The sequence below is a fragment of the Acidiphilium sp. AL genome, assembly GCF_025499445.1.
GTDB classification, from domain to species: Bacteria; Pseudomonadota; Alphaproteobacteria; order Acetobacterales; family Acetobacteraceae; genus Acidiphilium; species Acidiphilium iwatense.
In genome coordinates, this window is the sequence record NZ_JAIMBZ010000004.1 from 115,344 (window position 1) to 169,244 (window position 53,901).

Annotated in this window: 65 protein-coding genes, 1 tRNA gene and 1 pseudogene (2 of these 67 running past the window's edge); 15 read left to right on the plus strand and 52 right to left on the minus strand. The window is 65.5% G+C overall.

Features of this window, described 5'->3' with window-relative positions:
- The 3 genes from clpA to AiwAL_RS04545 all read right to left on the minus strand — a co-directional run.
- Positions 1-322, minus strand: the 5' end (the start) of a protein-coding gene (gene clpA / locus AiwAL_RS04535) for an ATP-dependent Clp protease ATP-binding subunit ClpA (RefSeq protein ID WP_235702572.1). 2,009 nt of this gene lie to the left of the window's left edge; the window shows 322 of its 2,331 coding nt (coding positions 1-322); its start codon is at positions 320-322; its stop codon lies beyond the left edge, outside the window.
- 200 nt (positions 323-522) lie between these two features.
- Positions 523-852, minus strand: coding sequence for an ATP-dependent Clp protease adapter ClpS (gene clpS, locus AiwAL_RS04540; RefSeq protein WP_235702571.1), 330 nt, complete (start codon positions 850-852; stop codon positions 523-525).
- A gap of 280 nt (positions 853-1,132) precedes the next feature.
- Complete coding sequence (locus AiwAL_RS04545) at positions 1,133-2,134, minus strand: lipid A deacylase LpxR family protein (protein ID WP_235702570.1); 1,002 nt, start codon at positions 2,132-2,134, stop codon at positions 1,133-1,135.
- Between the two features lie 236 nt (positions 2,135-2,370).
- Between AiwAL_RS04545 and AiwAL_RS04550 the strand changes: the two genes are divergently transcribed.
- Positions 2,371-2,877 carry a DUF2147 domain-containing protein gene (locus AiwAL_RS04550; RefSeq protein WP_262312196.1) on the plus strand — a complete coding sequence of 169 codons (507 nt, stop codon included), beginning with the start codon at positions 2,371-2,373 and terminating at the stop codon, positions 2,875-2,877.
- A 237-nt stretch (positions 2,878-3,114) separates the two neighbouring features.
- Here the strand turns inward: AiwAL_RS04550 and AiwAL_RS04555 are convergent.
- The 4 genes from AiwAL_RS04555 to AiwAL_RS04570 form a co-directional block, all read right to left on the minus strand.
- Positions 3,115-3,188 (minus strand) — tRNA-Gly (locus AiwAL_RS04555).
- A 43-nt stretch (positions 3,189-3,231) separates the two neighbouring features.
- A complete protein-coding gene (gene dnaQ / locus AiwAL_RS04560; protein WP_262312197.1) occupies positions 3,232-3,906 on the minus strand; it encodes a DNA polymerase III subunit epsilon in 675 nt (224 codons plus the stop codon).
- Positions 3,903-4,487 carry a dephospho-CoA kinase gene (gene coaE, locus AiwAL_RS04565; RefSeq protein ID WP_235702567.1) on the minus strand — a complete coding sequence of 195 codons (585 nt, stop codon included), beginning with the start codon at positions 4,485-4,487 and terminating at the stop codon, positions 3,903-3,905. The genes dnaQ and coaE overlap by 4 nt, the downstream gene beginning before the upstream one ends.
- Complete coding sequence (locus AiwAL_RS04570; protein WP_262312198.1) at positions 4,484-5,314, minus strand: shikimate dehydrogenase; 831 nt, start codon at positions 5,312-5,314, stop codon at positions 4,484-4,486. The genes coaE and AiwAL_RS04570 overlap by 4 nt, the downstream gene beginning before the upstream one ends.
- 218 nt (positions 5,315-5,532) lie before the next feature.
- Here AiwAL_RS04570 and AiwAL_RS04575 point away from each other — a divergent pair, with 218 nt between their 5' ends.
- Together AiwAL_RS04575 and argF are read left to right on the plus strand one after the other, a co-directional pair.
- On the plus strand, positions 5,533-6,729 hold the full coding sequence (locus tag AiwAL_RS04575; protein ID WP_235702565.1) for an aspartate aminotransferase family protein: 1,197 nt from the start codon (positions 5,533-5,535) through the stop codon (positions 6,727-6,729).
- Positions 6,726-7,664 (plus strand): ornithine carbamoyltransferase, encoded by a 939-nt coding sequence (argF, locus tag AiwAL_RS04580; protein WP_235702564.1) that lies wholly within the window; start codon positions 6,726-6,728, stop codon positions 7,662-7,664. The genes AiwAL_RS04575 and argF overlap by 4 nt, the downstream gene beginning before the upstream one ends.
- A gap of 263 nt (positions 7,665-7,927) precedes the next feature.
- Here the strand turns inward: argF and purN are convergent, their stop codons facing one another.
- Together purN and purM are read right to left on the minus strand one after the other, a co-directional pair.
- A complete protein-coding gene (gene purN, locus AiwAL_RS04585) occupies positions 7,928-8,548 on the minus strand; it encodes a phosphoribosylglycinamide formyltransferase (RefSeq protein WP_235702563.1) in 621 nt (206 codons plus the stop codon).
- Positions 8,545-9,615, minus strand: a complete 1,071-nt coding sequence (gene purM, locus AiwAL_RS04590) for a phosphoribosylformylglycinamidine cyclo-ligase (RefSeq protein ID WP_235702562.1) — start codon at positions 9,613-9,615, stop codon at positions 8,545-8,547. The genes purN and purM overlap by 4 nt, the downstream gene beginning before the upstream one ends.
- A 151-nt stretch (positions 9,616-9,766) precedes the next feature.
- On the opposite strand from purM, the gene AiwAL_RS04595 reads away from it, so the two are divergent.
- The 4 genes from AiwAL_RS04595 to AiwAL_RS04610 are packed head-to-tail and all read left to right on the plus strand — an operon-like array spanning position 9,767 to position 14,415.
- Complete coding sequence (locus AiwAL_RS04595) at positions 9,767-10,342, plus strand: CDP-alcohol phosphatidyltransferase family protein (protein ID WP_235702561.1); 576 nt, start codon at positions 9,767-9,769, stop codon at positions 10,340-10,342.
- Complete coding sequence (locus tag AiwAL_RS04600; RefSeq protein WP_262312199.1) at positions 10,339-11,433, plus strand: AI-2E family transporter; 1,095 nt, start codon at positions 10,339-10,341, stop codon at positions 11,431-11,433. The genes AiwAL_RS04595 and AiwAL_RS04600 overlap by 4 nt, the downstream gene beginning before the upstream one ends.
- Positions 11,434-11,463: 30 nt before the next feature.
- Entirely contained in the window at positions 11,464-12,201 is a 738-nt protein-coding gene (locus AiwAL_RS04605; RefSeq protein ID WP_235702559.1) for a DnaA/Hda family protein, read from the plus strand.
- Between the two features lie 30 nt (positions 12,202-12,231).
- Positions 12,232-14,415, plus strand: coding sequence for an RNA degradosome polyphosphate kinase (locus tag AiwAL_RS04610; protein WP_235702558.1), 2,184 nt, complete (start codon positions 12,232-12,234; stop codon positions 14,413-14,415).
- Here AiwAL_RS04610 and AiwAL_RS04615 read toward each other — a convergent pair.
- From AiwAL_RS04615 to AiwAL_RS04640, 6 genes are all read right to left on the minus strand, one after another.
- Positions 14,385-14,645: a hypothetical protein gene (locus tag AiwAL_RS04615; protein ID WP_235702557.1), complete on the minus strand. Its 261-nt coding sequence runs from the start codon at positions 14,643-14,645 to the stop codon at positions 14,385-14,387. The two genes, AiwAL_RS04610 and AiwAL_RS04615, sit on opposite strands and share 31 nt — an antisense overlap.
- 140 nt (positions 14,646-14,785) lie before the next feature.
- Positions 14,786-15,175, minus strand: a complete 390-nt coding sequence (locus tag AiwAL_RS04620; RefSeq protein WP_262312200.1) for a hypothetical protein — start codon at positions 15,173-15,175, stop codon at positions 14,786-14,788.
- A 2-nt stretch (positions 15,176-15,177) separates the two neighbouring features.
- The gene (locus AiwAL_RS04625) at positions 15,178-15,399 is read right to left on the minus strand and encodes a hypothetical protein (RefSeq protein WP_235702555.1); all 222 of its coding nucleotides are present in this window, start codon (positions 15,397-15,399) and stop codon (positions 15,178-15,180) included.
- Between the two features lie 37 nt (positions 15,400-15,436).
- A complete protein-coding gene (locus tag AiwAL_RS04630) occupies positions 15,437-15,787 on the minus strand; it encodes a hypothetical protein (protein ID WP_262312201.1) in 351 nt (116 codons plus the stop codon).
- Positions 15,788-15,791: 4 nt separating this feature from the next.
- Positions 15,792-17,927, minus strand: a complete 2,136-nt coding sequence (locus AiwAL_RS04635; RefSeq protein ID WP_235702553.1) for a hypothetical protein — start codon at positions 17,925-17,927, stop codon at positions 15,792-15,794.
- A gap of 2 nt (positions 17,928-17,929) precedes the next feature.
- Positions 17,930-19,543 (minus strand): collagen-like protein, encoded by a 1,614-nt coding sequence (locus tag AiwAL_RS04640; protein WP_235702552.1) that lies wholly within the window; start codon positions 19,541-19,543, stop codon positions 17,930-17,932.
- A gap of 77 nt (positions 19,544-19,620) precedes the next feature.
- Between AiwAL_RS04640 and AiwAL_RS04645 the strand changes: the two genes are divergently transcribed.
- Positions 19,621-20,052: a DUF805 domain-containing protein gene (locus AiwAL_RS04645; RefSeq protein ID WP_235702551.1), complete on the plus strand. Its 432-nt coding sequence runs from the start codon at positions 19,621-19,623 to the stop codon at positions 20,050-20,052.
- A gap of 6 nt (positions 20,053-20,058) precedes the next feature.
- Here the strand turns inward: AiwAL_RS04645 and AiwAL_RS04650 are convergent, their stop codons facing one another.
- The 11 genes from AiwAL_RS04650 to AiwAL_RS04700 form a co-directional block, all read right to left on the minus strand.
- Positions 20,059-22,605, minus strand: coding sequence for a right-handed parallel beta-helix repeat-containing protein (locus AiwAL_RS04650; protein WP_262312202.1), 2,547 nt, complete (start codon positions 22,603-22,605; stop codon positions 20,059-20,061).
- Between the two features lie 10 nt (positions 22,606-22,615).
- Positions 22,616-23,107 (minus strand): hypothetical protein, encoded by a 492-nt coding sequence (locus tag AiwAL_RS04655; protein ID WP_235702549.1) that lies wholly within the window; start codon positions 23,105-23,107, stop codon positions 22,616-22,618.
- Between the two features lie 135 nt (positions 23,108-23,242).
- Entirely contained in the window at positions 23,243-24,496 is a 1,254-nt protein-coding gene (locus AiwAL_RS04660; protein ID WP_262312203.1) for a hypothetical protein, read from the minus strand.
- Between the two features lie 21 nt (positions 24,497-24,517).
- The gene (locus AiwAL_RS04665) at positions 24,518-25,186 is read right to left on the minus strand and encodes a hypothetical protein (protein ID WP_235702547.1); all 669 of its coding nucleotides are present in this window, start codon (positions 25,184-25,186) and stop codon (positions 24,518-24,520) included.
- Positions 25,187-25,189: 3 nt separating this feature from the next.
- On the minus strand, positions 25,190-26,314 hold the full coding sequence (locus AiwAL_RS04670; protein ID WP_235702546.1) for a baseplate J/gp47 family protein: 1,125 nt from the start codon (positions 26,312-26,314) through the stop codon (positions 25,190-25,192).
- Between the two features lie 26 nt (positions 26,315-26,340).
- The gene (locus tag AiwAL_RS04675) at positions 26,341-26,703 is read right to left on the minus strand and encodes a hypothetical protein (protein WP_235702545.1); all 363 of its coding nucleotides are present in this window, start codon (positions 26,701-26,703) and stop codon (positions 26,341-26,343) included.
- A complete protein-coding gene (locus AiwAL_RS04680; protein WP_235702544.1) occupies positions 26,703-27,251 on the minus strand; it encodes a phage baseplate assembly protein V in 549 nt (182 codons plus the stop codon). The genes AiwAL_RS04675 and AiwAL_RS04680 overlap by 1 nt, the downstream gene beginning before the upstream one ends.
- A complete protein-coding gene (locus AiwAL_RS04685; protein ID WP_235702543.1) occupies positions 27,248-28,255 on the minus strand; it encodes a hypothetical protein in 1,008 nt (335 codons plus the stop codon). The genes AiwAL_RS04680 and AiwAL_RS04685 overlap by 4 nt, the downstream gene beginning before the upstream one ends.
- Positions 28,248-28,439, minus strand: coding sequence for a hypothetical protein (locus tag AiwAL_RS04690; protein WP_316044763.1), 192 nt, complete (start codon positions 28,437-28,439; stop codon positions 28,248-28,250). Before AiwAL_RS04690 ends, AiwAL_RS04685 begins: the two co-directional genes overlap by 8 nt.
- A complete protein-coding gene (locus AiwAL_RS04695; protein WP_235702542.1) occupies positions 28,436-29,122 on the minus strand; it encodes a hypothetical protein in 687 nt (228 codons plus the stop codon). The genes AiwAL_RS04690 and AiwAL_RS04695 overlap by 4 nt, the downstream gene beginning before the upstream one ends.
- 17 nt (positions 29,123-29,139) lie before the next feature.
- Positions 29,140-29,277, minus strand: coding sequence for a hypothetical protein (locus tag AiwAL_RS04700; RefSeq protein WP_235702541.1), 138 nt, complete (start codon positions 29,275-29,277; stop codon positions 29,140-29,142).
- Positions 29,278-29,295: 18 nt separating this feature from the next.
- On the opposite strand from AiwAL_RS04700, the gene AiwAL_RS04705 reads away from it, so the two are divergent.
- Positions 29,296-29,481: a hypothetical protein gene (locus tag AiwAL_RS04705; RefSeq protein WP_235702540.1), complete on the plus strand. Its 186-nt coding sequence runs from the start codon at positions 29,296-29,298 to the stop codon at positions 29,479-29,481.
- 509 nt (positions 29,482-29,990) lie between these two features.
- On the opposite strand, the gene AiwAL_RS04710 is transcribed toward AiwAL_RS04705, so the two are convergent.
- The 15 genes from AiwAL_RS04710 to AiwAL_RS04780 all read right to left on the minus strand — a co-directional run bounded on the left by AiwAL_RS04710 (position 29,991) and on the right by AiwAL_RS04780 (position 40,945).
- Positions 29,991-30,143 carry a hypothetical protein gene (locus tag AiwAL_RS04710; protein ID WP_235702539.1) on the minus strand — a complete coding sequence of 51 codons (153 nt, stop codon included), beginning with the start codon at positions 30,141-30,143 and terminating at the stop codon, positions 29,991-29,993.
- Between the two features lie 14 nt (positions 30,144-30,157).
- The gene (locus AiwAL_RS04715) at positions 30,158-30,463 is read right to left on the minus strand and encodes a hypothetical protein (protein WP_235702538.1); all 306 of its coding nucleotides are present in this window, start codon (positions 30,461-30,463) and stop codon (positions 30,158-30,160) included.
- On the minus strand, positions 30,460-30,888 hold the full coding sequence (locus tag AiwAL_RS04720) for a hypothetical protein (RefSeq protein WP_235702537.1): 429 nt from the start codon (positions 30,886-30,888) through the stop codon (positions 30,460-30,462). The genes AiwAL_RS04715 and AiwAL_RS04720 overlap by 4 nt, the downstream gene beginning before the upstream one ends.
- Before the next feature lie 12 nt (positions 30,889-30,900).
- A complete protein-coding gene (locus AiwAL_RS04725; protein WP_235702536.1) occupies positions 30,901-32,457 on the minus strand; it encodes a phage tail protein in 1,557 nt (518 codons plus the stop codon).
- A gap of 3 nt (positions 32,458-32,460) precedes the next feature.
- A complete protein-coding gene (locus tag AiwAL_RS04730; RefSeq protein ID WP_235702535.1) occupies positions 32,461-32,598 on the minus strand; it encodes a hypothetical protein in 138 nt (45 codons plus the stop codon).
- 10 nt (positions 32,599-32,608) lie between these two features.
- On the minus strand, positions 32,609-33,454 hold the full coding sequence (locus AiwAL_RS04735) for a hypothetical protein (RefSeq protein ID WP_235702534.1): 846 nt from the start codon (positions 33,452-33,454) through the stop codon (positions 32,609-32,611).
- Complete coding sequence (locus tag AiwAL_RS04740; protein ID WP_235702533.1) at positions 33,454-34,098, minus strand: hypothetical protein; 645 nt, start codon at positions 34,096-34,098, stop codon at positions 33,454-33,456. Before AiwAL_RS04740 ends, AiwAL_RS04735 begins: the two co-directional genes overlap by 1 nt.
- Before the next feature lie 7 nt (positions 34,099-34,105).
- Complete coding sequence (locus AiwAL_RS04745) at positions 34,106-34,510, minus strand: hypothetical protein (protein ID WP_235702532.1); 405 nt, start codon at positions 34,508-34,510, stop codon at positions 34,106-34,108.
- 1 nt (position 34,511) lies between these two features.
- The gene (locus tag AiwAL_RS04750) at positions 34,512-34,820 is read right to left on the minus strand and encodes a hypothetical protein (RefSeq protein WP_235702531.1); all 309 of its coding nucleotides are present in this window, start codon (positions 34,818-34,820) and stop codon (positions 34,512-34,514) included.
- Between the two features lie 12 nt (positions 34,821-34,832).
- Positions 34,833-36,155, minus strand: a complete 1,323-nt coding sequence (locus tag AiwAL_RS04755) for a DUF4043 domain-containing protein (RefSeq protein ID WP_235702530.1) — start codon at positions 36,153-36,155, stop codon at positions 34,833-34,835.
- A gap of 202 nt (positions 36,156-36,357) precedes the next feature.
- Complete coding sequence (locus tag AiwAL_RS04760) at positions 36,358-36,762, minus strand: hypothetical protein (protein WP_235702529.1); 405 nt, start codon at positions 36,760-36,762, stop codon at positions 36,358-36,360.
- The gene (locus AiwAL_RS04765; RefSeq protein ID WP_235702528.1) at positions 36,759-38,171 is read right to left on the minus strand and encodes a phage portal protein; all 1,413 of its coding nucleotides are present in this window, start codon (positions 38,169-38,171) and stop codon (positions 36,759-36,761) included. The genes AiwAL_RS04760 and AiwAL_RS04765 overlap by 4 nt, the downstream gene beginning before the upstream one ends.
- Positions 38,172-38,174: 3 nt before the next feature.
- Complete coding sequence (gene terL / locus AiwAL_RS04770; protein ID WP_235702527.1) at positions 38,175-39,563, minus strand: phage terminase large subunit; 1,389 nt, start codon at positions 39,561-39,563, stop codon at positions 38,175-38,177.
- Between the two features lie 129 nt (positions 39,564-39,692).
- A complete protein-coding gene (locus AiwAL_RS04775) occupies positions 39,693-40,505 on the minus strand; it encodes a hypothetical protein (RefSeq protein WP_235702526.1) in 813 nt (270 codons plus the stop codon).
- Positions 40,506-40,687: 182 nt separating this feature from the next.
- Positions 40,688-40,945 carry an usg protein gene (locus AiwAL_RS04780; protein WP_235702525.1) on the minus strand — a complete coding sequence of 86 codons (258 nt, stop codon included), beginning with the start codon at positions 40,943-40,945 and terminating at the stop codon, positions 40,688-40,690.
- A gap of 278 nt (positions 40,946-41,223) precedes the next feature.
- On the opposite strand from AiwAL_RS04780, the gene groES reads away from it, so the two are divergent.
- The 3 genes from groES (at position 41,224) to AiwAL_RS04795 (ending at position 43,980) form a co-directional block, all read left to right on the plus strand.
- Entirely contained in the window at positions 41,224-41,538 is a 315-nt protein-coding gene (gene groES / locus AiwAL_RS04785; RefSeq protein WP_235702524.1) for a co-chaperone GroES, read from the plus strand.
- Between the two features lie 39 nt (positions 41,539-41,577).
- The gene (gene groL, locus AiwAL_RS04790) at positions 41,578-43,230 is read left to right on the plus strand and encodes a chaperonin GroEL (RefSeq protein ID WP_235702523.1); all 1,653 of its coding nucleotides are present in this window, start codon (positions 41,578-41,580) and stop codon (positions 43,228-43,230) included.
- Positions 43,231-43,791: 561 nt separating this feature from the next.
- Complete coding sequence (locus AiwAL_RS04795; protein WP_235702522.1) at positions 43,792-43,980, plus strand: hypothetical protein; 189 nt, start codon at positions 43,792-43,794, stop codon at positions 43,978-43,980.
- A gap of 38 nt (positions 43,981-44,018) precedes the next feature.
- Here the strand turns inward: AiwAL_RS04795 and AiwAL_RS04800 are convergent, their stop codons facing one another.
- From AiwAL_RS04800 to AiwAL_RS04810, 3 genes are read right to left on the minus strand one after another with little or no spacing between them, the layout of a single operon-like run.
- A complete protein-coding gene (locus tag AiwAL_RS04800; protein WP_235702521.1) occupies positions 44,019-44,300 on the minus strand; it encodes a MoaD/ThiS family protein in 282 nt (93 codons plus the stop codon).
- On the minus strand, positions 44,300-45,379 hold the full coding sequence (locus tag AiwAL_RS04805; protein WP_262312204.1) for a sialidase family protein: 1,080 nt from the start codon (positions 45,377-45,379) through the stop codon (positions 44,300-44,302). Before AiwAL_RS04805 ends, AiwAL_RS04800 begins: the two co-directional genes overlap by 1 nt.
- Positions 45,380-45,391: 12 nt before the next feature.
- Positions 45,392-46,171, minus strand: a complete 780-nt coding sequence (locus AiwAL_RS04810; protein ID WP_262312205.1) for a VOC family protein — start codon at positions 46,169-46,171, stop codon at positions 45,392-45,394.
- 83 nt (positions 46,172-46,254) lie between these two features.
- On the opposite strand from AiwAL_RS04810, the gene AiwAL_RS04815 reads away from it, so the two are divergent.
- Positions 46,255-46,701, plus strand: coding sequence for a MarR family winged helix-turn-helix transcriptional regulator (locus AiwAL_RS04815; protein ID WP_235702518.1), 447 nt, complete (start codon positions 46,255-46,257; stop codon positions 46,699-46,701).
- A gap of 1 nt (position 46,702) precedes the next feature.
- On the opposite strand, the gene AiwAL_RS04820 is transcribed toward AiwAL_RS04815, so the two are convergent.
- The 5 genes from AiwAL_RS04820 to AiwAL_RS04840 all read right to left on the minus strand — a co-directional run bounded on the left by AiwAL_RS04820 (position 46,703) and on the right by AiwAL_RS04840 (position 50,726).
- Positions 46,703-47,860: an MFS transporter gene (locus AiwAL_RS04820; RefSeq protein ID WP_262312206.1), complete on the minus strand. Its 1,158-nt coding sequence runs from the start codon at positions 47,858-47,860 to the stop codon at positions 46,703-46,705.
- 70 nt (positions 47,861-47,930) lie between these two features.
- Positions 47,931-48,416, minus strand: a complete 486-nt coding sequence (locus AiwAL_RS04825; RefSeq protein ID WP_235702516.1) for a GcrA family cell cycle regulator — start codon at positions 48,414-48,416, stop codon at positions 47,931-47,933.
- Between the two features lie 271 nt (positions 48,417-48,687).
- Entirely contained in the window at positions 48,688-49,209 is a 522-nt protein-coding gene (locus tag AiwAL_RS04830; RefSeq protein WP_235702515.1) for an SH3 domain-containing protein, read from the minus strand.
- Positions 49,202-49,969, minus strand: a complete 768-nt coding sequence (locus AiwAL_RS04835; protein WP_235702514.1) for a molybdopterin-synthase adenylyltransferase MoeB — start codon at positions 49,967-49,969, stop codon at positions 49,202-49,204. The genes AiwAL_RS04830 and AiwAL_RS04835 overlap by 8 nt, the downstream gene beginning before the upstream one ends.
- 49 nt (positions 49,970-50,018) lie before the next feature.
- Positions 50,019-50,726: a hypothetical protein gene (locus AiwAL_RS04840; protein WP_235702513.1), complete on the minus strand. Its 708-nt coding sequence runs from the start codon at positions 50,724-50,726 to the stop codon at positions 50,019-50,021.
- A 101-nt stretch (positions 50,727-50,827) separates the two neighbouring features.
- Between AiwAL_RS04840 and AiwAL_RS04845 the strand changes: the two are divergent.
- Positions 50,828-50,923: pseudogene (locus AiwAL_RS04845) on the plus strand (7-cyano-7-deazaguanine synthase); the annotation flags it as partial.
- Positions 50,924-51,015: 92 nt separating this feature from the next.
- Here AiwAL_RS04845 and gpt read toward each other — a convergent pair.
- The 3 genes from gpt to AiwAL_RS04860 all read right to left on the minus strand — a co-directional run bounded on the left by gpt (position 51,016) and on the right by AiwAL_RS04860 (position 52,356).
- Positions 51,016-51,492 carry a xanthine phosphoribosyltransferase gene (gpt, locus tag AiwAL_RS04850; protein ID WP_235702512.1) on the minus strand — a complete coding sequence of 159 codons (477 nt, stop codon included), beginning with the start codon at positions 51,490-51,492 and terminating at the stop codon, positions 51,016-51,018.
- On the minus strand, positions 51,492-51,851 hold the full coding sequence (locus AiwAL_RS04855; RefSeq protein ID WP_235702589.1) for a tRNA-binding protein: 360 nt from the start codon (positions 51,849-51,851) through the stop codon (positions 51,492-51,494). Before AiwAL_RS04855 ends, gpt begins: the two co-directional genes overlap by 1 nt.
- A gap of 187 nt (positions 51,852-52,038) precedes the next feature.
- On the minus strand, positions 52,039-52,356 hold the full coding sequence (locus AiwAL_RS04860; protein WP_262312207.1) for a hypothetical protein: 318 nt from the start codon (positions 52,354-52,356) through the stop codon (positions 52,039-52,041).
- Between the two features lie 137 nt (positions 52,357-52,493).
- On the opposite strand from AiwAL_RS04860, the gene AiwAL_RS04865 reads away from it, so the two are divergent.
- Positions 52,494-53,901 carry the 5' portion of a gamma-glutamyltransferase family protein gene (locus AiwAL_RS04865; RefSeq protein WP_262312208.1) on the plus strand. 191 nt of this gene lie beyond the right edge of the window, so 1,408 of the gene's 1,599 nt are visible here — the first part of the coding sequence; the start codon lies at positions 52,494-52,496; its stop codon lies beyond the right edge, outside the window.

Genomic DNA, 53,901 nt, shown 5'->3' on the forward strand with positions numbered 1-53,901 from the left:
GCACGTTGGCGCCGGTGACCTCGTCGCGGCCGGAGGATTGCACATGGATCGCCGCGCGCTGCACCACTCGCTGGAAGCCGGCGGTGGGCTTGGGGTCGCCGGCGCGGTCGGTCGCGAGGCCGGCGAGGTCCTTGTCGAGAAATTCGGTGGCTTCGCGGCGGAGGCGTTCGATATCGACGCCGCAAGCCCGCAGCACGGTCAGCGCGTCGGCGTCGTCGATCAGGCCGAGCAGCAGGTGCTCGAGCGTCGCGTATTCGTGGCGCCGCTCGGCCGCGAAGGCCAGGGAACGATGCAGCGTCTGTTCCAGGTTGCGAGACAGCATATCCAATTCACTCCCAGCCGGGCTTCCGGCAGACGGCCCCTGCCGCCCTGGTCAAGCCCGCAGCGGCCCGCAGGACCGCGAAATCGGCCACGGCGCTCCGTGGCAGTGTATCATAGCGATGACATGATATCGGAAAAATCTTTCGCAACGATGACCGGCATCAGGTCATCCATGCATCAATGTCCTGTCATCCGTTTCGTTCATTCTTTTTCGATCGTGCATTGCAGCGGGTGCTGGCTCTGGCGGGCCAGGTCCATCACCTGGGTCACCTTGGTCTCGGCGATCTCGTAGGTAAAGACGCCGCAGACGCCGACGCCGCGCCGGTGCACATGAAGCATGATCCGGGTCGCTTCTTCGCGGCTTTTCGAGAAGAAGCGCTCAAGAACGTGAATGACGAACTCCATCGGGGTGTAGTCGTCGTTCAGCATCAGGACCTTATAGAGCGCGGGCTTGCGCGTCTTGATCCGAGTCCGGGTTGCAACCCCGGTGCCCAGGCCATTGCCAGTTCCGCGACGATCCGAGCCAGACATCGATCCTATCTCATCCTCACCCCGCTAGTGTCCCGATTCGGAGGTTCGTTGGTGCTGATTGAGGCGTTTTACGAACTTCCGAATCGAGAGGACACTAGCAAACGTATGATTCTAGTGTAGTTTTTGGTTCTGAAGTTCCTAAAATCACCACCGCGAATACGTAGAACTTCAGAACCACCACACTAGCATATTCACCAGCAGGCGCTTGGGGAAGGGGAATTTTTGCGCGGCCGGCGGCGCGTGGCGGCGGATCGGGCCGCCATGCCGCCGCCTTCGGCCATCAGAACCGCGCGGAGACGGCGAGCGAGCCGTATTCGTGGATGCCGCCGATCTGGCCGTGGAAGCGCCGCGTCTGGAATACCTGAGTGTAGCTGAAGCGCAGGCCGCGCCAGATGATCGCGACCCCCGCCTCGATCTGGCCGACCGCGCGATACGGGTCCACCGAGCGGCTGGTCTGGAAATCCGCGCCTTGCAGGAATTCGTCATGGCCGACCAGCTTGCCGGCGATGCCGCCGAACACATACCAGACGAAAGGCCGCGTCGGGCGATACGCATCCGACCCCGACGGGCCGGGGCGCAGCAGCGGTGTGCCGAAATCCGAGTTCAGCCCCTCGCCGATGCGGAAGGTGACGGCGGGCTGGGCGTAAATCTCGGTGGTGCCGATCATGCCGGACAATTGGGGCAGCGCATCCGCCTCGATCCCGTTGCCGAAGCGGCCGAGCGGGACGCGCCAGGTGCGCGAGACGAGAATGTCGAAGGCCGGCTCGCTGGGGAGCTGATGGGCCCAGCCATGGGTGCCGTTCTGGCCGATGACCGAATGGAACCCGTTCTGCACGATTTCCGCCCCGGCATCGCGCCCGACCACGCCGGCGCTGACCGCCAGAACGCTGCGCGTGGTGGATGTATCCTGGATCAGCCCGAGCGTGGCGGCGAGATAGCCGGCATAGGGTTCGTCGTTCAGCGGCGGATCGGCCAGTTGCGTCGCCGCCGGGGTGAAGATTTTCTGCGTCACGCCGATGCTGACGCGCTGGGTGCCGTCGCCCCAGACCACGTGGCCGAGACCGGCGAGAAAGGACGGCACGTCGCCTCGGTGCGAGGTCCAGCCGATATGCAGCCCGTTGACGTAATAGCGGTCGGTCAGGCTCTGGGTGCTGATCGAGGCGTTTTCGTCCTGGATGGTCCAGATACCGGAGGGAAACCCCTGCCCCGCTTGCGCGGTTAGCGGAGCCAGGCTCAGCAGCGGCACGGCACAACAGGCGATCAGCGCCAGATTTTTGGTCATGCGGGACGTCCTGGGACGATGGATCGGCCGCGGGACGCGCCCGAAAGGTTACGAAATATTGTCCTTTTGTATGGCTCACCGCGCGCCGGATGCAAGATGGCTGCGCCGATTCCGTCACGGGACGGTGAAAAATGATGACATCGGCGGCATGGAACCCATGCGCGAAGCATCGGTTTCACCGCCGCGATCGTAAACTATGTTATCGTCGCGATGGCGAATTCGATCGGATAATGGCGATGAGACGCATTGCCCTGATAGTGCTGACGATGACCGGAATGCTCTGGGCCTCGCTCGCCCTGGCCGCGCTGCCGCGATCCCCGGAGGGGGACTGGCTGACTGGGCGCGGCGGCGCCGTGGTGCGGATCGCGCCCTGTGCCGGCGGGACGGGGCTGTGCGGGCATATCGTCGGGATCGTGCTCGATCATGGCGATGCGATGCCGATGGACTGGCAGGGAAGGAGCCAGTGCGGCTTCGAGCTGATCCGCCCCTCCGTCACCCGGTCCGGTGCCGAATGGCACGGGCGCATCGTCGATCCGCGCAACGGCAGCGCCTATCACGCCGAATTCCAGGTGACGCGGACGGGAGAGCTCGCGCTGCGTGGCTATCTCGGCCTGCCGGTGTTCGGCGAGACCCAGCATTGGATGCGCTATGAGGGCACCGTGCCGCGATCCTGCCGGATCGATCGGGCGCAAACCGCCGGATCCGAGGTTCGGACAAATAATACCGGCCGCCCTGGACAATGACCCATCACCCCGTCATTGCGAGCAGGCGTCAGCAGGCGTGGCGAAGCGCCGAAAGGTTCCGGCAATCCAAGGAATTGCTGGAACAACGCGGAGGTAATCCATTTTTTCTGTATTTTACCCGAAAAAGCTGGATTGCTTCGCTTCGCTCGCAATGACGAGTTGGCGTCAGGCGTGAGTCGTAGGCAACGGCGGTTGGTATAACCGCCGGAATTGACCGTGAGTCGCTGAGTGTCGGGCTGGAGCGGGTAGCGGGAATCGAACCCGCGCATTCAGCTTGGGAAGCTGACAGGCTACCATTACATCATACCCGCGCTGCGGCGGTTGTAAGTCGGCGCGGCGCGCGGCGCAACTGGCTCAGCGCTGCCAGACCGGCGCCTTCATCGCCGCGACGAAAGCGGCATGGGCCTCGGCCTCGGCGGCATTCACCGCCATGCGGCGCGGGGTGCGCGTCGCGTCGTGCCGGTATTCGACCAGGGCGAGAGCGGCGGAATCGGCGTTGAGGTCGAAGCCGCGCTGGCGGCCGCCGGTGAGTTCGACATAGACATCGGCGAGCAATTTGCAGTCGAGCAGCGCGTTATGGGTGGTGCGGGCGGTGAGGTCGATCTCGAAGCGCCGGCACAGCGCATCGAGGTTGTTCGGCATGCCGGGAAATCGCGTCTTGGCGAGCGCCAGCGTGTCGATCATGCGCGCCGGGTCGAGCGCTGGGCGGCCGATACGGCCGAATTCGGCGTCGAGAAAGCCGAAATCGAACGCCGCGTTATGGGCGACCAAGGGAGCGTCGCCGAAGAAGGCGAGCAAATCGGCGGCGATCGCGGCGAATTTGGGCTTCCCCGCGACATCGGCGCTGGTGATGCCGTGGATGCGGCTGGCATCGGACGGGATTTCGCGTTCCGGGTCGATCAGGGTGTGGAAGACCTTGCCAGTCGGCAGATCGTTATGCAGTTCGATCGCCGCGACTTCGATCACCCGGTCGCCGTTGAGCGGATCGAGGCCGGTGGTTTCGGTATCGAACAGGACGGCGCGGGTCATGGCAGGATCTCCTGGATCAGGCGGCGGACCGCGCTGATGGCGTGATGGCGCGACAGGCCGGTGCGGATCACCACGTCGGCGCGGCGGCGTTTTTCGGCATCCGGCATCTGGCGGGCGATGATCGCTTCGATGTCGGCGATGGGCAGGCCGCGCCGCTGCACGCGGGCCATCTGCACCGAGCGCGGGGCGGAGACGGTGATCACGAGATCGACCCGCCGCTCGCCGCCGGTTTCGAACAGCAGCGGAATGTCGAGAAGCACCGCTTTCGCGTGGCGGCGGCGCGCTGCGGCGACGAATTTTCGCTCCGCGGTGCGGACCAGCGGGTGAACGATCGCCTCAAGCCGCCGTTTCGCGCCGGCATCGCTCAGAATCCGCGCGCGCAGGGCGGTGCGGTCGAGTACGCCGTCCCGCACCACATCGGGGAAGGCGGCGGCGATGCGCGGGATGGCTCTGCCGTTCTTCACTTGCAGCGCGCGCACCGTGGCATCGGCGTCGAACACCGGAATGCCGCTGCGGCGAAACACCGTCGCGACGGTGGATTTGCCCATGCCGATGCCGCCGGTCAGGCCGATGATTTTCATGCCGGGAAATCGGCGGCGACGATGCGGTAGAGCTCGGCATCGACCGTGGGGGTGACGCCGAACCAGGCGACGAAACCGGGCACCGCCTGATGCAGCAACATGCCCAGCCCCTCGACGGTTTTCAGGCCGCGGGATGAAGCGGCGGCGAGAAGCGGCGTTTCCAGCGGGACATAGACGATGTCGGCGACGGCGAGACCGGGCGACGCGCGGTCGAACGAAAGATCGAGCGGGTCGTGCCTCGTCATGCCGAGCGCGGTGGTGTTCACCACCAGCGCGTGATCGGCGAGGGCGGCGTGGCGCTGCTCCCAGCCGAGCGCGCGGGCCGGGAGTTCCGCCGCGAGAGCGGCCGCGCGATCCCAGGTGCGGTTGCACAGCGTGACCGGCGCGCCCGCGTCGATCAGCGCGGCACCGATCGCCCGCGCGGCGCCGCCGGAGCCGAGGATCAGCGCCGGGCCGGCGGCGGGATCGACGCCGCAGGCGCGCAGATTGGCGAGGAAGCCCGCGCCGTCAGTGTTCGAGCCGAGAATGGTTCCGTCGCGGAAGATCAGCGTATTCACCGCCCCGGCGCGGCGCGCGCTGTCCTCCAGCGCATCGCACACGGCGAAGGCGGCTTCTTTGTGCGGAATGGTCACGTTCGCACCCGCGAAGCCCATGCGGACGAGCGCGGCCACGCATGAGGCAAAATGCTCCGGCCTGATCGGGAGCGGGAGGTAGGCGCCGTCGATGCCATGACGCGCGAGCCAGGTGCCGTGCAGGCGCGGCGAGCGGGAATGGGCGACCGGCCAGCCGATCACCCCGGCGAGACGCGCGTGACCGGAGAGCACCATGCGCCGTTTCGATCACGAAGCGGGGTTTCCGGCAAGGGCGGGCGGTTCGGCCGTTCACGTCGGGCACGGACGACCTGCATTGAAATTCCGGCCCATCCCGTTTCGCAACCCTGATCCCTGCGATTCCGGCCCGATTCGGGCCGTTCCGTGAAAATTCGGGTTTGACTTGGCGGTATTGCTTCGCACAATAGTCGGTTCGCGAAAGAAAGTGACGTGGAATGATCCCTGCCCTGATGCCGAATTACAACCGGATGGACCTCGCCTTCGATCATGGCGAAGGCGCGTGGCTGGTTGCGGCGGATGGGCGACGATTCCTCGATTTCGGCGCGGGCATCGCGACCTCATCGCTCGGGCATGGGCATCCCGGCCTGACCAGCGCGATCGCCGGGCAGGCGGCGAAGGTGATTCATGTGTCCAACCTGTATCGCGTGCCGGAGGCCGAACGGCTGGCGGCACGGCTGGTCGAAGCCAGTTTCGCCGACAGCGTGTTCTTCTGCAATTCGGGCGCCGAGGCGAACGAGGCGCTGGTCAAGGCGTTCCGCCGGACCATGGCGGATGACGGCAAGCCCGAGCGCTACCGGATCATCTGCGCGGAGGGCGCGTTCCACGGCCGCACGCTGGCGATGATCAGCGCAACCGGCAATGCCAAATATCTGGCCGGGTTCGGACCCAAGGTGGACGGATTCGACCATGTGCCGTTCAACAATCTGAACGCGCTGCGCGCCGCGATCACCCCGGAAACCGCCGGGATTCTGGTCGAACCGATCCAGGGCGAAGGCGGGGTGAGGCCGGCGGATGCGGACTATCTGCGCGGATTGCGCGCGGCGGCAGACGAATTTTCCCTCCTGCTCGGCTTCGACGAGGTGCAATGCGGCATGGGCCGGACGGGGAAGCTGTTCGCCCATGAATGGGCGGGGGTGATGCCAGATGCGGTGAGCACGGCCAAGGGCATCGCCGGCGGGTTTCCGCTCGGCGCCTTGCTGGCCAGCGAGCTTGTGGCGAAGCATCTGGTTCCCGGCAGCCACGGCACGACCTTCGGCGGCAGCCCGCTCGCCTGCGCGGCGGGGAACGCGGTGCTCGACGTTGTTCTGGCGCCGGGATTTCTCGATGGTGTCGCGCGTCTCGGCGCGCGGCTGCGAACCGGGCTGGATGCGCTGGTTGTGCGCCACAAGGATGTGTTCGCCGAAGCACGCGGCCGGGGGCTGATGCTCGGCCTGGTGTGCGCGGTGCCGAACACCGAGGTGCAGGCCGCGTGCCTCGCCGAAGGGCTGCTCGCGGTGGCCGCCGGGGAGAACGTGCTGCGCATCATTCCGCCGCTGGTGATCGGCGATGCCGAAATCGGCGAAGCGCTGGAACGGCTCGACGGTGCGGCACGGCGCTGCAAACCCTCCGCCCTGCGGAATGCCGCGAAATGAGCGCCGCGATCGAAACCACGACCATGCAAGAGCCCCCGCGCCACTTCCTGGACCTGTCGCTGATCGAAACCCCGGTGCTGCGCCGGATTCTGGACTCCGCCGTGCGGTTCAAGCGCGCCGGGCGATCCGCTGCGCGGCCGCTGGCCGGGCGGGCGCTCGCGCTGATTTTCGAGAAACCGTCGACCCGGACGCGGGTAAGCTTCGAGATGGCGATGCGCGGCCTGGGCGGCGACGTGGTGATGCTATCCTCGCGCGAAATGCAGATCGGGCGGGGTGAAACCGTGGCGGATACCGCGCGGGTGCTGTCGCGCTATGTCGATGCGATCATGCTGCGCACCGACCGGGAATCCAAGCTGCGCGAACTCGCCACCTACGCCACCGTGCCGGTAATCAACGGGCTGACCGAGCGGTCGCACCCATGTCAGGTGATGGCCGATGTGATGACTTTCGAGGAACGCCACGGCCCGATCGCGGAGCAAAAGATCGCCTGGGTGGGCGACGGCAACAACATGGCGAAAAGCTGGATCGAGGCTTCGGCGCGGTTCGGATTTTCGCTTCGCCTCGCCTGTCCGGCGGAACTGCCGCCGGATGCCGCAGCGCTCGCCTGGGCGCGGGCGCAGGGGGCCGATATCGTGCTGACCGGCGACCCGGCGGCGGCGGTTGCCGGGGCGCGCTGCGTGGTGACCGATACCTGGGTGAGCATGAGCGACGACGATACCGAGTCGCGCCATAATCTGCTCGCCCCGTATCAGGTGAACGAGCGCCTGATGACGCGGGCGGCGCCGGATGCGATTTTCATGCACTGCCTGCCGGCGCATCGCGACGAGGAGGTGTCGGCCGGGGTGATCGACGGACCGCAATCGGTGGTGTTCGACGAGGCGGAGAACCGGCTGTTCGCCCAGCAGGGGATTCTGGCCTGGTGCCTGGGCGGCTGAACCGGCCCCGGTTCAGCTCCAGACGGTGAACGCCGCGATCAGAAGCAGGATGACGACGACGCTGATGACGGTGATGACCAGAAACCGGGTGAACCCGTTCCAGAATGTCTGACTCTCCTGGTCCATATCGTTTGAACCGATCGACACATGGTTCCGAGATTCGGTATCAGCCATCATTATCGCCTTGACCCTTTCGCGCCGCTTCCAGGTTTCCTCACGCCACACGCGTTCGTGACATATTCAAGGATTATTGTTTCCCGCGTTCAAACGCAAGGGTTGATCAGCGAAATCCCGCGATCGGCCGGCACGGCGGCGGCGCCGGTCAGGCTCGCGAGCGCGGCCGGGTAGATGCGGTGTTCCTGCGCCAGAACCCGCGCGGCCAGCGACTGCTCGGTATCGCCGGGCAGCACCGGCACGGCGGCCTGGGCGAGAATCGGGCCGTCATCCACGGTTTCGGTGACCAGATGGACGGTGCAGCCATGGATTTTCGCTCCGGCGGCGAGCGCGCGGGCATGGGTGTCGAGCCCTGGATAGGCTGGCAGCAGCGAGGGGTGGATGTTGAGCATTTTCCCCGCCCAGTTATGCACCAGGAATGGCGTGAGCAGCCGCATATAGCCGGCGAGGCAGACGATCTCGCAGCCGGCATCGCGCAGTGCGGCATCGATCGCCGCCTCGTGCGCAGCACGGTCGGCGCCGAAATCCCGGCCGGGGATCGCCAGCGCCGGCACGCCATGCTGGCGCGCGATGTCGAGCCCGACCGCATCGGCGCGGTTGGAGATCACCAATGCGATGCCGGCCGGGTAATCGGCGGCTTCGGCGGCGCGGATCAGCGCCTGCATGTTCGAGCCGCGCCCCGAGATAAGGATACCGACACGGGTTTTCATGCGAACAAAGCATCCGGCTCGGCGATGCGGACCGAGGCCGCACCCTCGGCCGCCACGATCCTGCCAAGCCGGAGCGGGGCGATGCCCTGGGTTTCGAGAAGTGATGTGGCGGCGTCGGTATCCGCCTCGCGCAGCACGAGAACCATGCCGATGCCGCAATTGAACACGCGGAGCATTTCCGCACCGGCGACGCCGCCGGTGCGGGCGAGCCAGGGGAACACGGGAGGCATCGGCCATGGCGCGTCGAGTTCGGCGGCGCAGCCTTCGGGTAGAACCCTGGGCAGGTTGCCGGGCAGGCCGCCGCCGGTGATGTGGGCGGCGGCGCGCAGCAGACCGGCACGGGTCAGCGCGAGCACCGGGCGGACGTAAAGCGCGGTCGGCGTCATCAGCGCCTGGCCGAGCGAGAGTTCGGGTGCAAACGGCGCCGGCGCGTCGAGCGTCAGGCCGGACAACGCGACGATGCGGCGGACCAGCGAAAATCCGTTGGAATGGATGCCGGAACTCGGCAGGCCGAGCAGGATGTCGCCGGGGGCGACGCCATCGGGCAGCAGCGCGCCGCGCTCCGCCGCACCCACGGCGAAGCCGGCGAGGTCGTACTCGCCATCGCCATACATGCCGGGCATTTCGGCGGTCTCGCCACCGGCGAGCGCGCAGCCAACGATCCGGCAGCCTTCGGCGATTCCGGCGATCACCGCCCCGGCGGCGGCGAGGTCGAGCTTGCCGGTCGCGAAATAGTCCAGGAAAAACAAGGGCTCGGCGCCTTGCACCACCAGATCGTTGACGCACATGGCAACGAGGTCGATGCCGACCGTGTCGTGACTACCGGTGTCGATCGCGAGGCGCAACTTGGTGCCCACGCCATCGGTGGCGGAAACCAGAATCGGGTCGGCGTACCCCGCCGCGCGCAGGTCGAACAAGGCACCGAACCCGCCCAGGCCGCCGATCGTGCCGGGGCGGGCGGTCGCCTTGGCCAGCGGCTTGATCGCCTCGACCAGCGCGTCGCCCGCCTCGATATCGACCCCGGCCGCCCGATAGGTCGCACCGTTCCCGCCGCCGCTGCTGGTCATGCCCGCCTCCGATGCGCTATGCCGATGCCATGGATCTTCTGGCCACGCCCCCCATAGCCGGCGACCGACCACGAACCCGACCCATGGCGCGTTCGGCGCGGTTATCACCACACCGCCCGGATCGGCGCAACAGGATGAAAGCCGACCGACGATGCCGGATGGTATGAACTACGCGCCGGCAGGACGCCCCGCCTCGCAGGATGTGGTGACGGTGCCGAACATCCTGACCTTCGGGCGCATCTGCGCCGTGCCGGTCGCCGTCTGGCTGGTGCTGCGCGACGATTGCGCGGCGGCAGCCATATTGTTCGTTCTCGCCGGGCTGACCGATGCGGCGGATGGCTGGCTCGCGCGCCGGCGCGGCGTCACAGCGCTGGGAACGCTGCTCGACCCGCTGGCCGACAAGATGCTGCTGACCTCGATGTTCGTCACACTCACCGCCGTCGGGCTGCTGCCGCTCTGGCTCGCCATCATGGTGGTGTTCCGCGATGTGATGATCGTGGGCGGAATCGGCCTCCTGCGGCTGATCGGCAGCGCAGTCGCCATCCGTCCGCTGATCGTCTCCAAGGTCAACACGGTCGCCCAGATCGCTCTGGTGGGCGTGGCTCTTGCCGAAGCCGGTTTCCCCGTGCATCCGCCTTATCTCCGCGCGGCGCTGATCCTGGCGGTCGCGCTGACCACGCTGATCTCGGGGGCGGCCTACGTCATGCGCGGCACCAGACTCGTATGAGCGACCGGTTCGAGGGCGGCCCGCGCTGGCAGCGCATCGCCGCGATCGGGGCGGCGCTTCTGCTGGTCGTGCTGTTCCTGCATCTGTTCTCGCCGATCCTGCTGCCCTTCGTCGCGGCGGCCGGAATCGCCTATTTTCTCGATCCCGCCGTTTCGGCCCTGACAAGGCTCGGACTGCCGCGCTCGCTCGGCTCGGCACTCATGCTGCTCGCGCTGATCGCGGGGGTCGGGTTGTGCGCCCTGCTGCTCTATCCGCTGGTGGCGGCGCAGATCGGGCTGCTGGTCCAGCAATTGCCGGGGATGATTACGAGCCTGCAGAAATTCGTCGCCCACGAGATCAGCAATCTCCAGGCGCGGCTCGGGCCGAATTTCGTCTCCGGCAAACTCCAATCGCTGGTGACCAGCGAGGGCGGCGCCATCATGGGCTTCATCGGCACCGCCGCGCGCCGGGTGGTGGGCACCGGCTTCGCGCTGTTCAACATCCTCACCCTGCTGATCATCACCCCGATCGTCGCCTTCTATCTGCTGCGCGACTGGCCCGGAGTGATGGCGCGGATCGATTCCTGGCTGCCCCGCTCGCATGAAAGCGTGATCCGCAACCTGGCGCAGGAGATCAGCCGGATTCTGAACGCCTGGCTGCGCGGCCAGGCGATCTGCTGCCTGTTCCTCGGCGCGTTCTACGCGATCGCGCTGACCATCGCCGGGCTCAATCTCGGCCTCGTCGTCGGCCTCACAGCCGGGCTGCTCTCGTTCATTCCCTATGTCGGCACCATCGTCGGCGCGGTGTCGTCGATCGTGCTCGCCCTCGGACAGTTCAACGGCATCGACCACGTCATCGTGGTGGGAGTGATTTTCGTCGTCGGCCAGTTGCTGAACGATTACGTGGTCGCGCCGCGCTTCCTCGGCGACCGGCTGGGGCTTTCGGCGGTATGGGTGATTTTCGCCCTGTTCGCGGGCGCCGAGACGTTCGGGTTTCTCGGCGTGATGCTCGCCGTGCCGGTCACCGCCACGCTGGGCGTGCTCGCCCGGTTCTGGCTGAGGCACTATCTGCAAAGCCCGCTCTATCTCGACCCGCCGCGCTCGGGCTCCTAGTGTGGTGGTTCCGAAGTTCCTAGTGCGGCCATGGCGGATCGGGTGATCGCCGAGGCGCGGCAGCTCGCTTTACCGTTCGACGAGCCGGAGAGCTTCGCCGCGGCGGATTTCATCGAGGCGCAATCGAACGCGCAGGCGCGGACCGCACTCGCGGCACCTGAGTCCTGGGTGAACCGACGGCTGGTGCTGTGGGGCGAGGCGGGATGCGGCAAAACCAACCTGGGGCGGCTCTGGGTCGAAGCGCGCGGCGCGATCGTGCTGGAAGCCGCGCGCCTGCGCGAGCCGGTCTCGCCCGAGGGCAGGGATTTATTGATCGAGGATATCGACATCATGGCGGCCCCACTCGCCGTGCTGGCGACGCTCGATCGCGCACTGGCCGCGCAACAATCGGTGCTGCTGACCAGCCGGGTGCCGCCGGCGCGGCTTGCCGTCGAACCGGCGGATCTCGCGAGCCGCTTGCGCGCGAGCCTGACGATCCAGATCGAGCCGGCGGAGGAATCGCTGCTCGAAGCGCTTTTGCTCCGGCTCGCCGCGGCGCGGCAGATGACCCTGACCGCGCCGCTGCGCCAGTTTCTGCTGACCCGCCTGCCGCGCCGGCCCTCCGTGCTGCACGAGGCGGTGGCCCGGCTCGACCGCGCGGCGCTGGCATTGGGAACCGCCCCCTCGCGACGGATGGCCGAACGGCTGCTCGCCGAGCTGGCCGACCCGCCGAATCATGCCGGAGGATCAACGGAACGTCACGAAACCGACATGGCGTCTCTGCTTTAGTCGCGCGGGCTTTCGTGCCAGAATGCGCGCATGGATCTGGCCCTACATCCCGGCGCGCTAGCCCAGCCGATCTCGCGCGAAGACCCGGCCCGCTTCATCAACCGCGAGCTTTCCTGGCTCGATTTCAACCTGCGCGTCGTCGCCGCGGCGGAAAATCCGCGCTACCCGCTGCTCGAACGGCTGCGTTTCGTGTCGATCAGCGCGTCGAATCTCGACGAATTCTATTCGGTCCGTGTCGCCGGGCTGATCGGTCAGGCGCGCGCCGGGCTGGTGCTGCAATCATCCGACGGGCTGACCCCGACCCAGCAGCTCGCCGAAGTCAATCGTTGCGCCCGTTCCCTGATCGAAGCGCAGCAGCGCGCCTTCGCCGATCTGCGGGCCGAGCTGAGTGCGGTTGGACTTACCATCGTCGGCCCCGGCGAACTCGGGCCGGAGGATCGCCGGTTTCTCGACCAGTATTTCATGGAGCGGGTATTTCCGGTGCTCACCCCGCTCGCCATCGACCCGGCGCACCCGTTCCCGTTCGTGCCGAATATGGGGCTTGTGCTCGCGCTCAAGCTGATTCGCGAGGACGATGCCGGGGTGATGCGCGCGCTGATTCCGCTGCCCGCGCAGATCAGGCGGTTCATCCGCCTGCCGGACGCCTCGTCCGCGACGATCCGGTTCATTATGCTCGAAGAGCTCGTCGCCCTGTTCCTCGATCGGCTGTTTCATGGATTCCGCCTCGCCGGTTCCGGCCTGTTCCGGGTCAGCCGCGACACCGATGTCGAATTCGAGGAAGAGGCCGAAGATCTCGTGCAATCCTATGAGACCGCGCTGAAGCGCCGGCGGCGCGGGGCGGCGATCCAGCTCGCCCTGGCCGCCGACATGCCGGACGATTTGCGCGCCCTGGTCGTGGAGGAGGTGGACGCGCCGGACGATGAGATTTTCATCGAGCCAGGGATGCTCGGCCTTGTCGATCTGAAGGAAATGATCGTCGATGACCGGCCAGAGCTTCTGTTCCCCGCCTATACCCCGCGCTTTCCCGAACGAATCCGCGATTTCGGCGGCGACTGCTTCGCCGCCATCCGCAACAAGGACATCATCGTCCATCATCCGTTCGAGAGTTTCGACGTGGTGGTGCAGTTCTTGCGCCAGGCGGCGGCGGACCCCAATGTCGTCGCGATCAAGCAGACCCTGTATCGCACCAGCCGGGATTCGCCGATCGTCGGCGCGCTGATCGAGGCCGCGGAATCGGGCAAAAGCGTCACCGCGATGGTCGAGTTGCGCGCGCGCTTCGACGAGGAGGCCAATATCCGCCTCGCCCGAGCGCTGGAAGCCGCCGGCGTTCAGGTGGTCTATGGATTCCTCGGCCTGAAGACCCATGCGAAACTCTCGCTGGTGGTGCGCCGGGAAGGCAGCTCGATGCGCGCCTATGCACATTTCGGCACCGGCAACTATCACCCGATCACCGCGCGCATCTATACCGATCTTTCGTTCTTCACCACCGATCCCGAACTCACGCGCGACGCCGCACGGCTGTTCAACTACATGACCGGCTATGCGCGGCCCGAACGGATGGAACAGCTCGTTTTCAGCCCGCTGACCACGCGCCGCACCATCGAGACGCTGATCGACGCCGAGATCGCCGCCGCCGAAGCCGGCAGGCCATCCGGCATCTGGCTGAAAATGAATTCTCTGGTCGATGAGCGGTTGATCGATCATCTGTATCGCGCGTCCGGTGCGGGGGTGCCGATCATCTGCGTGGTGCGCGGCATTTGCTGCCTGCGTCCCGGCGTGCCCGGATTGTCGGAAACCATCCAGGTCAAATCGATCATCGGCCGGTTTCTCGAACACGGGCGCATCGCGGCTTTCGCGAACGGCGCCGAAATGCCGTGCCGCGAGAACAAGGTTTTCATTTCGAGTGCGGACTGGATGGCGCGCAATCTCGACTGGCGGGTGGAAACCTTCGTGCCGATCCATAACCCTACCGTCCATGCCCAGGTGCTGGATCAGGTGATGGCGGTCAATCTGCGCGACGATGTCGATTCCTGGGAACTCGGGCCGGATGCGCGCTGGACCAAGATTCGCGCCGGCGATCCGCCGGTTTCGGCGCATGAGTATTTCATGACCAACCCGTCGCTCTCGGGCCGCGGTTCTGCGCTGCGTAGCCCGATCAATCATCATCAGCGCGAGCGGACGCGCTACCGCAAGACCTTCCTGATCAACGAATAACCGGTTTTGGGCCGGAGCGTCCGCCGGACCGCCGCGAGATGGTCGTAGCACACCGCATGGGCACGCCAGAGTTCCGCGATATAGGCGGCGACCTGCGATTGCCGTGTTGCCGCCGGCACGGCGGGCGCATTCGGGCAAATCAGCAATGGTTGCGGAATTTGCGGCTGCACCAGCCTGATTTTGGTGATCGCGACCGGCTTCGCCGCACAGCCGGCCAGCAGGACGCACAATACCAGCGGCCTGAATAAATGGCTCGTTCGATTATTGTCAGGCCGCTGGTATCTCTTTGCTTTTGCGCGCAGCCGCCACACCAGCCCTGCGCACGATACCGTCAGCCCTGCGGGTTGCCGGTATAAGACGATCGCGCGATTCATCGCATTTTTCCTTGAGCCTTGGCGATCGCGGCAAGCGTCGCCGCGAGCACCGGAGCGACCGGCGCGTCGTTCCTGGCGGGAGCGGCGGCGATCCCGTTCAACAATCCGTCGGTGAACCGCGTGTCGCGATTGTCGGTTGTCATCGTCGTGGTCAATGCGGCCCGCCATGCGGCTTCTTCGCTCCGCAAGCGCCGCAGCGTGGCGAGATTCTGCTTGTTGGCAGCACTGAGACGGGCGATCGTGGTTCTGGCAATGACGATATCGGCATTCGCCACGCGCAGCGCGTCCTGCAGATGCCGCACATAGATCACCCCGCCGATCGCGAGCAGGGCGGCAAGAATCCATGGCGCGAACCGGGTCAGATAAGGCAGGATCAAAGCCGGCATCGTCATTCTCCGAGGCGTGATTTCAAGCCCATACCGATCGCCGCGGCGCCGATCGCCGAGCCGAGCCCCATGCCGAACCGATCCGGCTCGAAGGGTTGATGACGCAGGATCACGCTGAACGCTTCCAACCCGATAAAGGTCAGAACACCGAGAATCGAAAGCATCGCCATTTCGTCGGAACGTCCCTTCGAATCGGAGACGAGGCTCAACAGGAACGGTTTCATGCGTGCCGGCCTTTTTGGTTTGATGTCACACCAATTGTCAGAACGCGCGCGGGAAATGCACGGCGATGCTGCCGATCACCGCGGAGAGCAGCCCGACCACGATCATCGTCACCCGATGGCTGCCCGACTGCTCGCCCCGGAACTGGGCAAGCTCGGCATGGAATCGCGACAATTCCTTGACCAGCTCGTCGGATTTTCCGATGAACCGATCCTGCGCCGAGGCAACCTGTAACTCGAACCGGCTGCGCCAGGCTTCCAGCGCCATATGCCGCGCCTCGATCGCCGCGATATCGCGGCGCGCCGAGGCGACCTCGTTCTGCAGCAGCCCGACCTCCGCGCGCAAATCGGCCATGGCTTCGCGCAGCATCGCGATCGTCTCATCCGTCACGGGATCAGGTCGGGCTGGCGGACAAGGTCAGGCCATAGGCGGTGGCTTGCAGCGGCATGTCGATCGCGAAGGCGGAGCCGAGATCATTCGCCATCGACCATCCGGCGGGCGGCGCCAATGATGCAAGATTGTCGGTCACCGCGTTTCCCCTGCCGATCTGGTTGCTGCCGAACGGGTAGTAAAACAAACATTGAGCGGCCGGATTGGCCGGCGCCTGCGCCAGCGTGACCGAAACATGCGTCGCATCGACCCGCGCCGCCGCGACCGCCGCGATCATCGGGCCCGGATTGGCGACCGAACCGCCATCCATCACCGCGAAACCCGCGCCGTTCGCCGCCTGCAACGGCACGACCAGATCACTGCCGGCATCATGCTCGATGGTCAGAATCACCTGAGCGGGCGCCGATTGGTAGGCATGGACGATTTTCGGCCCGCCTGCGACCGGCAGGCCGGCGGCCGGCACATCGCCCGCCGGAATCGAATCCGAAAGCCCCAGCGCCAACGCTGCGCGCGCCGCCATGTGCGAGCCAAGCCTGCCGTAGCGCAGCAGATCGGGCTGGTCGCGGTGCTGCGGGTCGCCACCGGAAAAGACGCCGGTATTCGGATTCCAGGTCGCGTTCAGCGGATTCGAATCCGCCGTCTGCGCCGCGAAGGCGACGATATTCTGGGCCGGATCGAGCGCAAGATCGAGCACGCTCTCGCGCACCATCTGCACGCCGATATCGGTCTCGTAAGGGATCGCGCTCCACATCAGAAGCGGCATTTCGGCGGCAGTTCGTCCGAAAATCCGCCGCGTCAGATTCGCTAACTGCGATACGCTGCCTTTATACAGCGTCTTGTTCGCATAGGGCATGGTGCTGTCCTGCTCGGACCATGGCCAGAGCAGGAACGCGATGTCGTTCTCGTCCGGCGCCGAAACCAGCGCCTGCGCGCCGGACAAGTAGGCTATCAGCGCCTGTCCGTCCGGCCCGAGCGCCCAGGTCGAGGGAGCCGAACCGTCGCCGGGATTGATCAGGAACGTGCCATTGCCGGCACCCGGCGGAAACAGCGGTGCCGAGGAATTGGAAATCGGATGGCCCGCGACCATCGAATAGCGCGGCGGGCTGTTATAATCGCCCGATTGCAGCGCGGTCGAAGCCCACGCGGCTGCCCCGAGATACCAGGCGACGCCCAGCGCCAGCGCCAGCGGCGCGCCGGACTGCACGAACCACTCCGCGTTGGACTGCCCCATCACTAACAAATTGACACCGCGCCGCGCACCCAGCCTCCAGCGACCCTGACAGGCGATGAGTGTCGCGATATCCGAAGCCGCCAGCGCATGGGTCCAGCACGCCGCTTCGTGAAACCAGCATTGCGCGGAACCCTGCACGGTATTGTCGTGAAACAGCAGAACCTGGCCCATGGCGCTGGCCGGCAGCGGATTCGGCGCGGTCGTGACCGTCTGCGCGCCATCGAGCCACACATCCACACCGACGCCCGGCGTATTGCGCAGGATCAAAGCATGGCTATGCCGCCGATCGAGCGTCGCCGCGATGGAGGCGCTCTGTGGCGCACCCGGAAACAGCGTCAGACCGCCGCCCGCCGGCCCCGCCGCCTGCACGATGGTCGTCCCGGTCGCCATCGCGTGCAGCAGCGGCGTCGGTGCGCCGTTCACCTGGATGGTGCCTTGCCGCCAGTTCGGTCTGGTCCACACCAGATAGAGCGTCCACGCCGCGCCGCTGCCGAGATCGAACCCTGGATGCGACAGGCCCCAATCGGGATCGAGCGTCGGGCCGTATTGCGCGATCGTGCCGTCCGGGCTGCCGACCGCGCCGAGAAATCCGTTGACGCGCGGCACGGCGAGCGTGGGGTTCGATGCGGTATCCGTCGCGATATGGAATGGCAAAAGTGCGGTGTTATTGCCGGATTGATCGGCAAGCGCTGCCACCGTGCTGTTCCACGACCCGACGACATTGCCGTTCGCATCGCGCGCACCGCCCAGCGTGCCGGCATCCCACCAGCCGGCGAGCCCGGCGATCGCCGAGGGTCGCGGTCCGCTGAACCCACCCGAAGGCACGCTCGCCGCACCGAGCGAGCGGGTCAGGATTCGCCCGGTCGCACCGGCGAGCGGCGCCCCCCGAGCCACCGACATCACCGCCATGGTCAGGTCACCGTGATGGTGAAGCTGGAGACGGTCGCGGCCGCGCCGGTCCCGGTCTCGACCCAGACATAGTAGGTTCCCGCCGTCGCCGGAATCGTCGCATAGACCGCCCAGAGCGCGTCGTTGTCGATGATCGACGCCGCCTGCCAGCCGCTCGCCGGCGGTGTCGTATTCGAAGTCGAGAGCGCAACCTGGGTCGCGGTGGCCTGCGCAGGGCTGATCCCGCCATTGAGCGCGACCGTGCCCGAACCCGCCGCGAAACTCGTCGTTGCCGGCTGGTTGATCGTGTAGCTCACGCTCGGCGCGGCAATCACCGAAAATGCCGGGCTGACTCCTACCACCGCTGGATTGGTGTGGTCGCGCACCCGAAGCGTATAGGTTCCCACCACAAGTCCCGGCATCTGAAAACTGTAACTGCTTGCCGTGATCGCCGGCGAAGCCGCCGCCGTCCAGGTCATCCCGTCGGTCGAATAGTCGAGCGCCGCAGGGGCCGCATCGAACAGATCGCCGCTCACCGCGAACGCGGCGTTCGGTGCGGGCGATGCGATCGCGTTCACCGTGATCGTCGGCGCAACCGCAGCGGCGCCGCTCCACCACACGATCGAGCCGCCGGAATAGGACAGCGCCGTCAATTCCGCTGCCGCACCGGGCGCCAGGACCGAGCCGCCGGAACCGGAGGTGATGCCGGTGCCCATGGTCACCGCCCCGGCGGACAGATTGATCACCCGGCAGGAAAATCCGCTGCCCATGTTGACGAAATTGGCCGACACGGTGATCGGCTGACTCGCCACGAGAATGCGCTGGTTATGCGTGGTCGCATCCAGCACCGTATTGGTGGTCAGTTCCACGACTCCCTGGCGCAGGGTAGGGATTTTCTGTGCGGCATACGTCCAGATCGCGGCGAAACTCTGGCTCGACAGTGCATTGCCGCCCTGGGCAACCAGCAGCAGATCGGAATCCGCGGCCGGACCCGCCGCCGGCAACTGGTCGATGGTCTGGCCGCCGATCAATTGCTGATAGGTGATCCAGGCATTGGCGCCGTTCTGCCAGATCGCAACATAGTCGCTGCCCGCGATGGTGCTGGCGGCGTTGGCGGAGCCGGGCGCGGTCAGCCCTGCCCCTTGCGGCCCGCTCGGCCCGTTCGCCCCTTGCGGTCCGGCTGGACCAGCCGGTCCCTCGGGCCCCGCGGGACCGGCGATGGCACCCGCCGTCACGCTCAGCGTGCCGTTCGCATCGATCGCGATGCCCGATCCCGCCGCGAACAGGCCGCGCAGTTCCGTCACCGGCAGGCGCGCCGGCTGGCCGGCGGCATTCACGATCACCTCGGTGCTGGCCGAAAACGTGCCCAGCAGCGGGAACGCCAGATGATCGGCCCCGGTGGCGGCAAGCGTCGTCGCTTCCAACACCAGGCCCGCGCCCAATCCGAGCGCTTCCGGCTCACCCGCACCCGCGCTGGCACGGCCCAGAATATCGCCGGTCGGAAGCAAAATCTCGGCCTGCAGCCCGGCGGTGAGCTGGGCGACCGTCGCGGCATACAGATTGCCGTTCTGCGACAGCGGCACGAGATCGCCCGGCCCCACATCCGGGGCAGCTTGCAGTTGCGGAATCGTCGTCATGGTCGGTTTTCCAGTCGCGCCCGCGGGCGCGCATTGTCGTTGACACGCGGAGAGCGGCTCAATACCGTTCGGCCATCATGACCGGATCGGCACCGATGCCCTGGCTGGAAAGTCTCTTCGGATTTCAAGGGCGGCTCGGCCGGTTGCGATTTTTCGGCCTGACCTGCCTGAACGGCATCACGTTCGGACTGATGTTCCTGTTCGGCCTCTACATGATCCATCTGCACAGCCTAACCGTTGGCGGCATTCTGGCCGTCGCCGGCTTCATCCTGACCACCTGGGCCACGCTCGCCCTGCAATGGAAGCGTCTGCACGATCTCGGCCATAGCGGCTGGTATGCGATCGGCATCGTGCTGTTCTCGGATGCGACGCAGATCGTCGCACGCTATCATCGGCTTGCCGCCCTGATTCCCGACCTGATCGTCCTGGCCGCCGGTATCGTTCTTCTGTTCGCTCGCGGCACTGCCGGACCGAATCGCTACGGCCAGGGCCCGAACCTGCTCGCCTGAACAGCTTCACGCGACCACCGCCCAACCAGTACTTCCCGTACTGGTCTGCTTGACCCAGAAGGTCCCTCCCGCGCCACCGTCGAGATTCCGATAGCTCGACCCCGGCGGTGCGCTCACTACCCCCAAAGGCGACCCACGCCCGATCAGGCTCATACAGCCGACGGACTCGGTATCGGAAATCAGCCGCACCGCACCGCCCGAAACGGGATGCAGCATGACATCCCCGCTCTGACTGCGGAACGTGACACTGCCATCGCCATTGGGTGCGACATAGTCCGATTGGATGAACCGCACCGCCTGCCAGGCGCCGGCCTCGCCTTCCCACTCGATCGCCCCACCTGTCGGTACGGTCACGGGCGCGCCGGTCCAGTTCTCCTGCGCCGGTGCGCTACCAGCCGCCGCGAACCCGACGGGGGCGAGGCAATGCACCGCGAGCCGTCGCCCCTGCACCACCGGCAGGCCGACCTGGACCACAGCGGTTGCCCCGGTCCCGTCGCCCGAAATCACCGCCTGCGTGCCCGGCCCGTAACCACTGCCGGCATTCGTGATATAGACGCCGATCACTGCCCCGTTGGCGACGAATGCGCCTGCCGAAGCCCCGCTGCCCGCTCCGGTGATCGCAACCGTCGCACTCGTATAGTTCGACCCTCCATTGGTGACCTTGATGAAGCTGATCTGCCCCGCCATACGCTGCGCGGTCGCGCTGATCATGCTCCCGACCGGGCCGGTGCTCTGCGAGACGGCAACCCGGTCCAACAGATCGGGAAACACCAGCGTATTCACGCCGCCCGAGGCGATCGGATTGACCGGCCAGGATTGCGCGAAATTCACCACATTGTCGCGAATGACGACCGAATCGGTATACGGAACCAGCGCATTCAGCGGATCGCCCGACACCCCGGACAACACGACGTTCTCCGCGACCAGCACCAGTTGCGGCGCATCGCGTAGAACGATCCCCGATCCGCCCGTGTTATAACCGATCCAATTGCCGATGATCGACAGATTATTGCAGGCAATCCCGAAATTGTCGCCGCGCCCGTCGGATTCAACATTGAGGGCAATGATTCCGATTGCGCAATCCTGGATGAAATTACCGCGCACCGTGCAATTCTGGCTACCTCCGATACCGATCCCGATCGTCGGCCCGTCGATATAGTTTCCCGTCAGATCGACGAAAATCGATCCGCCGGCATCGATGCCGAACCCCCCCGTGCCGGTGATCATGTTATCGGTGATCCGGCAATAGCTCGTATTGGCGAGCATCCCGCCGCCCGCCGGCCCGTTATTGACGATCAGATTGCCGGTGACCAGGATGTTCCGGCCGGAAACCGAAATACCGTAACCGGCATTGCCAAACACGCAGTTATCGGCGACGAGCCCACCTAGCACGTCCGGGTTCGCATTGCCGTAAACGCCCGGCTCGGTATTGGTCGCGTTGAAATTACCGACCGAAATGCCAGTTCCCGGATTGTTCCAGCACGTATTACCGACAACCTGCACATCGCGGATCTTCAGAACGAACGTCGGGTCCTGACTGTCCACGTAAATGCCGTTGCGCCCGTTATGATGCGCCCGGCAATTGGTTACTGCCACGGAATCGGTCGCCGCGACCCACATGCCGTCCACCGCGTTCGCGGTAAATTCGCAGTCATGGATGTGATGCCGCGTCAGCGCCGGATCGCTCGGCGCGATCGCGAGGCCCCAGCCATAGATCGACCCCATCGCGTTGCGAAACAGTGCGCGAGTGATATTGGCACTGGTGCACGACGCCTGAACCACCACCCCCCACGTGTCCTGGGTAACCGAACGATTCGCATCGAAGATGATGCCGTCGGCGCTGAACTGCGCCGCGCTTATGCTGATCCATGCGGGATTCAACGAGGTTCCGCTGCGGCTCTGCGCGCCGCGCGTCAGTACCGTCGATCCCGGCACGCCGATCAGCGTCGCGCTCGCCCCGCCGATATCGCATTCGCCATCGATCCGATAGATTTTCGGACCGAACCGCACCGGATTGCCCGAGGCAAGGGCAGCGAGCAGCGCCGCACTATCGTCGGTCACGCCATCGCCCGCCGCCCCGAAATCCTCGATCGCCACGGCGTTCGCCGCGACCGCGGCGAGGCTGCGCGCGGTCGTCGCGCCGGCGGCCATCGCCTGCAATCCGCTGGCCTGAACGCCGGAAACGCCGGCAATTCCCTGCATGAACGCCGCATAGGGAATCGCCGCGTTAGTGCCGGATTGACCAAGCGGCACGCTATCACCCGCGGCCGGCGCTGCACCCGCCGGTAATCCGGCGATCTCGAACGGCGCCGCGGTGGCCGACAGCGTCGTGCCGCTCAGGTTCAAATTCGCCCCGATGGTGATCGGCGTCGGCGCCGTCACACCAGGCCCCACGCCGCCAAGCACCGTGCCCTGAGGTATGGCGATCGCTTGCTGCATTCCAGCCAGAAGCTGCGCGCGAGTTGCGGCCACGGTCTGGCCCCCCTGGAATATCGGCAGCTCATCGCTGTCGGAAACCGAAGCGGCTTCCGGCAATTGTCCGATCGTTGGCATAATGTCGCCTTCAGTTCGCGGTGATGGGCAGGCCGGACGGGCTGGTGATCGGTGCGCCGCCAAGCGTAGTGATCGCACTCGCCGGCGCTGGCACCGAAGCTAGCGCCACCACGGGAAGCGTAATGCTGCGCGCCAGGCTTCGTCCGCAGACCGTGGTGATGCCGATCGTCACCGTATAGTTGGTGTCCGGTTGCCCCGAACTCAGCCACAGAACCGCTCTCGTGCCGTCCGCCGCCGCCGAGGCGAGCGTCAGATCGCCTGGATTGTTAGGGCTGATCGCGACCTTCAACGTCGCGATCGTATCGCCCGGATTGCCGCTCAGCGCCGGTGCGATCTCGAATACGTAATCCAGCGTGTCGCCGGGGTCCTTCTCGGGCCACGCCAGAGGCTGTGGCGGCAGAAGCGCCAGCCCGCGCGGGGTCGGGATGAATCCCTCGATCTCGATCAGCCGCGCCAGGGAAACCTGCCAGACGTGAGTCGCCGGCGTCACCGTTCCGCTCATGGATTCTGCTCTGTTTTTAATTGCTTAACAGCGGAACGCAACCTTGGCTCGTTCCGCTGCCGCCGCGGATGCGGCGCGCGCCTTATGGCGCGAAGCCAAGCGCGCGGATGCGTGCGCCCGGCGACTGAGGGCAAATCAATATTCGACGACGACGACGCCCGGCGCGCCCGCACCACCCGGACTGCCCACCGGGCTCGAACCGCTCGACGCCCCGCCGCCGCCGCCGCCGCCGCCGAAGCCGATGGCGGCAAATCCGGCCAGCGGCCCGCTCGCCCCGCGTCCACGACCAGCACCGCCGCCATCGCCACCGCGACTCGCCACCGCGATTCCGTCCGATCCCATCGCGCCGCCCTGGATGATTCTGGCACCCTGGCCGATTCCGCCATTGCCGCCGGCCGTCGCGAACAAATTCGCGGTACCGCCCTGACCACCCTCACCGCCGGTTGCCGAAAGATAGGCACCGAAGCTCGATATACCGCCAGCCCCGCCGTTGCCGGGCGAGGTCGTCGGCACACCACCCGCACCCACCGTCACCGGAATCGTCTGACCCGATGTTAATCCGGTCACGATATCGATCGCAGTGCCGCCCTCGCCGCCGCCGGCGCCGGGCAAGGTCGCGTGATAGCCGGCCGCACCGCCGCCGCCCACGACCTTCGCTTTCACCTGCATAACCCCTGCCGGCACCACGAAACTGCCCGAGGTCTCGAACACTTGCATCGCAGAAAATCCAGGCCGAAGCTGGGGTAATTTGAACGCAAGGAAAGGCGCGCCCGGTAGCGTCACGATATCCGCACTGGTGATCGCGCTTTGCCCATAATTCACTGTCACCACGTAAAGCCCAACCCAGCCGGTATCGACGGGAGGCGTCGTCTGCGTCCCCGCCGATGCCGCCGCACCCGGCTTGACCTGCAACTGCACGCGCTGAACCCGCGCGGTGTTCTGCGCCCCACCCGAATTGCCCTGCCCGGAATAAGGCAGCGACGGATTCGCCGCGTTCACGTAAGGCAGCACGACAGGAACCGCATCGGTCTCGGAAAATGTCGCTTCGATCAGGTAATTCACCGACTCGCCTGAACTCGCCGGCACCGCGAGCGTAAATGTCACCGGATCGAGATTGATCCCGGTCTTGACGATCTGTTCGGCTTGATCCGCCGGCAGGCTGCCATAGGCGTTGATGTCGAGCGGGCCGAGCTGAGTGATCGAACCGGGCGCCACGGTCACCGTCAACGAGGCAGGAACGGTGGGCGTGCAAGCCAGCCCGTCGGCGACCATCGCGGTGCCGAGCACGGCGGCGTTCAGCGCCCCGATTCCCACCATGACGTTGCGGTTAAGGTTGAGAATGTCGGTGTCGAGCGGAATTGCCCCCGGATAGACGATCGTGCGGTCCATGAATTTTTCCCTGTTGCTCAATCAATTGGAAATCCTGACCCAGGCGACGGCGTTCACCGGCAGAACCGAGACGATGGCGGCGCAGATGTCGGAATCGGTCATCAAGCCGGGATCGTCGGAGAGATCGCTCCAGGCGAGCGGCGCGGCATTGTAGCCGCCAGGCCCCAGATTATACCCGCCGTCATTGCCGGACACCGCGACCACGGGTCGATACGCGGTGACGAAACACTGATACGGCAGCATCAGGCTGCCATAACCGCCGACCGTGTTGTAGCCGAGCATATTCGTGCCGTAGCCGCCGGTATCGGTGGCATTGAACGGCTCGAACACCACAGGCGTGCGTCCAGTCAATTCGGCTAGCGCACCGATCAGTGCCGCCCTGGTCGCGCGCGGCATCAGCAGATTGGCGCGAATCCGTGTGCTGAACGCTTCATCGGTTTCGCCGGCGCGTCGCGCGAGCGCCGTACCGAAATAATCCAGCGCCGCGATATCCAGAAACGGACCGCTCGCCGTCGCAATCCGGGCTTGCGCACGAACCAGTCCGATCAAGGAATATAGCGTCGCCCATAGCGCGGCGAGACCGCCGAGCAACAGATCGAGCACCGGGGTTGCATCGCCGAACCACCTTGCGGGCAGCACCGCTTTCAGCCGCGCCCGCATATCCGCGGCGTCGCCCGTCATCGTGCTCATGGTTCAGGTCACGCTGATCGTGCCGGCGCGCACCACACCGAACAACGGCGGCACCAGATCGGCCACACCGCCATTCAGCAGCGTGCCGGTCACGTTGATCACCGCGCTCGACGCATCATAGGAAAGCTGCGCCAGTTTCGAATGCGGCAGCGTCGCTCCAACTGGCAGACTGGCGATATAGGCGCCGATCACATCGGTCACCGCGCCGATCACGGTCTGCGATACCGCATTTTGAACCAACGTTAGTGTCAACGACACATCCGCGAGCGCCACGACCGGCCCCTGCACCGCGAATCGCGTCCCGACCGGCCGCACCGTATCCACCGCCTGCTGGACCGTGGCAAGCAACGAGGCCGGCGGCGCTCCGGTTCCGTTATCAATGGTGACAACGAAATTGCCGAGGCTCGCCGCGCCCGTCTGGTCGATATTCTCTGAAATTGCAACCGACAATCCCTGCTCCACGCCAGTCACCGCCGCCTCGATCGCTCCCATCGTCGCCCGCGACAGGCTGGCCAGGTAGTTGCCGAACCTCGCCTTGAACGCAGCATCGCTCTCGGCATCGAACCCGCCGGTCAACGGGGTCGCGTTGCTCACCGTGTCGATACCGGGAATCGCACTCGCCATGAGCCCAACAGTCCCCGCCAGCACATTGCCCGCCGCGCCCGCGATGTTTGCTTCAACCGGCAGATCGATCGAGGCAATTCCCGCCGCCAGAGTATAGCCGCCAAGGTTCGCCGAATATGCCGGGTTCGTGGGATCGGCAGTCACCGCAAAACTCTGGCTGCCATCGCTGGTCATCACCACCGCACCCACCGGCACGAAAGCCGACAGCACCGGCGCGAACCGCCCGAAACTCACGATCCCGCCCGCCGTCGCCGCCGGCAGACGGGTAAAACCGAAATCGGCGCCGAAACTGTCGCAATCCGCCCCGCTGCTGGTCGCCAACCGCGTGGTTTGCAGAACCTGGACGATCAGCCATTGCAGCCAAAGCCCGAGCGATGCATTCGCTTCCAGTACCGCACGCAACACCGAGCCGACCGCGAGATCAAGCGTCTGAATCGCGGCACCCTGCACGGCAGCCGCCATCTGCTCCACCATCGCGGTGAAGTTCTGCAACGATAACTGCATGAAAATTCCTCTGAAAGACCGCGGTTTCAGCCGGGAAGTGTCAGCGCCACGCTTTGGCCCGTCATCGCGTCCCGATAATCGATCGTCATCGCGATACCGGACGGATCGGCATGGTTCACGCCGATTCGCGGCAGCGGCGTTTGCGCCACCCGCGTCTCCTGGTGCAATTGCGCTCGCGCGACCGCCGCTATCTGTCCCGCCGCTCCGGCCGCACCCACGAATCGGCCCAGCCCGGCGCCATAGGATAATTGCCAGATATAATCGTCGGGATTGGTCAATAGCCTGCGCAGCACACGCTGCTCGGTCAGAGCCGAACCCGTCGAGATCGCGAGATCCCCCGTTGCCCCGATCGCGAGATCACCGCCATAGACCAACGACAAATCCGCCATCACACCGCCGCCGAGGTTGTTCCGGTCTCGCCGCCCTGCGCGTCGGGGTGGACATGCCGGTCATAGGCTTGCCGCAAATGATCGAAACTGCCGTGCGCGCCGCCGAGATCGGAAATCTCGCCACTGACCGTCAGATCGCCCGTGATCGACACGGTGCTCGCCTGCATCGCAATCGTCCCGTCGTTACGCAGTTTGATGAATGCGCCCGTCTGGTGCACCAGCCACAGCTCGCCAACCGGCACGGCCGGCGGCGGCTCGATGTTCGACCACACCCGGCCGACCACGACCGCCTGTTCGGCGTCGCCCTCCTGGGCCAGCACCATCACCTGATCGCCCGGCGAAAGCGGCGCCGCCATCCCCCATCCGGCGCCGATCCATCCCGCCAGCACCGGCAGCCAGCCCGAGAGCAGATTTTCCGGCTGCATCATCACCCGCGCGGCATAGGCGGTGGAATCGAAACTCGCGACAATGCCGAACCGCGCCTGCGCCGACATGCCGTCGAGCGCCGCGGCACGGGCTTTCACCGTGTTCCAGAATGCCTCCATCATACAACCTGAACGGCTTCGAAGCGCTGAATGAACCCCTCGCGCATATCCACAAAGCGCTCGACGGTGCGAACGATGTATTTTCCATCGAGCGCCGTTCCGGTACCCTGCAGAAAAACCGGACGATCGGGCCGGAGCAGAAATTCGCCCGGCATGGTTGCCCGCGCCAGAACCGCCTGCCCGGCAAGCTCGGCCTGCCGTGAAGCGGCCAGCCGATCCACCTCCGCCTGCATCAGATTCGGCCGAACCAGAGTCACTCCGCCGGTGCTGCCGGCACTGCTGGAAAACGCTTGTTTCAATTTGGGGTTCCAGCTTTTTACCGTCACCTTCGGCTCGATCAGTCCAAGTGCCCGATCCACCGAAAGCGACACCAGATCCCGTCCGAAATTCAGCAGGACGGGCGCGGCCTGCGGAACCGGGCCGAAATTCAGCACCGTCCCGGTCACCGACAGCGAAAATCGCTCGATTTCGGCGAGCGCCGCCAGCAGATCCCACCGCGTCATGTGCCGCGTGTGCGCCCCCAATCCCGTGCGGACATGCGCCAATTCGTAATATTGCCCGACCGGCGTTTTTGTCACGGTCACATTTTCAGAAAGCCCTGCATCCGACGCAAAACTCCAGGCGATCTGACTTGCGGTCCGGTTGGAAAATGTCTGTTGGACTTCCGCATCGATCAGCCGCGCCGACAAATCGCGCCCCGACAGCACCACCTGGCCCGCGCCAAAATCCATCACCACATTATCGAGCCGACCGATCAGAATCGTGTCCGCGGAACCACCAGGAAACGCCGCCGTGCCAAGGTTAATCCCGATTGTCACGGTTGCGGTTTGCAACGCCGCATAGAAAGCAGCTCCGCCTTGCATCGCGTTCATGGCAAGCATTACGCGGAATCGGTCGGCGGCGAAATGCCCGCATTGCAATAATTCCAGTCGCTCCGCACCCGGCACCGGAACGCCATCGACCGTGACCGATAGCGTCACCGCATGGCTTGTTAATGTCTCAGACATTCGGCACACCGCCGCCGGCAGATGGATCGACCGGCGGCAGAACCAGTTTGATCATGCCGTTCAGTACCGGATCGCTGAGATCGTTCGCTTGCGCGATTCGAATCCATTGCGTCGCGTCGCCCAGATACGTCGCGGCGAGCACGAAGAGATTGCCGCCAACGGCGGTAATCGTCGATTCGTTCACGATTGATTCCTTCCCAGATTGACCGCCGCCCGGCCGATATAGGCTTGTCCCGCCGCGGCACCGGCAAGCATGGCCGAAACTCCGCCAAGCGTGCCCAACACGGCAATCGCACCATCCGCCCCCGCGCCGCCCGAGAATGCCGCCGTCGCGGCGGCAAGCGTCGTACCGGCACCGAGCACTGCCGATGCCAGATCGGCTTGTGCGGCGGTCACGCCCGCGGCATTCGCGCTGTTCACCGCATCGAACGAAACTCCGCTTAATGCTGAAAATCCGGCTGCACTCACGATATCCAGCCCAGCCTGCGCCAATGCACTTGGTATCGCGGTCACCAGATTTTCGACCGAAACAAGCCTTATCTCGAACGGAATCCACCAGGATTTCTGAAAACACGCGCTGAACGCGGCAACCACCACCATGTAGGCAAATCCGCTCCAGGTCAGCGGCAGCACCGCTCCGGTATTTCGCGCGATATCAAGCAGTTGCACACGCTGCTCGGCATCGGGCCCGGAAAACACGCCTTCGAAAGCAATCTCCCCCGCGGAGGCGCCGAGAACATCGATCACCCGCCCCCCGCCAACCGGCTGATGCACCGCAAGCCGCTGGGTGCCACCGAAGGCGATCTCCTCGGGAATCTCGAAGTCGCGGAATGCGACGCCGCCCAGCGTTACCGCTATCGAAGTCATGCCTACCTGCCTGAATGTCAAAATCCCGGCTTTCTGCCGGGAAAAATCGGTGCCAGCCTGTTATCGAACCCAGTCACGCCCGAAGGCGGCCGCCGTGCCTCATCGGCAAACAAATCGCTGAACCAGCGCGCCATGTCGTGCGGGTGCAGTGTCATGATTCCGGAAGACACACCATGACCGAAACCGGTTTCGCGCGCGAAATCCATCTCGCGCCGCACGGTTTTGCTTCGGTGCCTGCTTATCGACGCGGTAAAATCGGCACGCTGTCCCCAATTCTTCACGCTACTGGGACGGGCCTCTCGCGATCCTTCATCGAACCCGGAATATCCCTGACGCACCGGCGCAACCGCATGGGATAGAACCCCTCCTGCCGCGCGAACCCGCCTGGGCTCTGCGAGGCGCTCCGCCCTGTTCAGACGCAACGGAACGTGAACCCGCCAAACAGGCCGGCTTTGCGTCCGCCGCGTCGTCCCGACAAAACGTCGACGTGCCCACGATGGTGCCACCCCGGCTTTCCAACGCGCACGGATGTTCAGGGCAATCCAGTGCAATCTTGCGAACCGGCGCGGCGTGCCACCGACAGCGAAATTTCCGGGTCCCGGCCGGTTCGAACGCTGCCATATCGCCTTCGGCCTCCGCCGCGTTTTCGCAGCATCATACGCCCTCGTCTCATGCCGGGATCGATCCCACCGACCGCCGAACGCGAAACCCGCATCCCCAAAATATCGCATATCCCGCAACGGCTTGCGCTTGAACGTTGCGCATCGCGGGGCGACGCGGGCACCACCCCATGTCGCGATGCGCGCAAATCGGGTCCAGCGCCGTGCATCCTTGCCCAATCGTGCGCCGATGGCATCGCGATATACCCTCATTCCCGCATCCACCGCATGGTTTTCCAATCGAAATCGAGTCCATCCAGCTCGCCACAGGCCACCACGAATGCGATGCGCTCCGCCTCGCCGAGGCCGAACGCAATGTCGAACGGCACCCCGCGTCCGACCAGATACAGGCAATCGATCAACGCGGGGTGCCGGCTCAGTTTCCCGCCAGCGCCTTCATCATCGCGGGATCGCTCTGGTCGAGTGCCAGCGCCACCGCCTCGATCCCATCCTCGCCAAGCCGCTCGACGGCATTTTCAACAGCGGCTTCATTCGCCGGAAACGGCAGCGGCACGGCATCGATCGCGACCACCGATGCCGCCAACGCCGCAACGCCAAGATAGGCGTCGTTCATCGCCAATTCCGCGCCCAGCGCCTTGAACAACCGCAACCGGTCGAGCATCGTCAATGGCCGCAGCGACAATGTGCGCCCGCGCGCATCCTCGATCCTGCGCTCGCTCATACCCGCTTCCTGCTCGACGCGAAGAAATCCAGCTTCTGCGCAACCGGCATATCGCCCCGATACTGTCCCGCCGAACTCAGCTTGAACACCACGCCCTCGTATTGATAGGTCGATGTCGAACCGTCGACTTCGCTGACATATTGATAGAGCGTACCGGGCGGAATCGCCTGGCCTGCCAGATAGGCCTGCTCGATCTGAGCGATGAAATCATCGGCAACCGAGGTGCCGCGATCAAGATTGAAACTCCCCTGCCAGCCGCGCGGCAACTCAGCCCCGAGCTGCACGCCATCGAGCCGGTCCACGCGCACGCTCTGGGTAATCTGATTCGCCTCGAACCCGGTCACATAGGACAGATCGATGCGGCCGAACGGCCCCATCACCACCAACTGACAGTCGTTACCGACAGAAAACGTATTATAGGGCATGGTTCGGTATCCTCACAGCGTGCCTTGGGGCAGGGTCTGTCGGCTGACCTGCACGGTCTGCCCGCCTTCGACATTGACGATGAATTTCTCGTTGATCGCCTGGTACCGCACCTGAACATCCGCCTGCACATACCCAAGGGCGGTGCGCGATTGCGGATTGTTGGCGATGTCGCATACCACGGCGAAGGGCAGCGATCCGTCGGTCGATCCCAGAATCCCCTGGCCCAGCATCGCGTTCAGGAACGCGAGCAAGGTCGAGCGAATGCGCTGGAACAGGGTCGCATTGATCAACTGCCCGACATAGGCGCCCATCCCCATCGATAAGGTCTCGGCGATATAGTTGGTCAAGCGCGTATAATTGTCGCCATTGGTCGCGCTGTCCGACGACGTATTGTGTCCGCCGCGCACGCCCCAGAATGCGCCGCCCGGCTGCGGATTGGCGATCACGTCGATCCCTGCCGTCAGCAGCGCGGCAAGATCCGCCGTGGAATAGGCATTGCGCGTTCCCGCCGCCGCCTGGCCCGATTTCTGACTGCCGATCACACCATAAAGCGGCTTGTTCAACGAGGATTGCTCGGGCGACAGATTGGCGAGCCGCCCGACCACGAATCCTTGCGGCGAAACCAGGCGCGTCGTCGCATTCGCCTGATCGTACCACCAGATCCAATCACCGAACATCAGCTTGGCGGCGTAGGAATCGACGCCCGCCGCCTGCTTCGACGCAATCGCGTTCGCAATCGTATCGCCCGGCGGACCTGTCAGGATCATGTAGCAGCCTTCTTCCAGACCGAACGCTACTTGGGTGCTCCATTGCGTGGAATCGGCAAGATCGGCAAGCACGCAAAGGCTGCATCCCTGGCCGCGCAGCGCATACATCCCGGTTCGCGGCGGCGTATCCCGCCCCACCAGCGTCGCCGATCCGAGACCCGAAGCGCCGTCGCTGCCGGGCGTGCCGGCCGAGAACGGGAACGACCCGGCTGTCGGCGCCTGCGACGATGTTCCCGCACTCGCGACCACGAGTTGCGAGGCGCCACGCAGCACTCCGGTCCCGTTATTGATAGCGCTCGCCAATGCCTGCCAGAATGCCGCTCCAGCACCCACGATATTATCGAACACCTCGGGCGTGCGTCCCGGCAATGCGATGGTCATGCGCCAGGAATTCGCCGCCGATCCGCTCGAAAGCGTCGCGATCAGCGTGTTGCCAAGACTGCCGGTATGAAGCGCCGTCAGCGTGATCGCACCCAGGATCGTTACCGACGCGGCGGTGTCGGTGCCGTCGCTTACCCGCACGCAGCGGAAATTCGAAGCGCCCTGCTGCACCCCGATGGCGACGACGGTGCCAAGATCATATTGCCGCGCCATCACCGGACCAAAGGAAGTGGCAAATTCGCCCATCGAGCCGACGATCACCGGCTCGCCCACCGGACCCCAGCTTGCGCTGCCGACAACGCCCACCACATTGGTCGGCACGCCGTTCAGCAGCAGGCTCTGCGGCGGCACGATCTGCACATATAAATCGGGAACGATCAGCGCCGTGGTGTTCAGCGCGCCCGTTGTTGAAATCGGCATCGCTCAACCCTCCGCCGGAACGCGCACGACCGATTGCGCATGGCCCTCCGCGAGCACCGACGCTATCTTCGCGTTATCGGTGATCACATCCCCGCGGGTGAAGCCGCGGAACGGCTTCACCACGACCAGTTTTATCGTCATTTGATCTCCTTCAGCCGGAAATACCAGCGATGAATGCGCCGTTCGCCTCGAATCCGCCTACGCCGAACAACAGCGCGGGAGTCGTCGCGGCGAGCGTGGTCGGATATTCGGCGGCATAGATCAGGTCGCGCCGATACAATGCCGCATCGGCGCTTTTGTCCGTGGTCGCCCCACCCGCGAAACTGATCCGCGCGGACGACCCATCGGCCAAGCCGATGAAATTCGGCGTCGCCAGTGCGGTATCGATCGACGCGGCCGCCGTATCGCGTATGCCGGGATCGCCACACCACAATGAAATGCGAAATTGCTGCTCCTGGCGCTTGATTTCCTGAAGCGCCATCCCACCGGAAACGACACGCGCACCGAACAGCCTCGCCGCCGGTACCGCCACCGTGCTCCCGGCGTAATCGACCAGCCAGCCCGCCGCGCGCAGCATCGCGGCAAGATTGCTCGCCACCGTTGGCGGCGTGTCGCGCGCCTGCACGGCATAGGGGAAGGTCGAACCATCCACCGCAATGCCGGCGAGCTGCCCCGCCGCGCATAACCCAGCGAAACTCGCGGCGGTGCCTGCTATACTAACGTTCAGCGTCGCCGGCACCGGCGCCACCTCCTGCCAGATGCGCGGGAATCGCGTCGTGTTGCGCACCGGCGTCGCATCAGCGAACACGGTTGCATGCATCACGCCCCGCACCAGATCAGTGTCGAGCGCCGGCCCGTTCGGCATCCCGCGATACACCCGGCAGGTCACCGGCCCGGATGGCCCCATGATCGCGGAAGCCGCCGCTGCCCCGTTCGGATAGATCGCATTGGCAACTAATGAGACCAGCGCGTTTTCGACATCCGCCTGATCTGCCATCAACTCACACTTTCGGTCAGAGCCAGCCGCCAGACGCCAGCATAAGCAACGACGGCATCGACGACGAATTGCCGCCCGCGCGCGTCGCGCACGATGTCGGCAACCTGCGGCGCCAGCCCAGTCACGGTGGCGATCGCGGCGACATAACCCGGCAGCTTGGTGTCGTCCGGCAACCCGGTGCGCGTCCGGTCGCTGACCCCGCCGGACAGCAGCGCCGCCGGAAACCCCGCGAGCAGAGCGGTCGCCCCGGCCGCCAGGATCGCGCCATAGGGATTGGCCCCCGCCAGCACGGGCGCGGCGGGCCGCCACAGCGACACCGTCTCGTTGCACTGAACGCCGAGCACCGGCGCCGGCGGCTCGTTGGTGACCACCAGCAGCGTCCCCAGCGGACCGACCACGTAATCCCCCGGCATCACATAGGCCTGATCGAGCACCAATTGCCGATACGGCACCCCGAACGGCGCAGGCCCGCGGATCGAACCCGAAACCGGCAGCGCGAGCACGCCGAGCCGTACCGTCCGGTTCTGCGCTGCAATCGGACACGTACCGCCATTCGGCCGATAGGCGTCGCAGATCACGCCCGCCTTGCGCGCGGCCATGCCGCCGCCATAGGCGATCCGGTCGGCCAGCCTCACACCGTCCATGCGATCCTCAAACGATCAGGGTGATACCGGAAGTCTCCATCGCCGGACCCGGCTTCAGGCCGAGAAACCCGCACAGCCGCCGCCGCCAGCCATCGAACAACGCAGCCCGGTCGCGCACTTCCTGCGGATTATGCTGCCAGCTCGCCGCCACCTCGGTGTCCAGATTGCCGCTCGCCAGCGGAATCGCCGCCTCGAGCGCATTGAGCGTCGCGAGATAATTCGCCACCACCGCGATCTCGGCCGGAGCCAGATTATTCATCCGGTATTCGAGCGTTCCATAGGCCTGGAAAAACCGCCAGGATTCGAATCCGACCGCCCCCGCGCCATAGGCCGGATAGCCGCAGAACCGCCGCACATCGACCTTCTGCGCCTCGCTCAGAACCCCCGGTGCGCTCGAATAAGACCCCGACATCTCAATACACCGAGCCGTCGCCTCGGGTGAAATAGACAGTGCCGGTCCCCGAGGCGAGCACCGCACCCGCATGGGTCACCAGCCGCCCGGCATCGACTAACATGCGCCCACCCGGCGGTACCGGCAGATCGCCCACACTCGCCGAAAGCGCCGCCGCCATGCCGAACCGCACGAACGCGACCGCACCGGACGCGTTGAACACCAGCACGCTCGACCCGCCGCCCGCAAGGGCGACCGCAGCCGCACCGGTCGATCCGGCAACCGATGCCGTACCGGAAGGCCGGAACGGTAACGCAGCCCCGATTGACATGATTTTGCTCCGTCAGCCGATATGCTCGATCATCACCGCGCGCTTGAAGTTCGAATTGGTCGCGGTGGGCACCGTGGTCGGCGTGGTCGTGGTATCCGAAGGTGCGCAGAACCCGCCAATCCAGTACCAGGACTGTGCGATGATCTGCTGCAGCCGGTCGATCGGCTCGCGCGTCACCATCGCCACACTGTCGATAATGTGAACCAGCGCATCCTTCGGCGCCACGTCCTCTGCCCCGATCCCGGCGAAATCGCCTTCGATCAGCGCGCCCTTGCCGCACACGATCGGCCGGCGCACCGCCAGCCCCTGCAGCGAAGGATGCGGCTGCACATAGGCTTCGGTGGTGGTGATGAAGCGCAGCCCGAGGAAATCATTCACCATGCCCTGGCGGAACACCGGATTGCTCGATGTCGCACCCTGGAACAACTGGCGGAAATCGGGATCGGCGAAGAGTTGCCTGGCCGAAACCGGATCGAGATAGCAGTTATAGACGCCGTCGATCTCGGGCACCGCATTCTGCCGCAGCGTCGCCACCGCATCGAGCAGCGCGGACATGGTCAGCGTATCGCTCGCCTGCAATCCGCTGGTGGTCAGCGCCCCCGCCGGCCGCACGATCGTGCTCGCGGTCGCCGCCTGCACCGCATTGCCCGCCGCGCCGTCACTGACGCTGACATTGCCTGAAAACGTCAACTGGCCCGACATACCGCCCGGCGCCGTCGAGGCATTGTTTACGTCCGGCGTCGCGCTCACAAGCGTATAGACGCCGCCCCCCATCGTCACCGTCAGCGGGTAGGTCGCCGACACCGCCATCTGCACGCCATTGACGAATACTGTTGTGAAACCACGCACGTCATCGACCTCGATGGTCGGTCCCGCGCTCGTGAGACTGGTCACCACCCGCGTATTGCCGCCGAAATAGGGTGCGAACAAAGCATTTCGCGCCAACTCGTCCAGGCTCCGCGCCGCCTGCTCGCCATTGGTCGCGGCATTCTGCAGAAACTGCGAGGCGATTCCCACACGGCTGGTCACCATGTTCAGATCCTGCGTCGCCGCATAGAAATTCAGCGTCACGGTATATTGCTCGACACCCCAGCCCTGCGGCGTCAGCCCGTTATCGAGATTGGTATTGGCGCTCGCCGCCAGGGGCGTGGTCACCGACGGCTTCAGCCCCGCCCGTGTCTTGGTCAGAGTCTCGCCGATCCCGACGGCGAACGACTCGCGGTCTGCCACCATCCGGTAACCAAGTCGCGAGCGCAACGCCTGCTCGAACTCGCGCTCCAGAAACCCCTGCTGAATGATCGGCTGAAGTGCCGCCGGAAAGTTGGAAATACCCATGTTTGTCCCCTTGCGAAACGCAAAAAAACCGCGCTCCAGGGGAACGCAGTTGATGAAGAAAGCAGTTCTTTTTTGAAAAAAGAACCGAAAAGCTTTTGTTACTCTGGTCCACAGTCTTACCCGTCCGTGGTCAACTCCAACCGGTCATTGCGAGGAGCACAGCGACGAAGCAATCCATCCCGCCACAACTGGACACTCACCTCTATCCTCCCGACCGCCGCAGCAATTCCGCGCGCGCGGCGCGCCATTCCGCCTCGCTCAACTCGCGCGCATGGCGCGTCCGCGATGGCTCGGCGCGTGGCACGCCCGCGGTCGAGGACGACGATGCCGCCCCGAACAGCCACGGTTTCTCACGCTTCAACCTGGTCATGATGGACGCCGCATCGGTCACACCGCCGTCCTCGCCAAGCTCTACCTGGTCGAGATCGATCAGCTTCAGCCCGTCGAGGTCGATCATCCCCGCGCGCACCGCCTCGATCTTCAACTCGGCACGCTTGAGCTTTTCACCGCTCTCATGCCGCATTTGCCCGAGCGCGCGCTCCGCCGCCTCGGCACGCGCCTGCCAGTCATCCCGACCCGCGCCATCATCCGTGATCTCATCCGTCATGCCTGCTCCTGCTCCGAGTGTTCTTCCGCGCCGGCGAGCCGGTCCAACTCGGTGGCCACATCGGCAATTCCATGCGGCGCCGCCAGCGTCTTCACCGCCGTCTCGCGCGAGATCTGTCCTGCATTCACCAGGGTCGCGATCGCCTGCGCGTCCTTGAGCCGGTCATCCGCCGAATCCGGATACCAGCGCGGCCAGCGCAAATTCAGCCGTATCTCGGCATCCAGCTTCGGCACGTCCCGTCCCATCACCTGGAGCGAAAACCGCCTGCTCGCCCGCAACGCCATGCGCAGGAGCAGAAGCAACCCGCCTTCGCCATAGGAAATCCGCAAATTATCGGCGAGCCAGATCAGCCCCTGATTCATCATCTCAAGCGCCCGCCCCGATTGCGCGGCGCTCAGCCGGTCCGCATTCGCCCGGTTGCCATGCACGCTTTCCAGCGCCATCTCGCGCAACGTGCGCACATATTCGATCACCGCGGCCGAGGCGGTGCCGCCGATCTCCAGCAGTTTCGCATCGCCTTTTTCGGAAACGATCAAGGCATTTCCAGCGCCTTTCACCATCTCCCGATCGGTGGTCGCCGGCTCCTTGATCAGCAGCGTCGGATCGGAGGCATATTTCAGCCCGCGCCCCGCCTGCGACAACTGATAATCGATCTCGATCCCGGTCTCGATCGCCGCGCGAAACGTGCAGGCGCCGTCGACACCTTCGCCACCCGGCAGATTTTTGATCCACACGATCGGCACGAAGCCCAGATCATGCCGCACGCTGCGCGCCCGGTCGATTTCCGGCGCCGCGTTGTCGGCGATGCCCTGCGGCAAAAACCAAGTTTCCGACCCCGCATCCCAGCGCCGCTGAAACCAGTATTTTTGCTCCGGCTCGACATTGTCGTAACCCTGAGCAAGCAGCTCAGCGCCTTTTACTTTATAACGCTCGGTTACCGAGGCCAGCGTATCGGGCGCATCCTCGCGCCACGCCGGCGTCATATACTGCGTTTCGAGAACCGAGAAAAACAGCCGCCCGCGCAACACCCGAAGCAAAATGGCAACCGATCCCACCGCGCCGCGCAACGCCGCATCGATCATCACCTCGTTCAGCCGGGATTCGCGCACGATGTCGCCGAGCAGCGCCTCGGTCGCCGGGTCAGCGCACTCCACGGCTGGAAAATGCCCCGCGCTGAACAGCAACGCCACCGAATTCTCGACCACGATCCGGCACAACCCATAGCGCACCGAAGGCCGCCTCGCCCGCAACGGAATATACTCGCCCGCCCCGTTGCGTTCCTCCTGGAACGCATAGGGCAGCGCATCGTAAATCGAACCCTCCAGCACTCGCCTATAAATTTCCAGCCGCCGCGCCCGCGGCGCCAGATGCGGATCGGCCGGAATCGTCTGGCAAATCGTCTCGAACATACCTCATCGCCCTAACAGAGAAAGATCGATCCGCCGGCTCAGCGCCGGCAACTTCGCGATCGTGATGACAGCACGGGATAAGGCATCCACCTGATCGTCCTTTTCGCCATTCGGAAACGCCTGCAATTCGTCCAGAAACGCTGCGGTCCATTCGGCACGCAGCACCATCATCCGTCCGCTGCCGAGTTCGGCGGCCGCCGGCATCGCCCGCGTCATTTTTGCGCCGCTTTCCGGGCTCGACATCACCTGAAACGCGGCAAGCCGCCGCTTGTAATGCTCAATCTGCGCCACCCCCGCCTGCCCAGGGTCCTGCGCCAGCGCAATCGCGGTTCCCACGCCATCTTTCGTCGCGATTCCGACCAGCAATTGCTCGACATCGGTTGGCCGCTCGCGCACCCGCACGATATCGAGAACGACGTATCGGCCATCCTCCAGGCGTCCCAGCTTCAAGCCCACGGTCCAGTCCGGGTCGCGCCCCGGCGTCGCCACACTCGCCGCCAAATCCCAGGCCCGCACGGTCCGCAGCACCGGCGGCACCTCCGTAATCAGCACGACCCGATCGACATCGAATTGCTGGCCGGAATCCGAGGTCGGGTTCTGCTGATACAGCGCCATGAACGCCCGCTCGCCCACCGCCGCCCGCTTACGCGAAATGGCCGCCGCATTCTCCCATTCCGGCCACAGCGCCTCGCCCACCGCGCGCCCGAGCGGATCGTCCGGCTCGGCAAGTGCGGGAAACCGCAGCACCGTCCAGCCATCCTCGGTCCGGCCGAGCCGTCCCGCCAGATCATCCTTGTGCCAACGGGTCATGATCAGCACGATCCGGCCGCCCGGCTTCAGCCGCGACAGCAATTCCGCCCGATACCAGCCATCCAGCGCGTCCCGCGCCGACCGGCTGTCGGCCTCCGCCCATGATTTCACCGGATCGTCGATCAGGATCAGATCGGCGCGTCGGCCGGTGATCGGCCCGCGCACCCCGGTCGCGAAATACTGCCCGCCCGAAACCAGCCCGAACCGCCCCGCCGCGCGGCTGCCGGCATCGAGCCTCAATCCCAGCGCCTCGCCGTGCTCGGCGATCACCCCGCGCAACTGCCGGCCGAAATGCTCGGCGAGCGACGCGGTGTGGCACGCGGCGATCACCTCGCTCTCCGGTCTGCGAGCAAACCAGAAAGCGGGAAACAGCACCGAGGCGTAGGTCGATTTCGCCGCCCCCGGCGGCATCTGCACCATCAGCCGGTCGATCGCCCCCTCGGCCACACGCTCCAGCGCCTCGATCAGCGCGACATGGTGCCGTGCCGGCCGGTCCCCGCGTACCGAGAGTATCGTTTCGGCGAAATCCCGAAACCCGGCCAGCCCGAATTCATCCCTCGCGAGGCCCGCGCGATGCGTCACCGCCGCATCCGCGCGCAAAGCCTCATCATGAAAGAACGGATAGCCCAAACCGGGGCGGGTGGGAAAGCGAAAATAACTATATGTTAGAAATTATTTTAGCCTCGCCGGGAACAGCAACCTTGCCCCCTATCAGCGAAATCCGAACGCGACCCCGATCTCGCTCTGGAACTCCAGCGTGCGGCTCGGCGGTTCGTAATAGCCGTTGTTCAACCCCGATCCCGCATAGTCGAAATGCCGCACGCCTAACCCGGCGAACACGTGCCATACATTGCCAAGCCGCCAATCCGCGCCCAGGCGCACCGTCTCCTCGCCGCTGGTTCCGAAATTGCCGGTGAAATCCAGCGCCGGCGCCGATGCCCGGCCGCCCAGCACCGCCATTCCCTCGGCGCTCGCCGACAACACCAGCTCATCGCTCACCGCGACGTCGAGTTTTGCCCCCACGCCGGCCAGCGCCGCGCGGTAGAACTCGCCATAGCCGGCCGGCCCGCCGACATTGCGATACCAGTTCTGATACCCCGCCACGACGAACGGAATCAGATCGACCGACGACGTCAGCGCCAGCGCCCGGCCAAGCCGCACCTCGACATGGTTGAACCGCGCATGATCCGTCGCGTCATAGGGCGACAAGCCCTGGCCGGAACCCTGGACATAGCCGCGATAGGCGAGCGGTCCGCCCGAAAAATCATAGACGACCCCGGTATACACATCCGGCACGCCGAGCACCGGCCCCAGTCGTGACATGCTGGCCATAAATCCCGGCAGCACGCCACTTTCCCGAGCCGACACCCCACCGAAGGATTCGCGATACAGGAACCCCGACACCGACACGCCGAGCGCCACCCGCGTTTCCGCCGCCGCAATCGCCGGGTTCACGGGCGTTGGGGGGCTGGCCCCGCGCGCGGCGCCGCCCACCAGCGCCGCCAGCGCCAGCCATCCGCTCAACCTGAGAAAAACAGCCCAGCCCCTGCACATCGCCCGATCCCGCGCGCTCCGGCAGCGGCAATCTCTGCCTTCGAAGCACGATATCACTATCGCATCGAATGATTAACATTTGCTGAGCTTCCGGGTGAGTTGCGCGTCGATTAGCGCCCGGCCGTGTCCTTCATGCCACGGCTCGGCGCGCCCTATTGCAACGTCAGCAGACTGCCATGCCGCATCTCGCCCGGCGAAATCAGCGCCGCCGACCCCACCCGCACCGAATGCAGCGGCCCGTCCAACTGGCGCGTCCAGAAATCGAGGAATCGATGCAGCACCGGATAGCGCGGCGCGATATCCAACTCCTGCCAGATATAGGTCTGCAGCACGCCGGGGTGATCCGGCATATGGTAGAGAATCTCGGCGGTCGTCAGCCGATATCCCTGGAGTTGCCTGCTCAAACTCATGATCGCACCTCATCGCATCGTTGGATGGGCCATGCGGCTCGGTTTCCTTATCACCCAATTATGCCACGACAGCCCGGAAATTTGACAATAAAATTTGTAATATCAGCTATTTAGCACTCTACATCCCGCAGTGCTGCCGGGGTTGACACAATTCCCCGCGACTTCTAGATGTCTGGCACTCTCCCGATGAGAGTGCTAGCAGCGCCCGGTGCCGCATTCGGGCCGGCGTTTGCTGAGCCAGTCATTGTTGCAACAGACCAACGTCAGGAGCGATCCAGATGAAATTCCGTCCCCTGCATGACCGCGTGGTCGTCCGTCGGCTCAGCGCCGAGGAAAAGACCGCCGGCGGCATCATCATCCCCGACACCGCCAAGGAAAAGCCGATGGAAGGCGAAGTCATCGCCGTCGGCCCCGGCGCGCGCAACGAAGCCGGCGCCATCGTGGCGCTGGACGTCAAGGCCGGCGACCGCATCCTGTTCGGCAAGTGGTCGGGCACCGAGGTCAAGATCGACGGCGAAGAGCTGCTCATCATGAAAGAATCCGACATCATGGGCATCATCGAGGGCAGTGCTGCGAAAAAGAAAGCCGCCTGATCTCCCGCGATCCCATCCGATATCGAAAGGAATAAAAGAATGGCTGCCAAAGACGTTCGTTTTGCCGCCGATGCCCGTGAGCGCATGCTCCGCGGCGTCGATCTGCTCGCCAACGCCGTGAAAGTCACGCTCGGCCCCAAGGGTCGCAACGTGGTCCTGGAAAAGAGCTTCGGCGCCCCGCGCATCACCAAGGACGGCGTGACGGTCGCGAAGGAAATCGAGCTCGCCGACCGCTTCGAGAACATGGGCGCGCAGATGGTGCGCGAAGTCGCCTCGAAGACCAACGACCTCGCGGGTGACGGCACCACCACCGCCACCATCCTCGCCCAGTCCATCGTCCGCGAAGGCGTCAAAGCCGTCGCCGCCGGCATGAACCCGATGGACCTCAAGCGCGGCATCGACAAGGCGGTCATCGCTGTCGTCGACGAGCTGAAAAAGCGCACCAAAAAGATCAACAACCCGACCGAAACCGCCCAGGTCGGCACGATTTCCGCCAACGGCGAAATCGAAATCGGCAAAATGATCTCGGAAGCGATGCAGAAGGTCGGCAACGAGGGTGTCATCACCGTCGAGGAAGCCAAGGGCATCCAGACCGAGCTAGACGTGGTCGAGGGCATGCAGTTCGATCGCGGCTACGTCTCTCCGTATTTCATCACCAACCCGGAGAAGATGGTCGCGGATCTCGACAACCCCTACATCCTGATCCACGAGAAAAAGCTGTCGGGCCTGCAGCCGATGCTGCCGCTGCTGGAAAGCGTCGTGCAGTCCGGCAAGCCGCTGCTGATCATCGCCGAGGATGTCGAAGGCGAAGCCCTTGCCACGCTCGTCGTGAACAAGCTGCGCGGCGGCCTGAAAATCGCCGCGGTCAAGGCGCCCGGCTTCGGTGATCGCCGCAAGGCAATGCTGGAAGACCTTGCCATCCTCACCGGCGGTCAGGTCATCAGCGAAGACCTCGGCATCAAGCTCGAAACCGTCACGCTGAACATGCTCGGCCGCGCGAAGAAGGTGCTGATCGAGAAGGAAAACACCACCATCGTCGAGGGCGCCGGCAAGAAGGCCGACATCACCGGCCGCTGCAACCAGATCCGCGCCCAGGTCGAGGAAACCACCTCCGACTACGACCGCGAGAAGCTGCAGGAACGTCTCGCGAAGCTCGCCGGCGGCGTCGCGGTCATCCGCGTCGGCGGCGCGTCCGAGGTCGAGGTGAAGGAGCGCAAGGATCGCGTCGACGATGCGCTGCACGCGACCCGCGCGGCGGTCGAGGAAGGCATCGTGCCGGGCGGCGGCGTCGCTCTCGCCCGCGCCTCGCTGATCCTCTCCAAGCTCAAGGCCGAGAACGACGACCAGCGCTTCGGTATCGAGATCGTCCGCAAGGCGATCCAGGTGCCGCTGCGCCAGATCGCCGAAAACGCTGGCGAGGACGGTGCGGTGATCTCCGGCAAGGTGCTCGACAAGGACGAGTACGGCTGGGGCTTCGACGCCCAGACCGGCGAGTTCAAGGACCTGGTCAAGGCCGGCATCATCGACCCAACCAAGGTGGTCCGCACCGCCCTGCAGGACGCGGCCTCGGTCGCCGGCCTGCTGGTCACCACCGAAGCCATGGTCGCCGAACGCCCGGAGAAGAAGTCTCCGGCCGGCGGCCCCGGCGGCGGAATGGGTGGCATGGGCGGCATGGGCGACATGGACTTTTAATAGTTCTCTCGGCCGCGACACCTACCGAGAAGGCCGTGGGGCAACCCACGGCCTTTCTTTTTGCCCTTCGCACACGCGGTCCAACCCCGTCATCGCGAGCGCAGCGAAGCGATCCATCCCGACCCAACCCGATCTGAACCTGAATTTGACTGGCATCGGCCCATCCGGCCGCAGAATCCCCCTATCTCATTGCTGAGATAGGGGTAATCCGTCAGTGGAAAAATCCACTTTGCCGTGGGTTCCCTACTGATTTCCCATAACGCTCATTGCGCTTTCGTCGTTTTTTGTCAAGTTAGCAAATAACGGCACACAGGGAGTAGCGCTCCATGCATATTTTCGGATTAGACGCCGGCATCGCATCCGTCGGCTGAGCCGTCATCACCATCGACGAACCCGTCGGCCGCATCCTCGCCTGTGGCACCCGCATGTTCGACGCCCCGGAAACCGACAAGGAGCGCAGGCCCACGAACAGCGTCCGACGCGAAAAACGCGGCATGCGGCGCGTCATCCGCCGTCGCCGCGACAAGGGAGCGACTGAGCCAATGGCGAACCGTCGGCGAAATGTTCGCCCGCGACCCCGAATTTTGCGCCCGCAAGCGCAATCGTGACGGTGGATTTTCCAGTTCCATGCTGCGCGACGACCAGCAGGACGAACTTCGCAAAATTTTCGCTGCCCAGCGCCGCCTGGGCAACCCTCAGGCGAGCGAAGATTCAGTAGGGAAACCACGGCGACAATTTTCGACCCGATGAACTCCGCCGCGCCAACCCGCTCAAACCCCGAACCGCCATCACCCTCCACTGATCGCCATCAGCACCACCATCTCCGCCCCCGGTTCCAGCCACGTCGCCAACCCCGCCCGCTCGCCGCCCACGAACACGTTGATATGCCGCCTGATCGCCGGCCGCTCGTCGCACAGCCGGTCGCGCATCCCCGGCCAGCGCGCATCCAGCGCGCCGATCGCCTCGCTTACCGTTCCCGCCGCGACCGCAACCTCCCGCGAACACCCCGGAAACAGCAGGACAAGCGCGGTGGGCAGCACCACATTCACGGTCGCGGGCGAAAAATCCATCAATCCATCACCAGCGTCTCCACCGAGGCGATCGTCGGCAGATGCCGGGCGATGCAGTTCCAGCTCTCGCCTTCATCCGCGCTGGCATACAACTCCCCGGTCCCGGTGCCTAAATACACCCCCGCCGGCGCCAGGTCGTCGGTCGCCAGCGCCTGACGCAGCACGCCGAAGAACGCGTTCTCCTGCGGCAACCCATCCCGCAGCGCCTGCCAGCTCGCCCCGGCATCGCGCGTGCGCCACACCGCCGCCCGTCCCTCCGGCACATACCGCCCGGCCTCGGCACCATTCAGCGGCACCAGATAGACCGTCGCCGGATCGCGCGGATGCACCGCCGCCGGAAATCCGAAACTCGACGGCAACCCCGCCTCGATGCTCTCCCAGCGCACCCCGCCATCATCGCTTCGATACATCCCGCAATGATTCTGCTGATACAGCCGGTCCGGCATCCCCGGCGCCATCACCAGGCAATGCACGCACTGGCCGTATTCCGGGTATCTCTGCTCCTCGGGCAGGAAATCGGCGCGCGTGCCCCGGTTGCGCGCCGTCCAGCTCGTCCCGCCATCCGCCGTGTGAAACACGCCGGCGGCCGAAATCCCGACCCAGATCTGCTTGTCGTCGCGCGGATGGGGAATCAGCGAATGCAGAATCAGCCCGCCCGCGCCCGGATGCCAATCCGGCCGCGATGGATGCTCCTGCAACCCGGCCACGTGCCGCCACGAGCCCCCGCCATCCGCGCTGCGGAACAGCCCGGCCGGCTCGACCCCCGCGTAGAAACCTCCGGCTCCCCGCGCCAGACTCCAGACCGAGGTCACCGGCTCCGCTCCGGCCGGATAGGCCAGCCCCTCGCTGGAATGGGTCCAGCTCGCGCCGAGATCGGTGGATTGCCACACCGCCGGGCCGAACCACGCATTACCGCCGCCGGCATAAATCGTCCCGCTCGCCGCATCGCCGATCACATGGTTCATCGGCCACGCCTCGCAGAACGGCCCGCGCAGCGACCATTCCCGGCGCGCGGCATCGCTTTCGGCGATGAATGCACCCTTCTTGGTGCCGAGCAGCACCAGAACTTTCCGTGCCATCTCCGCCTCCACTCAGCGACGCTTGCCGACCAGCGCGAAATCCGCACCCTGCGGGTCGAGACCGTGGATGATCCAATCGCCGCCCGGCACCTGCATCGGACCATTGACAACCTTTCCGCCGCCCGCAGTCACCCGCGCGGACGCCGCATCGATATCCTCGACATTGAAATAATACCGCCAATACGGCGCGGTCTCGGCTTGCTGCTTGTTGAACATGCCGCCGGCCGGCACGCCACCGATCGAGAAAATCTGATAGGTACCCATCGCCCCCATATCGAACTCGTGGTCCTTCCGCCAGCCGAACATCTCGCCGTAGAAGTCGACCGCCTTCTGCCAGTCGGTGGTCAACAGCTCGTGCCAGCCGATATGGCCCGGCGTTCCGGGCGCCGGCGCGGGCGGCTCGTCCGCGCCGGGTTCCGCCGTGGAGAACAGCGCGAAAACCACCTTTTGCGGATCGGCGACCACGGCGAACCGCCCCACCGTCGGAATATCGGTCGGCGGAACATGGACACTGCCGCCCAGGCGCGCCACCTGCCCGGCAACCTCGTCTACATTCTTCACCCCGACATAGCCGATCCAGCCCGGCGGCGTGCCATGATCCATCAACCCGCCCACCGGCGTCCCGCCGGCGGTGAGAATCGTATAGGCCATATCGGGGACCGGCCCGTCCTGCGTGCCCCAGCCGACCACGCTCCCGTAAAATTCCTGGGCGGCCCTGGTATCGGTGGTTTGCAGTTCGTACCAGACGAAACGGCCGGACGTGACGACCGAAGCTGAAGAAGAAGCGGACATCGTGTTGACTCCCCTTTTGATTTGCCGGCCTCGCGCGGTCGCGAATGCCTTGACATTTGCGTTGATATCAACATTATTAGGCTGTGTCAAAGCCAGACGAACTGCCCTTCACCGTCACGATCGAGGTCCGCGACTCCTGCCTGTGCCTTCACCTGCAGCGCGCGGCGCGGGTTCTCGCGCGCTATTACGACGACACGCTGCGTCCCGCCGGCCTCACCAGCGGCCAGTTCTCCCTGCTGATGTCGCTCAACCGTCCCGAACCGCCGCGCATGGGCGCGGTTTCCGCCCTGCTGGCGATGGACCGCACCACGCTCACCGCCAATCTCAAGCCGCTGGAGCGGCGCGGCCTGCTCACGATAACGGCCGATCCCGCCGACAAGCGCAGCCGTCTGCTGACCCTCACGCCGTCGGGCCGCGCGGCACTGGCCGCCGCCATGCCGGCCTGGCGCGAGACCCAGGCCGAAATCCAGCGCCGTCTCGGCTCCACATCCCCCGACCGCCTCTGCGAGGATCTGCGCCGCCTGTCGTAAGCTAACCCTGCTCGCGCTCCCGCCGTTCCAGCCGGAACGCGACCACCGCCACGATCAGCGCAACCCCCGCCAACGCCGCTCCCACCAGCGGCAGTTCCGCATACCCAACCCCCAGCCCCAGCGCCGCCCCGCCGAGCCACGCGCCGCTCGCATTGCCCAGATTGAACGCGCCCTGATTGATCGTCGAGGCCAGATTCGGCGCATCCCGCGCATGATCGATCACCCGCGTCTGCAACGGCGATACCATGGTGAACACCGCCACCCCCCAGACCATAATCGTCAGTACCGCCAACACCGCATCCTCGCTGGTCAACCACAACACCACCAATACCGCCGCAATCCCCACCAGCGTCATCACGATGGTCCGCGCCGAATGCCGATCCGCCAGATTGCCGCCCAGCAGCCCGCCCGCCGTCAGCCCCGCGCCGAACAACAGCAACACAAAACTCACCCAATGCGGCGTCAGCCGGGTCACCCGCTCCAGCAACGGCGCGATATAGGTGAACACGCTGAACAGGCTCGCCGACGACAGCACCGCCATCAGCATCGCCAGCAGCACCTGCTTCCGCCCGAGAATCCGCACCTCGTTCAGCAGCCGCCCCGACCCGCCCCGCAAATCGCGCGGGAGCAGCCAGCCGATCGCCGCCATCGACAGAATCCCGATCGCCAGCACCGCCCAGAACGTCGCGCGCCACCCCGCCGCCTGCCCCAGTATGGTCCCCGCCGGCACACCCAGCACATTCGCCATGGTCAGCCCGAGGAACACCAGCGCCACCGCCCGCGCGCGCTTCTCGCGCGGCACCAGGTCCGCCGCCACCACCGAGCCGATTCCGAAAAACGCCCCGTGCGACAGAGCGGTGATGATCCGCGCCGCCATCATCAGCCCGTAATCCGGCGCCAGCGCGCAGAGGAAATTGCCCAGAACGAACACGCCCATCAGCACGATCAGCGCGGCCCTGCGGTTCAACCGCCCGACCAGCACCGCTACGAACGGCGAGCCGAACGTCACCCCCAGCGCATAGGCCGAAACCAGATATCCCGCCTGTGGGATCGACACGGCGAAATCCCGCGCCAGTTCCGGCAGCAACCCGACAATCACGAACTCGCTGGTACCGATCGCGAAACTCGCGACGATCAGCGCAATCAGGGGCAGGGGCATGGTGAGATCAGTTCAATCCGTCATTGCGAGGCACCCTGTGCCGAAGCAATCCGGGATCGCCGCACGCGGATTACGCAACATCCTCGCGGCGATCGCGCACCCGCACATAGGCGATCTCGGCGTGCGGCCCGCAATAGGGTTTTCCGGCCAAAGACGGATCGCCGCAGAACCGGAAGCTCGGCGTGCCCGGCTCGCCGATCGGCCAGCAGCAGGCGGGGGTGCGCGGCGCGGTCCGGGTGATCCCGGAAAAACCGGCGGCAACCAAATTGGGGCGACCCGCTACCGGCGCCGCCGGGCGCGACGGCATGGCGGGCGAGAGTGCCGCAAACGACGGCAGGGTCGGCCCCGACACCCGGCGCGGCGCCGGCGGGCGCGGCCGCGCCGCCATCCCGGCATCGCGGCGGATCGGCGACGGCCTTGCCGGCAGATCGAGCCGGTGCGCCTTGCCCACCACCGCGTTCTTGGAGATATTCAGGCGCCTGCCGATCTCGGCGGTGGACAGGCCCTCGGTCCACAAACCCTTGAGGCGGTCGATCGTCTCGTCTGTCCATTCCATGGCTCTGCCCTCATGGTTGATACTACATAATGTAGATCAACTACCATTTTCACTCAACATATTGTTGGTGACCGGACCTCAGATTTCTGTGGAAAACTTGAATAAACAGCGGAACGTAGCCTTGGCTCGTTCCGCTGCTCGCCGCGAATGCGGCGCGCGCCTTATGGCGCGAAAGCCAAGGGCGCGGATGCGCCCCCGCTTCGTTGCGTTTCCAGCGACCCTTCGGATCGTCGGAACCTCGCGCAACTCCGCCCGGCGTTTGAGGGCAAAATTATCTTATTTCCTCGCCGGCGAAGGAGCCCCAGAAATCGCTCCGCTTCAGCCAGCCGTTCCGGTGCCCGGCGCTCACCCGGCACCAATCGGCATCCGCCCGGCACGCGCGGATCACCCCGATCACGCCCTTGTCGAGATAGGCCACGGGCGCCGCGCCGGAATGCGGCCCGGCGCGCATCGCATGGCGCTTGCCGGTCACGATGAAGCTGCGCACCAGGTGCAGCAGCGCCTCGTGCACCCAGCCGGTACCGCCATCCGGCGCCATCACATGGCGCCAGACATTGAATTCGCCGATCACCTCCACCGGCAGGTCGTAGCGATGATAGACCCAGGTGATCGGATACTGGAATCCCGGCCCGGCCCGCATGTAAATCTGATCGGAGCGGAAACTCTCGAAGCGCGGCACCGGCCAGCCGGTCGAAGCCCCCTTGGCCGGCCCTGGGCCGGGACCGATTTGCGCCGCGTGCCAGCCGCCGAGCAGAAGCACACAAAAGCCGAGCGCCGCGATGCGCCTAAACATTCCCGCACACCGCGCAATTCGGATCGCGCGGGATCGCGATCATGCGGAACCGCGCATCCAGCGCGTCCCACAGCAGCAGCCGTCCGGCGAGCGAGGTGCCGATGCCCAGAATCTCCTTCATCGCCTCGGTCGCCTGCAGCGTGCCCATCACCCCAGTCACCGGGCCGAGCACGCCGGCCTCGGAACAGCTCGGCACCATGCCCGGCGGCGGCGGCTCGGGATACAGGCAGCGGTAGCACGGGCAATCCGGCCCGGCATGGGGTTTGAAGGTCGAAATCTGGCCCTCGAACCGCAGCACCGCCGCCGAGACCAGGGTTCTGCGCGCCCGCACGCAGGCATCGGCGACCAGGAAACGGGTGGCGAAATTGTCGGTGCCGTCGAGCACGATGTCATGCTCGCCGACCAGGTCATCGACGGTCTCCGCCGTCACCCGCGCGCGGATCGGCCGGAGCAGAATTTCCGGGTTGATCCGCCGCAGCGCCTCGGCGGCGCCCTCCACCTTCGGCGCGCCCAGACCTTCGACCGTATGGATGACCTGGCGCTGCAGATTCGACAATTCGAGCACGTCGTGATCGACGATGCCGATCCGCCCGACGCCGGCCGCCGCGAGATACAACGCCGCCGGGCTGCCGAGGCCGCCGGCGCCGACGATCAGCACCGAGGCCGCGCGCAACCGCGCCTGCCCTTCGCCGCCCACCTCGCGGAGCAATATGTGGCGCGAATAGCGGGCGATCTCCGCTTCCGAAAAATCCAGGTCCATCCCAGGCAGAATCGCACCCTCGCCCCGGCAAGGCAAGACCGGGCGCCGCTCAGTGCAGCCCGGCGGCGATCCGCGCGGCGGCGCGGTCCAGCAGCTCCGACAGCGCCTTCGCCGCGCGCGACGGATCGGCGGCGAAACGGCCATAGCCGGCATAGCTGTAGGCCGGGTCGGGCGGCGTGCCGCCCCCAAGGGCGCTATAGTCCGCCGCGCCCTCGCCTAGCACCTGGCCGGTTCCTGTCCGCACCAGCCGGTATTTCAGCTCGACATCGGGTCGATACGACCTTCCGAGCCGCAGATAGCCGATATGAACGGCGACGACATCGAGTTCGAGCGTCACCCCCGGCGGCGCCGGCGGAAGGGCGGCGAGGAAATGCGGCCCCGGCCGCGCGGCGGCGAGCGGCACCACCCGATAGCCCTCACCCTCCAAGCGCTGCGTGACATCGCGCGCGAGCACCGCCCGCGGCCGGAACCCCTGCCGCGCCAGCAGAGCGTCGAAAGCAATCTCGTGATCCTTCTGCACCGATTGGTCGTATATGACACCGAGCAACCCAGTATAACCGATAAGCGTAACCGGTCCTAACGAAGTCAGCCTCTCATGCGGCGGCACATAGGGCGTGAGCAGCGCGATCGTCCGCGCCCCGCCGCTTGGATGATAGGCGATGGTCGGCGCCAGCGGCGTCACCGCGCAGGCCGCCAGTATTGGCGCCAGCACCGCCATCGCGGCCCAGCGCCGGCAGAACCCGATCACTCGACGCATCCCATCCCTCCCTGTTTCGCCGGCAGAACATCAGCGATTTCCCGCCCGGTCAAGCCGCGCCGCCCCTTGATCGGCCAGTTTCCGCCCGGCATTCTCCGCCGATGACCTCCGACAACCGCGCCCTCGTGCTGTTCTCCGGCGGACAGGACAGCGCCGCCTGCCTCGCCTATGCGCTCGACCGTCATGAACGGGCCGAACTCCCGAACGCGCTGCTTGCCGGCGCGATTTTAGGTTTCCACCACATTCTGATCCGCGAGCGCTGGCGGTTCGCGGCCTGACGCCGATCAGTTTATGCTGCGCCGGACCGCGCCAAAGGGGCGATAAACTGCGGCTCGGTGTCCCAGGGAAACAGGATCCAGGTATCCTGCGACACCTCGGTGATGAACGTGTCCACCATCGTCTTGCCCGCCGGCTTCGCATAGACCGTCGCGAAATGCGCGCGCGGCAGCAGCCCGCGCACCACCCGCGCGGTCGCCCCGGTATCCACCAGATCGTCGACGATCAGGAAGCCCTCGCCGTCCCCCGCCGCCGCCGGCGGCTTGGTCACGCGCGGCGCGCCGCGCTCCTCCTCGTCATAGGTCACGATCGACACCGTCTCGATCAGCCGGCATTCCATCTCGCGCGCGACGATCGCCGCCGGGATCAGCCCGCCCCGCGTAATCGCGACGATTCCCGCGAACGGCCGCATCCCGATCAGCCGCCACGCCAGCGCCTTGGAATCACGATGCAACTGATCCCACGACACGGTGTAATAATGCTGCGCCATTAAAATAATCTCCCGCCATCCGGCACCACGAAATCCGGCCGGATCAGCACCACCGCCGCCTCCGCATCCGGCATCCCCAGGGTCAGCACCTCGGACATGAACGGCCCGATCTGGCGCGGCGGAAAATTCACCACCGCGCAGATCTGCCGCCCGATCAGCCGGTCCGGCGCGTAATGCACCGAAAGCTGCGCCGAGGACCGCTTCACCCCGATCGCACCCCCGAAATCGATCCACAGCTTGATCGCCGGCTTCCTCGCCTCGGGAAACGGCTGCGCATCGACGACGGTGCCGACCCGGATATCGATCCGCTCGAAATCGGCATAGGCGATGGGGTCACGGATGATGGACTCGCTGCTCATCGCGCCGGGATTGGCCAGCTTCGCGCGATTGTCAATCGCCACGATACAAAACCGCCACCGCTCGGCGCGCCGTGCTCGATGATCTGATCGCGCGCAATCTTATATCTGATTGATCGTCATATATTACGTCATTTATGATGGTAGGGCTGGCTTTTTTGATATCAAAAAGCTCGGCAAAGGCCTGCCGTCACCGCCCCCCATCGCCATCGCCGCCATGGCCCCCGCCGTCACCATCGCCATCGCCATCGCCGCCGCCATGACCGCCGCCGAAGCCGCCCATATGACCTTCGCTCCGCGCGCTTGACCCTCGATCATCGCTATCGTGATCCCCGTCATTATATCCCGGACGGACATGATTACCTCCGCCCATGTCCTGAGCCATCACATTGGTTCCGATCGGCTCGCCGGCCGCTCCGGCCTGATACGCACAACCCGCGAGCAGAAACCCGACCATGCCGAAAATTAGCACCAAGCCACCGAACTCGTACAATCGCCGCACCGCCATCACCTCCTTCCGGAATCGACATAGGCAGGCCGACGGTTCCGGCAAGCGTCACAATCAGGCGACCATTGTGCCCGGCGCGGATTGTCATTCGCGCCGGGCGATGCGACCCTGCCGCCGACCGAACAGGAGGCAACCCCATGCGCGACTTCCACTTCCCCGGCCGCAGCCCGGTCTATGCCGGCCGGGCCATGGCTGCCACCTCGATGCCCGCCGCCACCCTCGCCGCCCTCGACGCACTGCGCGCCGGCGGCAACGCGCTCGACGCCGCCGTCACCGCCGCCGCCGCCCTCGCGGTGATCGAACCGCAATCCACCGGCATCGGCGGCGACTGCTTCTGCCTCTACAAGAAAGCCGATTCACCCGAAATCATCGCCCTGAATGGCTCCGGCCGCGCCCCTCAGGCCGCCACGATCGACCATTACGAATCCCACGGCATCACCGAGTTCGACCCCACCTCGCCCCACACAGTCACCATCCCCGGCGCCGTCTCCGCCTGGGAAACCGTGCTCGCCGCCCACGGCAAGCGCGACCTCGCCGCCGCTCTCGCCCCCGCCATCCGCTACGCCGAAGCCGGTTTCCCGGTGCATCCCCGCGTCGCGTTCGACTGGGCGATCGCCGCCGACAAGCTCCGCAAGACCGGCGCCGACCAGTTCCTCCCCGGCGGCAACCCACCCACCCCCGGCACGATCATCCGCCAGCCCGACCTCGCCCGCACCCTGCGCGCCATCGCGGCGCACGGCGCCCGCGCCTTCTACGAAGGCCCCATCGCCGCCGCCATGGTCGCCGAACTCCGTGCGCGCGGCGGCCTCCACACCGAAGCCGACTTCGCCGAAGGCCGCACCGCCGCCAAATTCGTCACCCCGATCCAGCGCGACTTCGACGGAATGACCATCTGGGAGTGCCCGCCCAACGGCTCAGGCATCCTCGCCCTCATGCTGCTCGGCATCCTGGAAGGCTTCGGCCCCGCGCCCGACGGCCCGCTCGGCCCGGTCCGCCTGCACCGCCACATCGAAGCCGCCCGCCTCGTCTATCGCGATCGCGACGCCCTCCTCGCCGACCCCGACCAATCCCCGATCCCCATCGACCACCTCCTCAGCGACGATTACCTGACCTCGCTGAGACTACTCATCAATGATGAACAAACGATTAAGGACCTGCCCCGCGCCGGAGAAAACCTTCTCCCCGCCCATCGCGACACCGTCTATCTCTGCGTCGTCGACGAGGCCGGCAACGCCTGCTCCTTCATCAACTCCACCTATGAAAGCTTCGGCTCCGGCATCCTCGCCGGCAACACCGGAATCATCCTGCAAAATCGCGGCCTCGGCTTCTCGCTCCGTCGCGGCCACCCCAACTGCATCGCGCCCCGCAAACGCCCGATGCACACCATCATCCCCGGCATGGCCACCCGGAACGGCCGCGCCGTCATGCCGTTCGGCGTCATGGGCGGCCACTACCAGCCGATGGGCCAGTCCTGGCTCCTCACCAATCTCCGCCACTACGGCCTCGACATCCAGGAATCGCTCGATCTCCCCCGCGCCTTCCCCT

Excerpts from the sequence above, each read along its gene's own strand:
- clpS (WP_235702571.1), bottom strand. The coding sequence starts at position 852 with ATGTCTGGCTCGGATCGTCGCGGAACTGGCAATGGCCTGGGCACCGGG.
- AiwAL_RS04545 (WP_235702570.1), bottom strand. The coding sequence starts at position 2,134 with ATGACCAAAAATCTGGCGCTGATCGCCTGTTGTGCCGTGCCGCTGCTG.
- AiwAL_RS04550 (WP_262312196.1), top strand. The coding sequence starts at position 2,371 with ATGAGACGCATTGCCCTGATAGTGCTGACGATGACCGGAATGCTCTGG.
- dnaQ (WP_262312197.1), bottom strand. The coding sequence starts at position 3,906 with ATGACCCGCGCCGTCCTGTTCGATACCGAAACCACCGGCCTCGATCCG.
- coaE (WP_235702567.1), bottom strand. The coding sequence starts at position 4,487 with ATGAAAATCATCGGCCTGACCGGCGGCATCGGCATGGGCAAATCCACC.
- AiwAL_RS04570 (WP_262312198.1), bottom strand. The coding sequence starts at position 5,314 with ATGGTGCTCTCCGGTCACGCGCGTCTCGCCGGGGTGATCGGCTGGCCG.
- AiwAL_RS04575 (WP_235702565.1), top strand. The coding sequence starts at position 5,533 with ATGATCCCTGCCCTGATGCCGAATTACAACCGGATGGACCTCGCCTTC.
- argF (WP_235702564.1), top strand. The coding sequence starts at position 6,726 with ATGAGCGCCGCGATCGAAACCACGACCATGCAAGAGCCCCCGCGCCAC.
- purN (WP_235702563.1), bottom strand. The coding sequence starts at position 8,548 with ATGAAAACCCGTGTCGGTATCCTTATCTCGGGGCGCGGCTCGAACATG.
- purM (WP_235702562.1), bottom strand. The coding sequence starts at position 9,615 with ATGACCAGCAGCGGCGGCGGGAACGGTGCGACCTATCGGGCGGCCGGG.
- AiwAL_RS04595 (WP_235702561.1), top strand. The coding sequence starts at position 9,767 with ATGCCGGATGGTATGAACTACGCGCCGGCAGGACGCCCCGCCTCGCAG.
- AiwAL_RS04600 (WP_262312199.1), top strand. The coding sequence starts at position 10,339 with ATGAGCGACCGGTTCGAGGGCGGCCCGCGCTGGCAGCGCATCGCCGCG.
- AiwAL_RS04605 (WP_235702559.1), top strand. The coding sequence starts at position 11,464 with ATGGCGGATCGGGTGATCGCCGAGGCGCGGCAGCTCGCTTTACCGTTC.
- AiwAL_RS04610 (WP_235702558.1), top strand. The coding sequence starts at position 12,232 with ATGGATCTGGCCCTACATCCCGGCGCGCTAGCCCAGCCGATCTCGCGC.
- AiwAL_RS04620 (WP_262312200.1), bottom strand. The coding sequence starts at position 15,175 with ATGCCGGCTTTGATCCTGCCTTATCTGACCCGGTTCGCGCCATGGATT.
- AiwAL_RS04625 (WP_235702555.1), bottom strand. The coding sequence starts at position 15,399 with ATGAAACCGTTCCTGTTGAGCCTCGTCTCCGATTCGAAGGGACGTTCC.
- AiwAL_RS04635 (WP_235702553.1), bottom strand. The coding sequence starts at position 17,927 with ATGGCGGTGATGTCGGTGGCTCGGGGGGCGCCGCTCGCCGGTGCGACC.
- AiwAL_RS04640 (WP_235702552.1), bottom strand. The coding sequence starts at position 19,543 with ATGACGACGATTCCGCAACTGCAAGCTGCCCCGGATGTGGGGCCGGGC.
- AiwAL_RS04645 (WP_235702551.1), top strand. The coding sequence starts at position 19,621 with ATGACCGGATCGGCACCGATGCCCTGGCTGGAAAGTCTCTTCGGATTT.
- AiwAL_RS04650 (WP_262312202.1), bottom strand. The coding sequence starts at position 22,605 with ATGCCAACGATCGGACAATTGCCGGAAGCCGCTTCGGTTTCCGACAGC.
- AiwAL_RS04655 (WP_235702549.1), bottom strand. The coding sequence starts at position 23,107 with ATGAGCGGAACGGTGACGCCGGCGACTCACGTCTGGCAGGTTTCCCTG.
- AiwAL_RS04660 (WP_262312203.1), bottom strand. The coding sequence starts at position 24,496 with ATGGACCGCACGATCGTCTATCCGGGGGCAATTCCGCTCGACACCGAC.
- AiwAL_RS04665 (WP_235702547.1), bottom strand. The coding sequence starts at position 25,186 with ATGAGCACGATGACGGGCGACGCCGCGGATATGCGGGCGCGGCTGAAA.
- AiwAL_RS04670 (WP_235702546.1), bottom strand. The coding sequence starts at position 26,314 with ATGCAGTTATCGTTGCAGAACTTCACCGCGATGGTGGAGCAGATGGCG.
- AiwAL_RS04675 (WP_235702545.1), bottom strand. The coding sequence starts at position 26,703 with ATGGCGGATTTGTCGTTGGTCTATGGCGGTGATCTCGCGATCGGGGCA.
- AiwAL_RS04680 (WP_235702544.1), bottom strand. The coding sequence starts at position 27,251 with ATGATGGAGGCATTCTGGAACACGGTGAAAGCCCGTGCCGCGGCGCTC.
- AiwAL_RS04685 (WP_235702543.1), bottom strand. The coding sequence starts at position 28,255 with ATGTCTGAGACATTAACAAGCCATGCGGTGACGCTATCGGTCACGGTC.
- AiwAL_RS04695 (WP_235702542.1), bottom strand. The coding sequence starts at position 29,122 with ATGACTTCGATAGCGGTAACGCTGGGCGGCGTCGCATTCCGCGACTTC.
- AiwAL_RS04700 (WP_235702541.1), bottom strand. The coding sequence starts at position 29,277 with ATGACACTGCACCCGCACGACATGGCGCGCTGGTTCAGCGATTTGTTT.
- AiwAL_RS04705 (WP_235702540.1), top strand. The coding sequence starts at position 29,296 with ATGACCGAAACCGGTTTCGCGCGCGAAATCCATCTCGCGCCGCACGGT.
- AiwAL_RS04715 (WP_235702538.1), bottom strand. The coding sequence starts at position 30,463 with ATGAGCGAGCGCAGGATCGAGGATGCGCGCGGGCGCACATTGTCGCTG.
- AiwAL_RS04720 (WP_235702537.1), bottom strand. The coding sequence starts at position 30,888 with ATGCCCTATAATACGTTTTCTGTCGGTAACGACTGTCAGTTGGTGGTG.
- AiwAL_RS04725 (WP_235702536.1), bottom strand. The coding sequence starts at position 32,457 with ATGCCGATTTCAACAACGGGCGCGCTGAACACCACGGCGCTGATCGTT.
- AiwAL_RS04730 (WP_235702535.1), bottom strand. The coding sequence starts at position 32,598 with ATGACGATAAAACTGGTCGTGGTGAAGCCGTTCCGCGGCTTCACCCGC.
- AiwAL_RS04735 (WP_235702534.1), bottom strand. The coding sequence starts at position 33,454 with ATGGCAGATCAGGCGGATGTCGAAAACGCGCTGGTCTCATTAGTTGCC.
- AiwAL_RS04740 (WP_235702533.1), bottom strand. The coding sequence starts at position 34,098 with ATGGACGGTGTGAGGCTGGCCGACCGGATCGCCTATGGCGGCGGCATG.
- AiwAL_RS04745 (WP_235702532.1), bottom strand. The coding sequence starts at position 34,510 with ATGTCGGGGTCTTATTCGAGCGCACCGGGGGTTCTGAGCGAGGCGCAG.
- AiwAL_RS04750 (WP_235702531.1), bottom strand. The coding sequence starts at position 34,820 with ATGTCAATCGGGGCTGCGTTACCGTTCCGGCCTTCCGGTACGGCATCG.
- AiwAL_RS04755 (WP_235702530.1), bottom strand. The coding sequence starts at position 36,155 with ATGGGTATTTCCAACTTTCCGGCGGCACTTCAGCCGATCATTCAGCAG.
- AiwAL_RS04760 (WP_235702529.1), bottom strand. The coding sequence starts at position 36,762 with ATGACGGATGAGATCACGGATGATGGCGCGGGTCGGGATGACTGGCAG.
- AiwAL_RS04765 (WP_235702528.1), bottom strand. The coding sequence starts at position 38,171 with ATGTTCGAGACGATTTGCCAGACGATTCCGGCCGATCCGCATCTGGCG.
- AiwAL_RS04780 (WP_235702525.1), bottom strand. The coding sequence starts at position 40,945 with ATGAGTTTGAGCAGGCAACTCCAGGGATATCGGCTGACGACCGCCGAG.
- groES (WP_235702524.1), top strand. The coding sequence starts at position 41,224 with ATGAAATTCCGTCCCCTGCATGACCGCGTGGTCGTCCGTCGGCTCAGC.
- groL (WP_235702523.1), top strand. The coding sequence starts at position 41,578 with ATGGCTGCCAAAGACGTTCGTTTTGCCGCCGATGCCCGTGAGCGCATG.
- AiwAL_RS04795 (WP_235702522.1), top strand. The coding sequence starts at position 43,792 with ATGTTCGCCCGCGACCCCGAATTTTGCGCCCGCAAGCGCAATCGTGAC.
- AiwAL_RS04800 (WP_235702521.1), bottom strand. The coding sequence starts at position 44,300 with ATGGATTTTTCGCCCGCGACCGTGAATGTGGTGCTGCCCACCGCGCTT.
- AiwAL_RS04805 (WP_262312204.1), bottom strand. The coding sequence starts at position 45,379 with ATGGCACGGAAAGTTCTGGTGCTGCTCGGCACCAAGAAGGGTGCATTC.
- AiwAL_RS04810 (WP_262312205.1), bottom strand. The coding sequence starts at position 46,171 with ATGTCCGCTTCTTCTTCAGCTTCGGTCGTCACGTCCGGCCGTTTCGTC.
- AiwAL_RS04820 (WP_262312206.1), bottom strand. The coding sequence starts at position 47,860 with ATGCCCCTGCCCCTGATTGCGCTGATCGTCGCGAGTTTCGCGATCGGT.
- AiwAL_RS04825 (WP_235702516.1), bottom strand. The coding sequence starts at position 48,416 with ATGGAATGGACAGACGAGACGATCGACCGCCTCAAGGGTTTGTGGACC.
- AiwAL_RS04830 (WP_235702515.1), bottom strand. The coding sequence starts at position 49,209 with ATGTTTAGGCGCATCGCGGCGCTCGGCTTTTGTGTGCTTCTGCTCGGC.
- AiwAL_RS04835 (WP_235702514.1), bottom strand. The coding sequence starts at position 49,969 with ATGGACCTGGATTTTTCGGAAGCGGAGATCGCCCGCTATTCGCGCCAC.
- AiwAL_RS04840 (WP_235702513.1), bottom strand. The coding sequence starts at position 50,726 with ATGCGTCGAGTGATCGGGTTCTGCCGGCGCTGGGCCGCGATGGCGGTG.
- gpt (WP_235702512.1), bottom strand. The coding sequence starts at position 51,492 with ATGGCGCAGCATTATTACACCGTGTCGTGGGATCAGTTGCATCGTGAT.
- AiwAL_RS04855 (WP_235702589.1), bottom strand. The coding sequence starts at position 51,851 with ATGAGCAGCGAGTCCATCATCCGTGACCCCATCGCCTATGCCGATTTC.
- AiwAL_RS04860 (WP_262312207.1), bottom strand. The coding sequence starts at position 52,356 with ATGGCGGTGCGGCGATTGTACGAGTTCGGTGGCTTGGTGCTAATTTTC.